Below are 57,671 nucleotides of genomic sequence, written 5' to 3'. Positions count from 1 at the left end.
GTCGCTGGCCAGCGCAAGCAGGCCTTGCCGGCAGAAACGACTGTGACGGCCGACGTCGGCGTCGGTCCGAACGACAAGGGCGGTTTCGCGCTGGATATCGAACTGCGCGTCTCGCTGCCGGGCCTCGACGCAGCGGCAGCGCAAGAGTTGGTGAACGCGGCGCATCAGGTTTGCCCGTATTCGAACGCGACGCGCGGTAATGTCGATGTGCGCGTGAACGTGGTCTGAGTCGATCTGGATTGATCGTCGCTTCGCAAGCAGCGCCCGCCTTTCGTGCGAAGGGCGGGCGCTGCTTCATTTTTGCGTCGATTTTCGATCCCACGGACATTGGGTTTGCGGCAGGCGGACACTATCATCGGCGGTGGCTTTTTCGGCCCGACGTCCGCATCCGCCGACGCGCAACAACTCAATCGATCATGACCCGCGCCTATCAGCTCGACGCACACTTTCAGAACGGACTCGTATGGTTTCGCCGCGACTTGCGCACGGGCGACAACGCGGCGCTGTATTACGCGCTCAAGCATTGCGAGCGGGTCTGGTGTGTGTTCGTATTCGATACGACCATTCTTCAGCCATTGATCGATTGGGCGCATCAACACGATGACCGCAAGGGCAAGGTGCAGGACCGGCGGATCGAATTCATTCTTGCTTCACTGGAAGAGCTGGAGAAGTCGCTGAAGCAAGGCGGCGGCGGACTGATCGTGGTGCATGGCGATCCGCATCAAGAGATTCCCAGGCTCGCCGCGCAACTCGAAGCCGAAGCCGTTTTCACCAATCACGACTACGAGCCCGTCGCGATCGAGCGCGATGAAAGCGTCGCAGAAAAGCTGCGCGATGACGGACGTCAGTTGCTGACGTTCAAGGACCAGGTGATTTTCGAGCGCGACGAACTGCTCAACGGACAAGGCAAGCCCTTCGCAGTGTTCACGCCGTACAAGAACGCGTGGCTCAAGAAGTTGACGCCGTTCGATCTGAAGCCCTATCCCGTCGAACGGTACGCACAGAGTCTTGCGCGGCCGCCGCGCAAGCTCGATCACGCATGGCCGACGCTCGCCCAAATGGGCTTCGCGCCCGGCAAGCTGGCGGAAACGGAGCTGCTGTCGGGCATGAGCGGCGCGCAAACGCTGCTTGAAGATTTTCGGACCCGCATCGACAGCTACGCCGACCGGCGCGACTTTCCCGCCGCGCGCGGGACGAGCCATCTGTCGGTGCACCTGCGCTTCGGTACGGTTTCGATCCGCACGCTCGCGCGGCTCGCGCACGGGATGTCGCTGCAACCCGACGGCCAGGGCGCCGCCACATGGCTATCGGAACTGATCTGGCGGGACTTCTACTTCATGATCCTCGCGCATCATCCGCATATCGCGAAGCGCGCGTCGTTCAAGCCGGAATTCGACACGCTGCGCTGGGAAACGGGCAGGCACGCCGACACGCTATTCGCGGCCTGGTGCGAAGGGCGCACAGGCTATCCGCTCGTCGACGCCGCGATGCTGCAACTGAACCGGACGGGCTTCATGCACAACCGGCTACGGATGGTGACGGCGAGTTTTCTGGCAAAGGATCTGGGTATCGACTGGCGACGTGGCGAGCGCTACTTCGAGGAGAAGCTCAACGACTTCGACTTCTCTGCGAACAATGGCGGCTGGCAATGGGCGGCGTCGACGGGCTGCGACGCGCAGCCGTGGTTCCGGATTTTCAACCCGGTGACGCAATCGGAGAAGTTCGATCCGCAAGGGCTCTTTATCAAGCGCTTCTTGCCTGAACTGGAGAACGTGCCCGCGAAGTGGATTCACGCGCCATGGCAGGCGAATCCCGATGATCTGAAGGACTGGGGCGTGGTGCTGGGGAAAGACTATCCGCAGCCTGTCGTCGATCATGCAAAAGCGCGCGAGCAAACACTGGCGCGCTATGGCGTGCTGCGCTCGCGTTGAGCGCTTTTCATGGCACGGCCGGCTCGCATGCCGGCCCGTGCTTGCCGCTGCTTAGTGCTGGCTCATCCACGACGGATGACGCAGTTGCGCTTCGCGGTCGATCTTGCGCATGCGGAACTCGAGGTCGTACAGATCCGTGGCTTCGGCCAGATACGCGTCGTTTTGCTCTTTGACACGCACGTCGTAGGACTTGGTCAGGAACAGGAAAAGGCGGCTGATCAGATACATGGTGAACCTCGAATTTGGCGTTAGGTGGCTGACACCTAGGGATAACCCCTATTATAGGGAAAACCCTAGGATTGCACCAGCACCAAATTCGAAGTGTGGCAATTTGTCAACTCGCGCGCTGCCGGGGGCTGTCGGCGGTACTTCTGGCGGACCGCGTCGACTCGGTACGACGCTGATGCCGGAAAAAGTCCCACAACAGACTGGACGCATCCGGACCTTTCGATGAATGGAACGGCACGGCATCGTCACCGCCGCTCCACGCGTGGCCGAGGCCCTGCACGCGGCACAGGCGCACGACGCGCCGCCCGCCACGCGTGTAATCGCGCGTCGTGACGGTCGCCTTGCGGTCTTCCTTGATGTCGCCGACCTTGCGCACGCCCCGCGCATCGACGATGCCGTTCAGCCGCAAAAACTGCTCGGTCAGTTGCTCGGCGTTGACAGGCGCGACGACGCGGTCGGCTTCACCCTGCAGGATGATCGCGGGCATGCCCGGATACGTCGTCACGTCCGCGACGGCGTCGACGAGCGCAACGGGGTCCTGCCGCGTGCCGCGCCGCATCACGTCCATCGCGGCGATGCCGGAATGCGCATCGCCGAATGCGGGCCCCGAATGCAGCCCGACGGCGGCGAAATGCTCGGGAAAGTGCAGCGCCAGCAACGACGTCAGCCCCGCGCCCGCCGATATTCCGGCGACATACACCCGCTCGCGGTCGAGCCCATGCGCTTCCACCAGCGCCTCGACCAGCGACACCACGGCACGCGCCTCCGCGCGGCCCGCGCGGTCGGTATCGTCGTACCAATGCCAGCAGCGATGCGCATGGGCATGCTTCGACTGCTCCGGGTACACGACGGCGAAGCCGTAGCGGTCGGCGAGCAGGTTCATGCGCGTGCCTTCGGCGAATTCGTCGATGGACTGCGTGCAGCCGTGCAGCATCACGAGGAGCGGCGCGTGCTTGAGAGGCTTGCCGGCGGGCAGATACAGCCCGTACTGCAAATGGTTGACCAGGCTGCCGGGCGCGGCGGGCGCGGAGTGGAACGAGCGCGTCCACGAACCGCTCGCCCAGGCAGCGGCGCGTGGCCGTACGCGGGATTCGCGCGCGCCGCGCTGCGGCACCTCGCGCGTGGCAGTCTGGCGGACCTTCGACGACGGTTTCGCGACGCCAGGCGTGGCCGGTCGCGTGGCGGTCCGGGTTGACGACCGTTTTGGCTTGCGCTTGGTAGTCGCGCGTGCGTGCTCCGTCTGGATCGCAAACAGACGTTTCAGGCCGCCTAGCCAGATTTTGGTCAAGCTTTTCGGCATAGGATTTTCTCGCTAATAGGGACTCATGCTCCCTGCCTTGCGGCAGACTTGTGCAATGCACAATAACATCAATCTCCATGCGATGCTGACACTGGCCGAGGCCGATTTGGGAAAATGCGCGTCGCGCCGACCTTCGACCAAGACAATTTCGGAATTGTCCTAACATCTGGCAGTTTTCGCGCTTTTCCTTCCATCTGTCGCGTAACGGGTGCCTCTATACTTATAGAATGCGCGCGAGCGGGGAATGTCCTTCTCGATCGGGCACCATCGCCGGCTGCCTGGAAGCCTTTGGCCGTTGGCAGGTTCGCGCCCCGTACATGTCGTTAAGGATTGTCCATGCTTCACCTGTCACCACAATTCTGGCTTCTGGTTACCAATTTCGGCGGCGCCGGTCTGACCTTGCCGCTCGCCTTCGCCATCGCGCTGTGGCTCACCGTCGGTTATTCGTGGCGGCTCGCGGCCGCGTGGCTGTTTCTGCTCGGCGTCGCCATCGCGCTGGTTACGGCGACGAAGATCGCGTTCCTCGGCTGGGGGGTCGGCGTGCAAGTATGGGACTTCACCGGCCTGAGCGGGCACGCGATGTTCGCCACCGCCGTGTTCCCCGTTGCCGTCTTGCTCGTTCTGCTGCCAGCGCCGCCCGCCGTGCGCGTCGTGGGCGTGGCGCTCGCGCTGTTCGGCGGCGCGCTGGTCGGGTTTTCGCGCGTCGTCGTCGAGGCCCATTCGCCTTCGGAGGCGATCACGGGCTGCATCGTCGGCGCGCTGACGGCGCTCGTGTTCGTCCGCATCGCGTGGAACGCCACGCCGCCGGGGCGCCTGCCCGTCGTGCCCGTGGTGTTGAGCCTGACGATCATCACACTCGCTCTGCACGCCGTGCATCTGCCGACCCAGCGCTGGGTCACGCATATCGCGCTGAAAATTTCCGGCCATGACCGGCCGTTCGTCCGCGCCCGCTGGAAAGCGTTGCGCGACGCTTACGCGCCCGCTGCGCCAACCGCTCCCGCGGCGCCCGTCGCACCCCTCGCGCCGTTGCAAAAAACACGCAACGTCGCTATGCCTTTGCCTGATTCCGACGCATAAATCGCACGAAACCGGCTATCTTGCGCGCCACATGTTCAATATGCCGACCGCTATAACCCCACATATATTACGATGGCGTTTTCAACCCGCCCCGGTCGAACCGGCGCCATCTGCCCATGTCCTTGCCGCGCATGATCCGCTTTCTGAAACCTGCCCTGCTCGCCGCGAGCGCGATTTCGTTTGCCTTCGCCGCGCAGGCCCGCGCTGACGAACTCGTCGTGTCCGCGGCCGCGAGCCTGACGAATGCCTTCAAGGCCGTCGGCGACGCGTATGAGAAGGCGCATCCCGGCACGAAGCTGCTGTTCAATTTCGGCGCCTCCGACGTGCTGATGCAGCAGATCGTGAAGGGCGCGCCCGCCGACGTGTTCGCGTCCGCCGACCAGAAAGCGATGGACAAGGCCGCCGGGCAAAAGGCGATCGTGCCGTCAACGCGCAAGGATTTCGCCGCGAACTCGCTCGTGCTGATCGTGCCGACGGACAGCAAGCTCGCGCCGTCGAACCTGAACGAGCTGACGACGGCGAGCGTGAAGCGCGTTTCATACGGCGATCCGGCATCCGTGCCTGTCGGCCGCTACACGGAAGGCGCGCTGAAGGCGGCGGGCGTGTGGGACGCCGTCAGCGCGAAGGGCGTGCTGGCGTCGAACGTGCGGCAAAGCCTCGATTACGTGTCGCGCGGCGAAGTCGACGCCGGCTTCGTGTTCGGCACCGACGCCGCCGTCATGCCCGACAAGGTGAAGGTCGCGCTGACCGTGCCGACCGCGACGCCGATTACCTATCCGATCGCGCAGGTCGAAGGCAGCAAGCACGCCGCCGACGCGCAGTCGTTCATCACCTTCGTGCTGTCGCCGGCAGGTCAGGCCGTGCTCGCGAAGTACGGCTTCAAGCCGGCGCACTAAGCCGCGCCGCCAGAGACCAGGCACGACGCTGACATCATGGAACAGGCCTGGATTCCACTGCTGCTGTCGCTGAAAGTCGCGGGCTGGGCGACGGCGCTGAACATCGTATTCGGCGTCGCGGCCGGCTTCGGCCTGGCGCGCTGGCAGTCGGGCGCGCGCGATCTGATCGATTCGCTGCTGACGCTGCCGCTCGTCATGCCGCCGACGGTGCTCGGCTACTACCTGCTCGTGCTGCTCGGCCGGCGCGGCGTGTTCGGCGCGTGGCTCGACCGCTTCGATATCCAGCTGGTATTCACATGGCAAGGCGCGGTGATCGCGTCGATGGTAGTCGCGTTTCCGCTCGTGCTGAAGTCGGCGCGAGCCGCGTTCGAATCCGTCGATCCGCAACTGGAACGCGCCGCGCGCACACTCGGCATCAGCGAAACGGCGATCTTCTTCCGCGTGACGCTGCCGCTCGCGTCGCGCGGCATTCTCGCGGGCGCCCTGCTCGCGTTCGCGCGCGCGCTCGGCGAGTTCGGCGCGACGCTGATGATCGCGGGCAATCTGCCGGGCCGCACGCAGACGCTGTCGGTTGCCGTCTACGCCGCCGTGCAGGCGGGCGACGACAGCACGGCCAATTTCCTCGTGCTCGTGACCTCGGTCACCTGCGTCCTGATTCTCGTGCTTGCGGGCAGGCTCGTGCCGCAACACTCGCTGATGACGTCCCGCTGATATGCCGCTCACCGTCGATATCCGCAAAACGCTGCGCACGGCCGAACGCCAGTTCAAGCTCGATGTGTCGTTCACGGCGAGCGCGCAGCGCATGGTGCTGTTCGGCCCGTCGGGCGCGGGCAAGAGCCTGACGCTGCAGGCGATCGCCGGCCTGCTGCGTCCCGACGAAGGCCAGATCGTGCTGCACGGCGACCCGCTCTTCGACAGCACGCGCGGCATCGACCAGAAGCCGCAGGCGCGCCGTCTCGCGTATCTCTTTCAGGACTACGCGCTGTTCCCGCATCTGAACGTGCGGCAGAACATCGGTTTCGGGATGCACACAGGCTGGCTGAATCCGGGACGGCGTTTTTCGCATCCGCAGATCGACTACTGGCTCGACGCGCTCGATCTGAAAACGGTGGCCGGCCATCATCCGGCACAGCTTTCGGGCGGGCAAAGACAGCGCGTGGCGCTGGCACGTGCGCTCGTTGCGCAGCCGCGCCTGCTGTTGCTCGACGAACCGTTTTCCGCGCTCGATCACGCGCTGCGCGCGCGCATGCGGCGCGAACTCTCCGATCTGCAAACGCGGCTCGACATTCCAATGCTGCTGATCACGCACGATCCCGACGATGTCGCCGCATTCGGCGATCAGGTCGTGCAGGTTTATGACGGCAGCGTGCGCGAGAATGCGCCTTTCGCGGGCTATCCCCGCACGGTGTCCTAGCAGACGGCGCCGCGCGGTTAAGCCTCGGCTGTCACGCCCAGAATTACGCTCGACGCCTTGAACGCGGCCACGAGCGCCTGCCCTTCGGCGATTGCCAGTTCCACGACGCTCTCATTCGTGACGACGGCCGTCACGACCGCGCCGCCCTCGAGCGTCAGCGACACCTCGGCATTCACCGCGCCGCGCCGCACCGCCGACACCGTGCCGCGCAGGCGGTTGCGGGTCGACAGCCGGTCCGACGTGCGGTCGTCGGCAACCAGCAGCACCGACGACGCCTTGACCAGCGCCACCGCTTCGCCGCCTACAGCAAGCCCCAGCGTCTCCGTGCTTTCGTGCGTGACGACGGCGACGACGGACTGGCCGCCGGGCAATGCCAGCGCAACTTCGTCGTTGACCGTGCCGCGCCGGATCGCGCTGACCTTGCCGTACCACTGGTTGCGCGCGCTCGTCTTCATGCCGATGCGGCCGATCAGCCGCCAGTCGTCGGAGAATCCGGCGATCGCCGCGCCCGCGCGTTCGAGAAACAGCCGGTGCTCGCGTTCGACCGCGCGAAACGTTTCGATCAGACTCAGCGCGCGCGGCGTGAGCGTCGTGCCGCCGCCGCCCTTGCCGCCCGTCGAGCGGATCACGAGCGTTTCGCCCGCGAGGTTGTTCATCGCGTCGACGGCGTCCCACGCGGCCTTGTAGCTCATGCCGACCGCCTTGGCCGCGCCCGTGATCGAGCCCGTTTCGCCGATCGCCGCCAGCAGTGCAATGCGCTGCGTGCCGCCGAGCGCCTGCTCGCCCGAGCGAAACCAGACGGAGCCGCCAAATTGCAAGGCATCGTGGGAAGCGTTGTTGTTATCGGATGTCATGGCGCGCGTGCGTGTCGGCTGAAGGACGGAAGGACGGGTGAAGGTGCGATCCATTATAGCGACGCCCCTTTCGCCAGCCGCACGCAAGCCGTGGCGCAAACGCTCAGAGCGCGTACTGCGCGATCCCGTTGCCGAACGACCAGTTTTCCTTCAGCACTTCGACGAGATTGATGAACACGTCCTCGCGCCGCACGCCCGGATGCTCGGCGAGGTTATCGGCGATGCGTTTGAAGAGCGCTTTTTTCTGCTCCTGCGTCCGGCTGTTGGTCACGGTGAGCTGGATCAGCACGAGATCGTCGCTGCGCGCGATGCCTAGATAGTTGCGGTCATAGACGATGTTGCTGTCGTCGTGCTCGGTGATAACCATGAAGATGTCGTCTTCGGGGACGTTGAACTCGGCAATCAGCGCGCGCTGGATGCCTTGCGTCAGCGCCTGGCGGTAAGCAGCAGGCTTGCCGGCACGAAGTGCGATTCGGGTGAAAGGCATGTCGAACTCCTATGAATGAACAGAACGTGCACTCAGGTTAGTTCGGCCTTATCATAATGAACAGATATAGCTGGATATTTCATCTATTTTAAATCGGAATGAAAGTACTCGATCTCGATGCTGTGCGCGCCTTCGTGCTGGTCGCGGATCTGCGCAGCTTCACCCGCGCCGCCGATGCCCTCGACACCACGCAGTCCGCCGTCAGCCTGAAGCTGAAACGGCTCGAAGCGCATCTGGGCAAGCCTTTGCTGGAACGCACGCCGCGCGTCGTGCGGCTGTCGGAGCACGGCCAGGCATTTCTCGACGGCGCGCGCGACCTGCTGGGCGCGCACGACCGCGCACTCGGCGCGCTATCCGCCGACAGACGGCGGCTCTCGTTGGGCTTGAGCGAGCATGTGGCGGGCACCGACCTCGCGGCGCTGCTCGCGCGCGTCAATGCGCATGATCCAGGGCTGGTGCTGGAGTTGCATATGGGGTTGTCGTCCGCGCTGTTGCAGCAGTTCGACGAGCGGCGGCTCGATGCCGTGATCGTGCGCTCGGAGCCCGACGACGCACCGCGTGAAGACGGCCAGTTGCTCTTCACCGAGCCGCTGTCGTGGCTCGCGACGCCCGAATGGCAGCCGCGCGCGGGCGAGCCGCTGCCGCTGGCGCTGCTGGCCGCGCCCTGCAACGTGCGCTCGGTCGCGCTGCGCACGCTGGACGGCGCGGGGATCGCGTGGCGCGAGGCGTTTGTCGGCGGCGGCGTGCAGGCTGTCGGCGCCGCGGCGGCGGCCGGGCTCGCCGTGTCGCCGCTGGCAAGGCGTGTCGCGCCAGGCGGATTGGTCGATTCAGGCACGCGGCTCGGCTTGCCGGCCCTGCCGGAATCGCGTTTGACGCTCCATTCGCGCGTGCGCGACGCGCGTTCAGTCGAGTCGTTGCGGCTCGTGACGAACGGGTTGATCGCGCAGTGAGGCGCTGGCGGGCGCTAGTGGAGGATCGGCGGAAGTTCGCGCGGCGGTTGAGCGCTGGCTTGCGGCGCACTGCTCTGCGCGGCCTGGCGAGGCTTGGCCGCAGCCACGACTGGCTTTGCAGGCGCAGGCTTTTGCGATGAATCGCGCGGCGCAGGCGCGCGAGCCGTTTTGACGGCGGCGCTAGTCGCTTTTGTTTTCCCGGACGGGACGGCAGCCTTTCCCGCCACTTTCGCATGTGGCGCGGACTTGCCCGGATGCGCGCCCTTTGATGCACCCGCACCGGCAACGTGCTTCGAGTGCCTCGCGTGCTGCGCGGCCTCAGGCGGATTCCACACTTCCTTGTACTCGGCGCGCGCCGCCACCGACACGCACAGCAAACCAACCGACACCCACACCTTCGAACGCAGCGACACCGCAGTCTCCGTGCAAAAACTGGAGGGCGGATTATACAGCCGCGCTTGCATTAATCCGCATATAGACTAATATGCATAAAAAGTTCAACTCAGGACTCCGATCATGTCTTCCGCTGCCCATTATTCGAGCGCCGAACGCCCGTTGCGACGACCGCCCGCCGAACCCTCCATGGCGGACATGTCCGCCGCCGGTCTGCGCGCGTTCTTCAACATCGCGCGCGACTGGGAATTGAGCGCCGAAGAGCAGATCATCCTGCTCGGCTCGCCGGGCCGCTCCACCTTCTTCAAATGGAAGAACGCGCCGCAAACGGCCCGCCTCGGCCGCGACACGCTGGAGCGGCTGTCGCTTCTGCTCGGCATCTACAAGGCATTGCAAATCCTGCTGCCGCAACCTGCCGCCGCCGACACGTGGATCAAGCGCCCCAACAGTGCGCCGCCGTTCGGCGGCCGCCGCGCGCTGGACCGCATGCTGGCGGGCAACATCAGCGACCTCGTGGCCGTGCGCCAGTATCTCGACGCAATGCGAGGCGGCTGGGCGTGACTGAACTGCAATGGCAAGACCAATGGCGTGTGGCCTCGCTCGCCTGGACACCTGCGTTCCGCGTGATCCCCACGCGCTTTCCCGCCGTCAACCTGTTCGACCGCGTCGCGTCGCCGGAAGACTTCGATGCGCTTTACGCGCTCGAAGCCATGACCAATGACCGCGTACGCACCGAAGTCGGCGATCTCGATCTCGTGCCGCGCGAGGAGCGGCGCTTCGGTCCCGGCTACGGGCCGATCATGGCCGCGCTCACGCATCTGAATCCGCAAGGCAGCCGCTTCTCCGACGGCACCTACGGCGTGTTCTACTGCGCGCGCTCGCGCGAAACCGCGATCGCCGAAACGCGTTATCACTCGGGCCTCTTCCTCGCCGCCACGCAGGAGCCGCCGATGCGTCAGCAAATGCGCCTCTACACGGTGATGGCGCAGGGCGACGTGGTGGACTTGCGTGATGCCGGATCGGTCGATGTTTCAGTGCTGTCGCCGAACGACTACACGCCCGGCCAGGCGCTCGGCCGCGCGGCGCGCGCAGCGGGCGCGCCGGGCATCGTCTATCCGTCGGTGCGGGATGCGGGCGGCGAATGCCTCGCCGCGTTCAAAACGACGCTGCTGCGCGACTGCCATCACGCGGCGTATCTGGAATACAACTGGAACGGCAGCGCCGTCGATATCGTCTTCGAACTGAATCAGGTGGGCTAAACGCTACGGCGCCGGACGCGTCAGAACGCAAGCTCAAGGCAATGCCAGCGCCGAAGCGCCGACCGAACGAGCCCGTTCGACCGTCACCGACCAGCGCTTCGTCGTGCGCGCCTCGACGATGGTCAGCTTGCCGCCCGGACCGAATGCGCCTGTATCGATGAACATCTGCGCGCCGATCTGCTGCACTTCGCGCACGGGCGTATGGCCGCAATAGGTGAGCGACAGCCCAAGCTGGCGCATCGGATCGCCCGCGCCCATCGCCAGGCTGCGGCCCCACAGCAGTTGCTGGCGAACTTCTTCGGAAAGATTGTCGGCGTCGAGTTCGGCGTCCGAGCCGAGAAATTCCGCATGCAGCACGTTGAAGCGCTCGCTGCCCGAGCCGATCACGCGCACCAGCGGCAGCGTGCGCAGACGCTGCGCATAGACGCGCAGCCTTTCGATGGGCACCTGCACGCTCCACAGCCCGCCGATTCCATACCACCACTGCTTCTTCAGCTTGCCTTCAGCGACCGCGCAGAGCGCGTCCTCGTGATTGCCGAGCACCGCGTGGAACCAGGGCTTGTCGAGCAGCGCCAGCGCCTCTTCCGACTGCGAGCCGCGATCGACGAGATCGCCGACGGAGAACAGCCGGTCGCGCGACGGATCGAAATCGACCTCGCGCAACAGGAAGCGCAGCGCGTCGACGCAACCGTGCAGATCGCCGACGACGAAATCGCGTCCGGTCCGGTTGACGGGATGATGTTGGACGACGGTGACAAGTGTGGAATCCATAACACCATGATAGTGCGAGCGTGCAAGCGTCGTATGCGCGGCATCTCGCGTTCGCACGCCTTTCGTGAGCCGGATTCGTGCGCAGTGCATGCCCGTTTGCGAGCTATACGCATTCGCGCCGCCAACATGCAGGCTCCCGTCGCCACGCTCATGGTTCGATCACGGTTCGTTCACTGCGGCACGGCGCGCAGGCTGCCGACCTGCTCCGCGCTCAGCGTCGAGCGGGGATTGCCGAACTGTTTCGTCACATAGTTCGCGACGGCGGCGATCCGCGCGTCGCTCGGTTCGCGCCGGACCATGCGCGCATGCCGGGCGTCCGCCCGAAAACCGGTCTTGCACCGCTGTCTCGCGGTCTCTGATGGCCGCGCGCGGCAGCGATGTTGCCGCCCTCGCATGCTCGCCGTTCGCTGCGCGCGAGAACGAAACAACGAATGAAAGCCGCATGCAAGCCCAGTGAGCAAAACTGCGGAAAACAATAACGTCCCCACAACTTTTTCGACAAATCATCCACCATCATGCCCCCGGTAGAATCGCCGCAACCTTCACCACCACTTTCGAACATGCATCGAGACATACGGATGTCACGCTCCGCTGCCCGGAGCACCCGCCCATGAGCGTCTATCCACAGGTATTGCGCAACCGCCCGCGCATGATGACGGGCCTCGTGCTCGGCGTGCTGGTCGGCGTGCTGCTCGCGGGCGTGCACATACGCCCGATGATCCGCGTGCTGGTCTCGTGGGACGTCGCCGTGTGGGCCTATCTCGCGCTGATGTGGCTGGAGATGGCACGCGCCGATCACGATCGCGTGCGCGACATTGCGCAGCGCGAAGACGAGAACGCGGGGGTCGTGCTCGCCGTCGTCTGTCTCGCGACGGTCGCGAGCGTGGCCGCCATCGTGCTGGAGCTGGCGTCGTCGAAAGGCAGCACGGGCGTGTCGCATTACATCGTGACGGGCATCACGCTGATCGGCGCGTGGTTCCTGATACCCACCATCTTCACGCTGCACTACGCGCGCCTGCACTTCGCAACCGACACCCAGGAAACCGCGCTGAAGTTCCCCGACCGCAAGCTCGATCCGAACTATTGGGACTTCCTGTACTTCTCCTTCACGATCGCCGTCGCATCGCAGACGTCGGACATCGTGCTGCGCTCGCGCGAGGTGCGCCGCGCGGCGCTCGCGCAGTCGGTGCTGTCGTTCTATTTCAACGTAGCCGTGCTCGGGCTGTGCATCAACATGGCGGCGGGTTTGCTCGGATCGTAGCGGGCCGCGCCCGCAAAACCATCGCGCGCGCAGTCCTTCGGCAGCCCCGCGCCCGCGGCTATGGCAACATGCCATGTAACAGCCGCCGGACGACGCGCCCGAATTACACGTCTTCCTTCGGTTGCGCGGCATCATTCGTATGAACGACGCCGCGCCCGCATCTTTTTCGCCGTGCCGTACCAGGCTGCACCAGCCGTCCTTGCACGCATCTCGCCGCTTCAGTCCTGACCCTGCTGTATCGCTTTCTGGCATACCGCTTGCTCTACCACCGCCTGTTGATTGAACCCGGACAGACGACTTGCGGCGCCGTCGCAGACTCTTTGAACTGACGCGCCGCCTGTCGATCAATGAATGCACTACATTGAGCAGTACGCGCCGTCGCAGGACGCATCGCGCGGCATCCGGCTCTGAAGCCTAATAGGCGGTCGTGATCGCACCCATGTGCATCCACGCCGCACAGCAGGACGAAATCTGGAAACGACCGATGGAAGCTCCTCACGCCTATGCGCCGCGGATTTACTTTGTGCATTCTCCCCTGGTCGGACAGCTGGATGCGTGGCCCGCGCAGTTCGAGCATGCCGCGGCGCTCGGTTTCGATCATGTGCTGATCGGCGGGCTGTTCCAGCCGGGACAGGCCGGCCACGCGCAGATCGTCAGCGATCATGCGCGGCTGCATCCCGCGTTCGCCGGCACCGGGAGCGCGCATGAAGTGCTGCAGCGTCTGGCCGAAACCGCGAGCCAGCACGGCCTGACGCTGCTGGTCGATCTCGTGATCGATCGCGCTGCCGCCGACGGCAATCTGTTTCGTGAACACCGCGACTGGTTTCATCCGTTCGAACCGGAAGAAGCGCGGCTCGATCCGCGCCATGCACGCCACGAAGACAACGTCGCGTATGCGAACTTCAACGACGAGCACGCGGCTGCGCCGCTGCTCGGCTGGTGGGCGCAGACGCTCGACGCGCTCGCGGATGCGGGCATCGGCGGATTCCGTTTCGATTCGCCGCACCGCGTGCCCGCCTTCGCATGGCGGCGCCTGCTCGAGGCCGTGCGCGCATCGCGCCATCCGTCCACGCGCTTTCTCGCCGCGACGCCCGGCCTCGAGCGCGCGGACGTCGCCGCGCTCGAAGGCGTGGGCTTCGACGCCGTGTTTTCGTCGTCGCGCTGGTGGGACTTCCGCGCGCCGTGGATGCTCGACGAGCATGCGCTGCTGATGCGCATCGGCTCGCCCGTCGCCTTTCCGGAAGCGCCTTACGGCACGCGGCTCGCGGCCGACCTCGAACATGTGCACGATGCCGCGATCGTCGAGCGCGCGTATCGCCGCGCATTGTTGACAGCCGTTTCGACGGGCACCGGCTGGATGATGCCGATGGGCTTCGAATATGGCATTGCCGAGCCGATCTCGCATACGCTCGGCGACGCCGCCCACTACGCGAGCCTGCGCGGCGCGGCGCGCTTCGATCTCTCCGAGCGCGTGCGTCACGCGAACGCGATCGCGCGCGACACCTGGCCGTTGCAAACCAATGGCGAGCTGCGTTCGCTGTCCGGCCCCGACACGCACGCCGCGATCCTGTTGCGCGGCGATCAGCGCGATTTGCGCGACGCGGGCGAAGCCGTGATGGTGGCGATCAACCCGGAGTTGGGCACGCCCGTGCGCGTCGATCCCGCGCGCTTTCTCGACGGCGTGCCGGGCGACTTCACGCGCTTCGTGCCACTCGGCACCGAATCGCGCGGCGCGCCGCAGCCGCTCGCCCCGTTCACGCTCGCGCCGGGCGCGTGCCGTCTGTTCCGCGCGGTCGCCGAAAAGCCCGTCGTGCTTGCACCGCCCATCGACAAGAAAAACACGAAGACCTCGGGACACAAGAGCGTGCTCGATGCGATCGCGGGCTCGCGCGTCGCGATCGAAAGCGTATCGCCCGCCGTCGATCACGGACGCTTCCCCGCCAAGCGCATCGTCGGCGAACGCGTGCACATCACCGCCGCCGTGTTCGCCGAAGGCCACGACAAGATCGCGGCAGCCGTGATCTGGCGCGCCGCCGACGAAACCGCCTGGCACGAAGCACCGATGACGCCCGCGCAGCCCGCCGGCAACGACATCTGGGAGGCGCGCGTTGCGCTGGAGCGTGTCGGGCGTCACGAATACACGGTGATTGCGTGGCGCGACGACTTCGCGTCGCTCGTCGATCACATGCAGAAGAAGCTGAAGGCCGATCAGTCCGTCGATCTCGAACTCGAAGAGGCGAAGCATCTGTTCGCGCTCGCGCTCGCGGAAACGGAGACGGTCGAAGGCTCGCAGCGGCAGCAGCTCGAAGCGATCGTCAAGGAGTTCATGAAGGCCGACACGGGCGAGCGCCTCGCGATCGTGCTCGCGCCGACCACGGCCGACGCGTTCGCCGCCGCACGTCACCGGCCTGGGCTGTCGCGCGATCCTGTCGTCTATCGCATCGATGCCGAACGCGCGGGTGCGCGCTTTGGCAGCTGGTACGAGATCTTTCCGCGCTCGATGAGCGACGACGAGCATCGTCACGGCAACTTCGACGACGTGATCGGCAAACTGCCACGCATCCGCGACATGGGCTTCGACGTGCTGTACTTTCCGCCCATTCACCCCATCGGCGTCGCCAACCGCAAGGGCCGCAACAACACGCTGACGCCTGGCCCGGACGACGTGGGCAGCCCGTATGCAATCGGCGGCGAAGCGGGCGGCCACGATGCCGTGCATCCGCAGCTCGGCACGCTCGACGATTTCAGGCGCATGCTCGCCGCCGCGCACGATCACGGCCTGGAAATCGCGCTCGACTTCGCGATCCAATGCTCGCCCGATCACCCGTGGCTCAAGCAGCATCCCACATGGTTCGCGTGGCGTCCCGACGGCACGCTGCGTTACGCGGAGAACCCGCCGAAGAAGTATCAGGACATCGTGAATCCGGACTTCTACGCGCGCGACGCAAAGCCCGATTTGTGGATTTCGCTACGCGACGTGATCCTGTTCTGGATCGATGCAGGCGTGCGCATCTTCCGCGTCGACAATCCGCACACGAAACCTTTCCCGTTCTGGGAATGGATGATCAACGACGTGCGCGCGCGGCATCCCGACGTGATCTTCCTCGCCGAAGCGTTCACGCGTCCGCGCGTGATGGCGCGGCTCGCGAAGCTCGGCTTCTCGCAGTCGTACACGTACTTCACATGGCGCGAATCGAAGCGCGATTTCACCGAATATCTGACGCAACTGACGCAAACCGATCTGCGCGAATACTTCAGGCCTAACTTCTTCGTCAACACGCCGGACATCAACCCGCGTCATCTGCAGGCGCAGGGGCGTCCGGGCTTTCTGATTCGCGCCGCGCTCGCGACGATGCTGTCGGGACTGTGGGGCGTGTATAGCGGCTTCGAACTGTGCGAAGCCGCCGCGCTGCCGAACAGCGAAGAGTATCTGGACTCGGAGAAGTATCAGATCCGCGCATGGGACTGGAACCGGCCCGGCAACATCGTGCGCGAAATCACCGAGCTGAACCGCATTCGCCGCACGAACCCGGCGCTGCACTCGCATCTGAATCTGACGTTCCTGCCCGCGCACAACGAGAGCATCCTGTTCTTCGAAAAGGCCACGCCGGCGCGCGACAACGTGATCGTCGTCGCGATCAATCTCGATCCGTACAACGAACAGGGCGCGGATATCGAGTTGTCGTGGGGCACGTTCAACGCCTGGGGCCTGCACGATCACGGCGCCATCGACGTGATCGACCAGATGACGGGCGAGCAGTTTCAATGGCATGGCAGATGGCAACACGTGCGACTCGATCCCGGCATGCGGCCGTTCGCGATCTGGCGCATCGCGCCCGCGGCCGGCCTGCCGCGCGACGCTGTTCCCGATGAGAGCGACACGCATCGGGCCGCTCACGACACGACATTCAATGAAGGTGCGATATGAAACGTGACGATCCCGCCGAAAGCACGTCGCAGCATTTCACCGACCCGACGGCCGAGGCTGCTCCAGCGAAGCCGCGCCCGTCGCGCCGCGCCAAGGTGTCGACGCTCGCCGACGATCCGCTCTGGTACAAGGACGCGATCATCTACCAGGTGCACATCAAGTCGTTCTTCGATGCGAACAACGACGGTGTCGGCGATTTCCCGGGCCTGATCGCGAAGCTGGACTACATCGCGGAACTCGGCGTGAGCGCGATCTGGCTGCTGCCGTTCTATCCGTCGCCGCGCCGCGACGACGGCTACGACATCGCCGATTACAAGAACGTGCATCCCGACTACGGCACGATTGGCGACGTCAAGCGCTTCATCCAGGAAGCGCACGCGCGCGGCCTGCATGTGATCACCGAGCTGGTCATCAACCACACGTCGGACCAGCACCCGTGGTTCCAGCGCGCGCGCCGCGCGAAGCCCGGCTCGAACCATCGCAACTACTACGTGTGGTCCGACACGGACAAGAAGTACGAGCAGACGCGCATCATTTTCATTGACAGCGAACCGTCGAACTGGACCCATGACCCCGTTGCGGGCCAGTACTACTGGCACCGCTTCTACTCGCACCAGCCCGACCTGAACTTCGACAATCCCTCGGTGATGCGCGAAGTGCTGCAGGTGATGCGCTTCTGGCTCGATCTGGGGATCGACGGGTTGCGGCTGGATGCCGTGCCGTATCTCGTCGAACGCGAAGGCACGAACAACGAGAATCTGCCCGAAACGCACGCAATCTTGAAGAAGATTCGCGCGACCATCGACGCCGAATATCCGAACCGGATGCTGCTCGCCGAAGCGAACCAGTGGCCGGAAGACGTGCAGGAATACTTCGGCAACGAAGACGAATGCCACATGGCATTCCACTTCCCGCTGATGCCGCGCATCTACATGTCGATTGCGAGCGAGGACCGCTTTCCGATCACCGACATCATGAAGCAGACGCCGGATCTCCCCGAGACCAACCAATGGGCGATCTTCCTGCGCAATCACGATGAACTCACGCTCGAAATGGTCACGGACTCCGAGCGCGATTATTTGTGGAATACCTATGCGAGCGACCGGCGCGCACGTCTGAATCTAGGCATCCGGCGGCGCCTCGCGCCACTGATGGAGCGCGACCGCCGCCGCATCGAGCTGATCAATTCGCTGCTGCTGTCGATGCCGGGCACGCCCGTCATCTATTACGGCGACGAACTCGGCATGGGCGACAACATTCACCTCGGCGACCGCGACGGCGTGCGCACGCCGATGCAATGGTCGTCCGACCGGAACGGCGGGTTCTCGCGCGCCGATCCCGAGCAACTGGTGCTGCCGCCCGTCATGGGCTCGCTGTATGGCTTCGACGCCGTCAACGTCGAAGCGCAGAGCCGCGATCCGCATTCGCTGCTCAACTGGACACGGCGCATGCTCGCGACGCGCCGCTCGAAGCACACGTTCGGACGCGGCACGATCCGCTTCCTGAAGCCGAGCAACCGCAAGATTCTCGCGTATCTGCGCGAACTGCCGGGCGAGCCGCCCATTCTGTGCGTCGCGAATCTGTCGCGTGCGCCGCAGGCGGTCGAACTCGATCTGTCCGAATTCAACGGCGCGGTGCCCATCGAAATGACGGCGGACTCGGTGTTCCCGCGCATCGGGCAACTTACGTATCTGCTGACCTTCCCGCCGTACGGCTTCCTGTGGTTCCTGCTTTGCGAAGGCGGCGGCCGTCCGACATGGAGCCAGGCGCCGTCCGAGCCGCTGCCCGATTTCGTCACCATCGTGATCCGCGAAGGCCAGGCGGGTCCGACGCCCGAGAACGTGCGGCTGCTCGAATCGGAAGTGCTGCCGTCGTGGCTGGGACGCCGTAGATGGTTTGCGTCGAAGGATCAGAAGATGCATGCCGTGCGCCTCGCCGCGCTCACGACGATCCCCGAAGCGGGCTTCGCGTTCACGGAGATCGAAGCGGATGTCGGCGACCACACCGAGCGTTACGTGCTGCCGCTCGCCATCACATGGGGCGCGGACACGACCACGCCGCTCTTCATGCAACTGGCGCTGGCGCGCGTGCGCCGCGGGCGCAACGTCGGCCATCTGACGGACGCGTTCTCGTTGCCGCAGTTCGCATACGGCACGCTGCGCAAGCTGCGCGAGCGCGCCGGCGTGCCGACCGTGCAAAAGAGCACGATCCATTTCATTCCGACCGACCGTTTCGACGAACTCGATCTTGGCGACCAGCCCGAAATCCGCTGGCTCGCCGCCGAGCAGAGCAACAGTTCGCTCGTGATCGCCGACAAGGTGGTGCTGAAGCTCGTGCGGCGTCTGCTGAAGGGCGTGCACCCCGAAGCGGAAATGAGCCGCTATCTGACGCAGCTCGGCTACGCGAACACCGCGCCGCTGTATGGCGAAGTGGTGCGCGTCGATCCCGAGAACGTGCCGCATACGCTGTGTATCCTGCAAGGCTTCGTCGACAACCAGGGCGACGCGTGGAACTGGGCGCTCGACACGCTGCGCCGTTCGATCGACGAACTGGCGCTCGCCGTCGACGGCGCCAGCAACGAGAACCAGGCGAACCAGGACCGCGTGAACGAGGAAGAAGCGACGGGAGGCTACGCGTCGTACATGGGGATCATCGGCAAGCGGCTCGGCGAGCTGCACGTCGCGCTCGCGTCGCCATCGGACAACCCGGCATTCGATCCCGAACCCGCCGACAGCAAACAGGTGCAGGCGTGGATCGACGGTACGCAGAAACTGCTTGCCACCGCGCTCGAACTGCTCGAGAAGAACGTCGATCAACTGGGCGAAGATGCCGCACTGCTCGGCCGCAGCATTCTCGACCGCAAGGACAAGCTGGTCGAAGCGGTGTCGAAGCTCGTGACGCCCGACGCGCATGCGCTGCGCACGCGCATTCACGGCGACTTCCATCTGGGCCAGGTGCTCGTGGCGCAGGGCGACGCCTTCCTGATCGACTTCGAAGGCGAGCCGGCGCGCGAACTGGAGGAGCGGCGCGCGAAGTCGAGCCCGTTGCGCGACGTTGCGGGGCTGCTGCGTTCGCTGTCGTACGCGAGCGCCGCCGCGCAATCGACAATGGAAGCCGCGCCGCAGATGACGGCCGACCGCAAGCGCGCGCTGTTCGAGCGCTTCCGCGCCGCCGCTGCCGAGGCGTTCCTCACCGAGTACCGCGCGGCAACGCAAGCCGCGCCGCAACGGCTCGTCGCGCCGGAGCACGAACAGGCCTTGCTCGATCTGTTCCTGATCGAGAAGGCCGCTTATGAAATCCGCTACGAGGCGGCCAACCGGCCCGCATGGCTCGGCTTGCCGGTGCGCGGCCTTGCCGCGCTGACGAGCCGCCTGCTGGGCGACACGGGCGCCGCGCCGCATTCGCCGGCGGCTGCCTCGGCGCCTCCCGCAGCATCAGAGGGCGATTATGAGTGAGCACTACAACGTTCAACTTGAGGCGGCCGGTCTGCATCGCGTGGACCTGGATGCGCTCGTCGATGCGCGCCATCACGATCCGTTCTCGCAACTCGGCATGCACCAGACGAGCGCCGGCCCCGTCGTGCGCGTGATGCTGCCGAACGCGGCGCGCGTGTCGGTGATCGCGCGCGACGACGGCAGGCTGCTCGGCGAACTGGAGCAACTGCATCCGGGCGGCCTGTTCGCGGGTCCCGTCAGCGAAGCCGTGGCGTATCGCTTGCGGATCGACTGGCATGGGACGGTTCAGGAAATCGAGGACACGTATTCGTTCGGCCCCGTGCTGGGCGACGAGCCCTTGCAGCGCGTCGCGTGGGGCGATCCGTACGCGGTGCTCGAATGCCTCGGCTCGCGGCCGTTCACGCTGGATGGCGTGCCGGGCGTGCGCTTTGCCGTATGGGCGCCGAATGCGCGGCGCGTGTCGGTGGTGGGCGACTTCAACTCATGGGACGGCCGCCGTCATCCGATGCGGCTGCGCCATCAGGCCGGCGTGTGGGAACTGTTCGTGCCGCGCATCGGCGCGGGCACGCGCTACAAGTACGAGATGTTGGCGCGCGACGGCCATCCGTTGCCGCTCAAGGCCGACCCTTGCGCGATGCAGACCGAGAAGCCGCCCGCGACGGCGTCCGTCGTTGCGCACGTCGACGCTGTCGAGCGTTTTCCGTGGACCGACGGCGACTGGATGCAGACGCGCGCGTCGAAGCAGACCGCGCAATCGGCGATCTCGATCTACGAGGTGCATGCGGAATCGTGGCTGCGCGTCGCGGAGGAAGGGCATCGCGGCTTGAACTGGTCCGAGCTCGCGGACCGGCTGATTCCTTATGCGAAGGAAATGGGCTTCACGCATATCGAGTTCATGCCGATTGCCGAGCATCCGTTTGGTGGATCGTGGGGTTATCAGCCGTTGTCGCAGTTCGCGCCGTCGGCGCGCTTCGGCACGCCGGAGCAGTTCGCGGGCTTTATCAACCGCGCGCACGAGGCGGGGCTGGGCGTGATACTCGACTGGGTGCCCGCGCACTTTCCGAACGACGCACACGGACTGATCGAGTTCGACGGCACGCCGCTTTACGAGCACGCCGACCCGCGCGAGGGCTATCACCAAGACTGGAACACGATGATCTACAACCTCGGCCGCAACGAGGTGAGCGCGTTCCTGATCGCATCGGCGCTGGCGTGGCTCAAGCGCTATCACGTCGATGGCTTGCGGGTGGATGCCGTCGCGTCGATGCTGTATCGCGACTATTCGCGTGCGGCGGGCGAGTGGGTGCCGAATATTTATGGCGGGCGTGAGAATCTCGAATCGATTGCGTTTTTGAAGCGGCTGAATCACGAAGTGCAGCACATGCCGGACGTGCATGGGGCGATCACGATCGCCGAGGAATCGACGGCGTGGCCGGGTGTGACGGCGCGCATCGAGGATGGCGGGCTCGGCTTCCAGTTCAAGTGGAACATGGGGTGGATGCACGATACGCTGCACTACATGCACGAAGACCCGATCAACCGTCGATGGCATCACCACAACATGACGTTTGCGATGGTGTATGCGTACTCCGAGAAATTCGTGCTGCCGCTTTCGCACGACGAGGTCGTGCATGGCAAGGGATCGCTGCTGGGCAAGATGCCTGGCGACCGCTGGCAGAAGTTTGCGAATCTGCGCGCGTACTTTGCGTTTATGTGGGCCCATCCGGGCAAGAAGCTGATGTTCATGGGCGGCGAGTTTGGGCAGATGGCCGAGTTCGATCACGATGGGTCGCCGCATTGGCATCTTCTCGATGATGAATTGCACCATGGGGTGCAGCGGCTCGTGCGGGATTTGAACCGGCTTTATCGCGAGGAACCGGCGTTGCATCGGCTCGATACCGAGCCGGGGGGGTTCGAGTGGATCATTGGCGACGATAGCGTGAATTCGGTTTTTGCCTGGCGGCGCACGGATGGCGCGGGGCGCGAGCTGATTACGGTTTGCAACTTTACGCCGGTGCCCCGGCATGGGTATCGGATTGGGATGCCCCGCGCGGGGCGGTGGGTTGAGATCGTTAATTCCGATGCTGGGGTTTATGGTGGGTCTAATGTGGGGAACGGTGGAGTCATCTATACAGATGACGTTGCCGCGCATGGGCGGCCGCAGTCGGCCTCTTTGGTGCTGCCGCCGCTGGCGACTGTTGTGCTTCGGGCTGATTGAGGTTTGGGGCTGGGTTTGGGTTTGCGTTTTCTCTGCGAGGCCGTGGGGTTAGGGTTCCGGTGTTTGCAGTTGCAGGGTTCGGGTTTTGGAGTTTTGTGCTGGCATCCGCGATACGTTAGCTCGCTTCACGCGTCGCCCCTGTGCGGGGCGGCACCTACTTTTCTTTGCCGCCGCAAAGAAAAGTAGGCAAAAGAAAGCGGCTAACACCGTCAGCCCATGTTCTTGTCCACGGGCCCCCAACGTCCCCACGCTTCACGCCGCCGTGCCCTGGTCAGTGCCCGTTGCCAGCGCTCCGAATACATGCCTCACCCGCTTCACGCACCCGTACAAAGGCCAGCGGCAGCGAACGGTATGTGCCGCCCAGGTGGCAAACTGTGTGCAGGTTATCGCGTCGTACACGTTAGGGCTCTTACAGGGTGGTGCGCATGCGCAATCGGTCCGGAGTGAGGCGTGCGAAGTACAAGAAGCCGACACACAGTTTGCCACCTGGGCGGCGGTGGACTATGTGGCACGGCATGTTGAAGTGCGGGTGTGTGAAGCGGGTGAGGCATGTATTCGGAGCGCTGGCAACGGGCACGAATGACGTGATTGCCGTTTGAAGTGTAAGAACCTGTGGGGGCCCTCAGGCGGGAAGAAAGGCTGGCGGTGTGAGCCGCTTTCTTTTGCCTACTTTTCTTTGCGGCGGCAAAGAAAAGTAGGTGCCGCCCCGCACAGGGGCGACGCTTGAAGCGAGCTAACGTAACGCGGATGCCAGCGCAAACGTAAATCGGCGGATGCCAGCGCAAAGCGAAAGCAAAAGCAAAAGCAAAACCGACACCAACAACAACGGGAACCCACTTGCCATGCCGCACGTACTACCAGACAGACTACTACCTGGCGCCCCGTACCCTTTAGGCTCAAGCTGGGACGGCTTAGGCGTGAACTTCGCCGTATTCTCCGCGAACGCGCAACGCATCGAGCTATGCCTGTTCGAGCCAACCGGCCGAAAAGAACTGAAGCGCTACGCGCTGCCGGAATGCACCGACGAGGTATGGCACGGCTACCTGCCGCACGCCCACCCAGGCACGGTATACGCATTCCGGGCCCACGGCCCATATCAACCGCAGCATGGTCACCGTTTCAACCCGCACAAACTATTGCTAGACCCCTACGCAAGAAAACTCATCGGCCAGTTCCGATGGTCAGACGCTCTGTTCAGCTACCGCGTCCACTCGAACAGAATGGACCTCTCGATCGACCGAAGAGACTCGGCGCCAGCCATGCCCAAATGCGTGGTCGTCGACGAAGCCTTCGACTGGTCCCACGACACACGCCCCAACGTCCCGTGGAATGAAACTGTCATCTACGAAGCCCACGTGCGCGGCGCATCGATGCTACGCAAAGACCTCCGCACGCCCGAACGTGGATCGTTCGCCGCACTCGCATCGCCAGAGTTCATCGAGCATCTGCTAAAACTCGGCGTCACCGCCGTCGAACTGCTCCCCGTCCACGCATTCCTCAACGACCGCTTTCTCGTCGAGCGCGGACTGCGTAACTACTGGGGCTACAACACGGCCGCGTTCTTCGCGCCGGAACCGTCCTACCTGACCGCGCATCGGCTCGACGAGATGCGCATCGCCGTCCGTCAACTGCACGCGGCAGGAATCGAGGTAATACTCGATGTCGTCTACAACCACACGTGCGAAGGCAATGAGATGGGCCCCACCGTGTCGTGGCGCGGACTCGACAACGCCAGCTATTACCGCCTCATTCCAGGCGACGAACGCCATCACATCAACGACACCGGCTGCGGCAACACGCTCAACATGCCCCATCCGCGCGTCCTGCAAATGGTGATGGATTCGCTGCGCTACTGGTCGACCGCGTTCAATATCGACGGCTTTCGTTTCGATCTCGGCGTCACGCTCGGACGCGAGCATTCGGGTTTCGATCCCGGCTCGGGTTTCTTCGACGCGCTACGGCAAGATCCCATCCTGTCGCAACGCAAGCTGATTTCCGAACCGTGGGACATCGGCCCGGGCGGCTATCAGCTCGGCAATCATCCGCCCGGCATCAGCGAATGGAACGACCGTTTCCGCGATTCCGTGCGCCGCTTCTGGCGCGGCGACGCCGGCATGCGGCCCGATCTCGCCGCGCGGCTGACGGGATCGGCGGATCTGTTCAACCGGCGCTTTCGCAAGCCGACGGCCTCGGTCAACTTCGTCACGTCGCACGACGGCTTCACGCTGTTCGATCTCGTGGCGTACTCGCAGAAACATAACGAGATCAACGGCGAAAACAACAACGACGGCCATAACGAAAATTACAGCTCGAACTGGGGCGTCGAAGGTCCGACCGACGAACCCGCCATCGTCGAAGCGCGCGAGCGCGTCTCGCGTTCGCTGATCGCAACGCTGTTCGTTGCGCTCGGCACGCCGATGATGCTCGCTGGCGACGAAATGGGCCGCACCCAGCGCGGCAACAACAACGCGTATTGCCAGGATAACGAAATTTCCTGGATAGATTGGGAACGTGCCGCGCTCCCACACGGGCGCAAAATGACTATGTTCTTCGCGCGCATCATCGCGTTGCGAAAACAGCATCCGCTGCTGCGCGAAAACCGCTTCCTGTTCGGCGACCGTGAAGTGCTGCCGGGTCTCTACGACGTCGGCTGGTTCGACGAGCACGGCGAAGCGCTGACCATCGAAGCGTGGCAGGACCCCGAAGGCCGCGCCTTCACGCTGCGGCGCGCGGGCGCAGGCCTGAATGGAGAAACGGAAGTATTGTTGTTGATGTTGAACGCATCGGCGGCGGCGCTGCGCTTCATGCCTCCGCCGCCGCACCTGGAATGGCATGTGCTGCTGGATACGGCGAACCCTGAAGCGCCGCCCGCGCCGCTCGCCGCGCCCGACCTGGAAGTGCCCGCGCACAGCATGGTGGTGCTCGCGGCGCAGCCCACGGGCGACGCGGACTGGCAGGCAAGCTGGCGCGCGGGCGCGCAGTACGGGCCGCGTCTGTTGACCGCATTGCCGCCGGACCCGGGCACGTCGATGCCCGACACCGAGCAGTCCGGCTAACCGCGCGAGCGCCCGATTATCAACAGAAAGCCCATGCCGGAAGGTCTGCAATGAGCGTGCGTATCAACATGCCGACGAATGGTGACAATCATGCATGAACGTCCAATCGACCCTCACGCGCATCATCACGCGCACTGCCTGCCGTTCGGCGCGCAGCTGCTCGGCGCGGCGAGCGCGAACCCGCGCACGCGCTTTCGCCTGTGGGCGCCGTCGTGCGCGAAGGTGCAGGTAGTCGTCGAAACAGGCAATGCATCCGGCACGCACGACATGAGCGCGACGGGCAATGGCTGGTTCGAAACGGAAATAGCTTGCGGCGCGGGCACGCTGTATCGCTACAAGCTCGACGGCGCGCTGCTGGTTCCCGACCCCGCGTCGCGCTTTCAGCCGCAGGATGTGCACGGCCCGAGCGAAGTGATCGATCCGCGCGCCTACACATGGGAGCACGCGGGCTGGTGTGGCCGGCCGTGGGAAGAAACGGTGCTGTACGAACTGCATGTCGGCGCGCTGGGCGGCTACGGCGGCGTGATGAAGCGCCTGCCCGCCATCGCGGAGCTGGGCGTCACCGCAATCGAACTGATGCCGCTCAACGATTTTCCCGGCACACGCAACTGGGGCTATGACGGCGTGCTGCCCTATGCGCCCGATTCCGCGTACGGACGTCCCGACGACCTGAAAGCGCTGATCGACGCCGCGCACGCGCACGGCCTCGCGGTGTTCCTCGACGTGGTGTACAACCACTTCGGCCCGGACGGCAACTATCTGCATCAGTATGCGAAGCCGTTCTTCCGCGAAGGCACGCACACGCCGTGGGGTCCCGCAATCGACTTCGAGCGCGGCGAAGTGTGCGAATTCTTCTGCGACAACGCGCTCTACTGGCTCAACGAATATCGCTTCGACGGCTTGCGCCTCGATGCCGTGCACGCAATCGACAACGACGACTGGCTGCGCCGTTTCGCCGATCACGTGCGCGCGCATGTGCAACACGGTCGACACGTGCATCTCGTGCTGGAAAACGAGCGCAATACGGCGAACCTGCTCGACAGCCATTTCACCGCGCAATGGAACGACGACGCGCACAACACGCTGCACGTGCTGCTGACGGGCGAACACGAAGGCTACTATGCCGCGTACGCCGATCAGCCGATCCAGCGGCTCGCGCGGATACTCGGCAGCGGCTTCGGCTATCAGGGCGACCCTTCGCCCATCCACGACGGCCAACCGCGCGGCCAGCCGAGCGGCCATTTGCCGCCCACATCGTTCGTGGCGTTCTTGCAGAACCACGATCAGATCGGCAATCGCGCGATGGGCGAGCGTCTGCGCACGCTGTGCGCCGATGACGCGCTGCGCGCCGCCACGGGCCTGTTGCTGCTGTCGCCGCAGATTCCGCTGCTGTTCATGGACGAGGAATATGGCTCGAAGCAGCCGTTCCTGTTCTTCACCGACTACAGCGGCGATCTGGCGAATGCCGTGCGCGAAGGACGCCGCAAGGAATTCGCGCGTTTCGCCGCGTTCGCCGACGAGAAGCGCCGCGCGCTGATTCCCGACCCGAACGATCCCCAGACGCTCGCCATGTCGTCGCCGCCTGCCGGGCGGCAAGGCGACACGCCCGACGCGAAGGACGCGCTCGACTGGATGCATTTCTACAAATCCGCTCTCGCCGTGCGCGCGAAGCTGATCGCGCCGCGCCTGCGCCATGCGAAGGCGCTCGGTGCGACGGTCCTCAAGGCTGCCGGCGGTAGCGACGCGAACGCGCTAACCGCGCGCTGGAAACTCGACGACGGCGAGACGCTGTCGATCGTGCTGAATCTCGGCAATGAAGCCCTGCCGCTTGGCGAGCGCCCTGCGGGCAAGGTGATCTTCGAAACGCCGCCGCGCGTGCGCGATCGCATCGACGCGGGCGAGTTGCCACCGAACGCATTCGTCGCATGGCTGACCGGCGACGTCAGCGAATATGCCGTCGGCCACGACGCGCGCAAGCACGCAACGACCTAAGGAGCGACACGCGTGGCTACAAACCGACGCCCCGGCATTTCCATCGACGCCCTCGCCGCACGCGCAGGCTTCGAAGTCGAATGGGAAGACGCGCATCACAACAGGAAGCGCGTGCCCGACAGCACGCTCGCCGCGTTGCTCGAACGCATGGGCCTGCCGTGCGGCAACGCCACGCAGATTCGCCAGAGCGCGGGCGCGCTCGAAGCCGAGTTGTCGGGCCGCAAGCTGCCGCCGCTGATGACGGTCGAATGCGGACGCGGCATCGCCTTGCCCGCCGCCGCGATCAAGTCGGGCAGCCACTACCGGATCGAACTGGAAAGCGGCTCGCTGATCGATGGACGCTTCACGGCGCCGAGGGGCGAAGCGGCGCTGCTGTCGCCTATCGACGAACCCGGCTATCACACGCTCGTGCTCAACGAGCACCGCATGACGCTCGCCGTCGCGCCTGCGCAGTGCTACACGGTCACCGACGCGTGGCGCGCGATGCACGGCGGCGACACCAACGCGCCGCCGCTGTGGGGCATCGCGGCGCAACTCTACGGCTTGCGACGGGTCGGCGACGGCGGCATCGGGGATTACACGGCGCTGGCCACGCTTGCGATCGAAAGCGCGAAACGCGGCGCGCATGCGCTCGCCGTCAGCCCGACACACGCGATGTTCAGCGCGTTGCCGGGCTCGTTCAGTCCGTATTCGCCGTCGTCGCGGCTGTGGTTGAACGTCACCCATATCGATCCTGCCGCCGTGTTCGGCGCACAGGCCGCGCAAGCCGCGCTCGATGCAGCCGGCGGCGCCGACGTCTGGCCGCAACTCGAAACACTGCCGCTGATCGACTGGAAGACGGCGACGCCGCTCAAGCTCAAGGTGCTGCGCGTGTTGTTCGAGCGTTTCTGCGCAAACGACCGCGCGCAGGACTCGCCACGCGCGCTGGAATTTCACGGCTTTTGCGAGCGCGGCGGACGCGCGCTCGAAGATCATGCACGCTTCGAAGCGCTGCATGCGTTCCAGTTGCTGAATAGCGGCGAAGGCTACTGGCGCAAGTGGCCGGACGCGTTGCAGGACCCGCGCAGTCCCGAGGTCGAGGCCTTTGCGAACGAGCACCGGCACGAAGTCGAGTTTCATCTGTTCCTGCAATGGCTCGCGTCGAAAGGACTGTCGCACGCGCAGCATGCGGCGCGCGATGCCGGCATGGCAATTGGCCTGATCGCGGATCTCGCCGTCGGCTGCGACAGCGCGGGCTCGCACGCCTGGTCGTATCGCGACGACATGCTGCACGGCGTGTCCGTCGGCGCGCCGCCCGATCTGTTCAACCAGGCGGGCCAGGCGTGGGGCCTCACCACCTTCTCGCCGCGTGCAATGCGCAATCAGGGCTTCTCGGCGTTCATCGACATGCTGCGCTCGGCGTTCGCCTGTGCGGGCGGCATCCGCATCGATCACATCCTCGGGTTGCGGCGACTGTGGCTCGTCCCCGAAGGCGAAAGCGCGAAGAACGGCGCGTACCTGCGCTATCCGCTCGAAGACATGCTGCGGCTGATCGCGCTCGAATCGTGGCGGCATCGCGCGATCGTGATCGGCGAGGATCTCGGCACCGTGCCGCCGGGTTTTCGCGAGCGGCTCAGCGAGCATGGCCTGGCCGGTATCCGCGTGCTGTGGTTCGAACGCACCAAAGACGGCAAGGGCTTCACGCCGCCTGGCGAATGGGATAACGGCGCGGTCGGGACGACGACCACGCACGACCTGCCGACCGTCTCCGGCTGGTGGCGCGGCGAGGACATCGTGTGGCGCAATCGCATCGGTCAGACGGCCGCGCGCGCCGATGGACGCGATCCTGTCGCGCTCGCCCAGGCCGAACGCGACGACGACCGCGCGGCGCTATGGCGCGCGTTCCAGCAAGCCGGGGTCGCCGCGCCCGACGTCGAGCCGCCGCCGCCCGGCGAGGCACCCGTCGATGAAGCGCTCGCGTTCGTTGCCGCCACGCCGTCGCCGCTCGTCACGTTTCCGCTGGAAGACCTGCTCGGTCTCGTCGATCAGCCGAATCTGCCCGGTTCGATCGACGAGCATCCGAACTGGCGCCGCCGCGTGATCCAGCCCGTCGACGAACTGTTCGCCAACGACGCCTTTTGCGACCGCCTGCTCGCCATCCAGCAGGCGCGCACCGACTCAACCTCTGCTTCTTCGTTGTCCGACACGCCATGACTGTTCCGCGCGCCACGCTCCGACTCCAGTTCCATCGCGACTTCACGTTCGACGATGCGCTCGCGCACGTCGATTATTTCGCCGCGCTCGGCGTGAGCCATCTGTATGCTTCGCCGATCACGACGGCCACGCCCGGCTCGACACACGGCTACGACACGGTGGACTACGGCCAGGTCAGCGCCGAGTGCGGCGGCGAAAACGGCCTGCGGCGTCTGACCGACAAGCTGCATGAACTCGGCATGGGCCTGATCGTCGACGTCGTGCCGAATCACATGGGCATGAGCAAGCACAACGCGTGGTGGCAGGACATTCTCGAATGGGGCCGCCATAGCGCCTTTGCGCGCTTTTTCGATGTCGACTGGCACTCGCCCGACCCGGCGCTGCGCGGCAAGGTGCTGATGCCCGTGCTCGGCGCGGCTTACGGCGAGGAACTGATCGCGGGCCGCATCGCGCTGCGCTTCGACGCCGACAACGGGCGTTTCAACATCGTCTACGGCGAGCACGCGTGTCCCGTCTGCCCGACCGATTACGCGGCGATCCTGCAATCGGCGGATCGCGCGGATCTGAGCGCGCTCGCCGAGCGCTTCACGTCGATCACCACGCAACCCGCCGATCATCCGCGCGCGGCTGAAGGCCGCGAAGCGCTGCGCGAATTCGTGCGGCAAAACGGCGCGTCGGCGATCGAGTTCGTGCTCGAAGCGTATTCGCCCAACGAGCCCGTCACGCGCGACCGTCTGCACCGTCTGATCGAGCGGCAGCATTTCCGGCTCGCGTGGTGGCGTACGGCGTCGGATGAAGTGAACTGGCGGCGCTTCTTCGATATCAGCACGCTCGCGGCCGTGCGCGTCGAGCGTCCCGAAGTGTTCGATGCCGTGCACGCGCTGATCTTCCGGCTCTATGCGGAGGGCGTGATCGACGGCTTGCGCATCGACCATGTCGACGGGCTCGCGGAACCGCGCGAGTACACGCAGCGGCTGCGGCAGCGGCTGTCGGAACTGCGCGAGGGCACGACGCCGTATATCGTCGTCGAGAAGATACTCGGACGCGGCGAAGCGCTGCGCGACGATTGGCCCGTCGACGGCACGACGGGCTACGACTTCATGAACGACGCTGGCGCGCTGCTGCACGATCCAGACGGCGCGGCGCCGCTCGCCGAGGCGTGGGCCGATCTGAGCGGCCGTCCCGCGAACTTTGCAGACGAAGCGCTGCCCGCGCGGCGCAAGATCCTCGCGGAGAATCTGCCCGCGGAACTGGACCGCGTGTCGCGCGCGCTGCATCGGCTCGCGCGCGACAGCATCACCACCCGCGACTTCACGTACACGGCGATCCGCCGCGTGACCAACGAGCTCGCCGCGCACTTTCCCGTCTATCGCATCTACCCGCAAAACGGCCTGCGGAGCGCCGCCGACAACGCGTACTTCGACATCGCGCTCGATGCCGCCAAACAGACGCTGTCGCGTGCCGATCATGGCGTGCTGGCGCGCGTCGATGCGTGGCTCGGCAGCGGCGCCGACGAAAACGCCAATGCACGCAACGCCGCGTATCCGGCACCGCAGCAAAATGGCAACGCGGGCGCGTTCAATCACACGGCGTCGGCGCGCCGCACCGTGCAGACGCTGTTCTCGCAGCTGACCGCGCCCGTCGCCGCGAAGGCGATCGAAGATACCGCGTGCTATCGCTACGGTCGTTTGCTATCGCGTTGCGAAGTGGGTGCTGACCCGGGCGAGTTCGCGCTGACGGTCGAGCAGTTTCACGCGGGCAATCAGGAACGCGCACGGCGCTTTCCACACGCATTGCTCGCGACGGCAACCCACGACCACAAGCGCGGGGAGGACACACGCGCGCGCCTCGCCGTGCTCAGCGAAATCGCCGACGAATGGACTGCGACGCTGCGCGCATGGACGACGTTGAACGCGCCGCACAGGCGCGCGCTGGATGGCAACGCCGACGACTGGGCGCCTGGCCCCAGCGCCGAGGCGATGCTGTATCAGACGCTGGTCGGCTGCTGGCCGCCCAACCTTTCGCCCGACGACGAAGCGGGCGTCAAGGCGCTCGCCGAACGCGTCGCGCAATGGCAGTTGAAAGCGCTGCGCGAAGCGAAGTTGCGCACTACGTGGCTTGCGCCTGACGAAGTTTTTGAGAACGGCTGCCGCGAGTTTCTTTTCGATATTCTCGCGCCGCAGCGTCGCGACGGGTTCCTGCGCGAACTGAGCGGATTCGTCGCGCGCATCGGCCGGGCAGGTGTGGTGAATAGTCTGCAGCAGACCTTGCTGCGGCTCGCTTCGCCCGGCGTGCCCGATCTTTATCAGGGTACCGAACTATGGGATTTCAGTCTCGTCGATCCCGACAACCGGCGGCCGGTGGATTTCACGCAGCGCCGGGCATTGCTCGCCGAGGCACCGCCTTCCCATTACCTCGCTGGCTGGCGCGATGGCCGCGTGAAACTCGCGATCATTCAGCGGATGCTCGCGTTGCGCATGCAGATGCCCGAATTGCTGAGTAGCGGCAGCTATACGCCGCTCACGGTGCAAGGCAAGTACGCCGCGCATGCGATTGCGTTCGCGCGGCGTCAAGGCAACTGCTGGGCGGTCGTGATTGCGACGAGGCTGTCGATGGCGCTGCTCGATAACGGCAGCGACCTGCCTGTCGCCGATCCGATTGCATGGGACGACACGGCGGTGCAGATGCCCGAGGAACTGTTCGGGCGCGCGTTGTTCGACTGGGTGAGTCCCGCCGCGCCGAAGGTCGAAGATACCGGGCTGCTGTATCTGCGCGATGCACTGACGACGATGCCGGTGGCGGTGCTGGTCGAGGATGGGGTGCCGCGAGTGTGACGCTCAACCACCCTCATCATCGAACGTTTTCGGATACACCCGCACGAGCACGATACGCGGCCCCTTCATCCTTTTCACGACCACATCGAAGCGGTCGAATTCGACGCGCTGCCCTTCTTCCGGCAAATCGCCAAGCGCGTTGATTACCAGACCGCCGACGGACTCCGCGCTGCCCTCGTCGATATCGATACCGAGCGCGCGCTCCAGCGACACCACGGGCAAGCTACCCTTGCCCATCAGCGTGCCGTCGTCCATGCGCGTCCAATCTGCATCGCCCTGACGGAACTCGTCGTGAATCTGGCCGACCAGCGCGCCGAGCAGGTTGTCGAGCGTCAGGAAGCCGATCGGCTTCGCGTTCTTCCGGCCGACCAGCGCAAGATGCGGCGCGCCCTTGCGAAAGCGCCGGAACAGTTCCAGCGCGGGCATCTCGGGCTTCACGTACTGCACGGGACGCACGTAGTGCGACAGGTCGTCGAGCGTGCTGCCCGCGTGCCGCGCCAGCAGCAGATCCTTCAGATGGATCGTGCCCGCGACGCGCTCGCCCGTCGCATCCTCGAGCAACGGATAACGGCTGAAACGATGGCGCGCGATGATCTGCATGTTGTCGCGCCACGGCAGATCGCGGCGCAGGCTCACCAGTTCGTGCGCGGGCCGCATCAGGTCGGACACGGTCATGCGCGAGAAATCGAGCGAATGCGCGATCGTGTTCCACTCGTCCTGCGAATAGGCGTCCTTCGAGCCGTCGAGTTCGTTCGTGACGCTCGCGCGGCGGCCTCGCAGAATCAGCTTCAGTTCTTCCGTGGAGTAATGCGTGTCGCCGCCGTGGTCGGCCGTCAGACCGGCGAGGCGCAGCACCGCGTTCGCGCTCGAGTTCAGCACCCAGATGGCGGGGTACATCGCCCAGTAGAAGCCATACAGCGGCATCGCCGTCCACAGCGAGATATGCTCGGACTGGCGGATGGCCAGCGACTTCGGCGCGAGTTCGCCCACCACGATATGCAGGAACGAAATGCACGAGAACGCGAAGAATAGCGAGATGCCGTGGATCAACTGCTCGTTCTGACTGCCGAGCAGATGGAACACGGGATTCAGCAGTTCAGCGAAGGCCGGCTCGCCGATCCAGCCAAGCCCGAGCGACGCGAGCGTGATGCCCAGCTGGCATGCGGACAGGTACGCATCCAGCCGGCCATGCACCTTCGCGAGCAGCTTGCCGCGCAAGCCATGCTTCTCCGCGAGCGTTTGCACGCGTGTCTGCCGCAGCTTGACGAGACCGAATTCCGCGGCAACAAAAAAGCCGTTGAGGGCAACGAGCAACAACGCGCCAATGAGGGCGACGAACTGGATCAAAGCGAAGAACTCCGGCAACAAAAGCCGTCAGTATAGAGCGCGAAAGGCATGTGAAAGCGCTGAGCGCGCGTGAACTGGCCATCCGGCCAGGTCGCGCGCGACTGCACGCGCGTGTGAGCGAGCGTCATGCGCCGGCGAGCGGCACACGCAGTTTGAGCGTCGTCGGCTGGCCGTCTGCCCATTCGCCCTGTTCGAACGCGCCCTCGTGGGCTTCCGCGATGCGCTTGCACAGCCCGAGCACCCACGATATGCGGCCGGCTTCGCGCGGCTGCGTCGCTTGCGCACGCGCGAAGTTTTCGAGCACGTGAGGCAGCGCAGCGTCCGTCAGCGCAGCAGGCGTGGCTTGCCAGCCGACCGTGGCGCGGAACGTCGACGCATCGACGTCGGCATCGAGCGTGACGGTCGCGCCGCTCGCGCTCGCCTCCACCGCGAACGCGACGAGCAGCCATAGTGCAGCGGCCAGGCGCTCGCGGTCGCCGTTCATCTGCTGCGCGGCGAGCGGCGAGTGGAGTTGGAGTGCGACGCCACGCCGCACGGCGAGCGCCTCGCGCACATCGCCTATCGTTTCATCGAGCAACGGGCGCAGCGCGAATGGCGCGCGGTTCAAAGCAAGCGCTCTCGTTTCGGCGCGCGTCGTGTCGACGATCGATTCGAGCAGCTTCACCTGTTGCTCGACGCCGTTGCGAATGCCTTCGAGCGCGCGTTGCGCGGTGGCGTCGTTCGCGTCGATCTTGCGGTCGAGCACATAGGCCCAGCTGTGAATGGCATTCAGCGGGCTGCGCAGGTCGTGCGAGACCAGCGACAGCACATGATCACGCATGAAGAGCGCTGTTTCGGCGCAGCGTCGCGCGGTTCGTTCGGCGACGGCAGACGTCCCCTCGCTGCTGCCGGAAGAAGACGGAGTAGACGTGGTCACGATCGACATCCTCGTTGGCGGTTCACCGTTGGTTGCAGTCTGGACATTATAGGCATGGCCGTTCGGCCAATCTTCGCGACGGTTGGACAACGCGCCTACAATAGCGGTTTCGAACGATTACAAGGAGCATTGCATGACTACAGTCACCACGGCCTCGGGCCTCAAGTACGAAGACCTGACGGAAGGCTCGGGCGCAGAAGCGAAGGCCGGCCAGACCGTCAGCGTGCACTATACCGGCTGGCTGACCGACGGTCAGAAGTTCGATTCGAGCAAGGACCGCAACGACCCGTTCGCGTTCGTACTGGGCGGCGGCATGGTCATCAAGGGCTGGGACGAAGGCGTGCAAGGCATGAAGGTCGGCGGCGTGCGCAAGCTCACCATTCCGCCGCAACTCGGCTACGGCGTGCGCGGCGCAGGCGGCGTGATTCCGCCGAACGCGACGCTCGTGTTCGAAGTCGAATTGCTCGGCGTCTGAGCGTTTCCGTAGTTTTTCCGGTTGCATTTTGATGAGCCACGCCGTTATCGATGCACCCAGCGTTTCCCTGCGCCGCTACGGCACCGTGGAAGCGTCGGACGTGCACGACTTCCATCAGATCGTGCTCGGTCTGGACGGGGCGATGGTGATGGCGGTGGACGGCGTCGCGCAGGAAATCGACCGGACGTCCGCGTGGCTCATTCCGGCGGGCTCGCGGCACGACTACGCGGGCGTCGGCGAAAACCGGCAACTCGTGCTCGATCTGCCCGCGTCGTCGGTCGCCGTGCCGCAACGTCTGTTCGACCGGGCGCGCGCCGTCACCGTCGATTCGTCGCTCACGCAACTGGTCTCGCATATTGCGGGCCGCGCTACTGCGCGTGTCGATGGCGATGCCGCATGGCGGCACTTCAACTGGGAAGCGGCCTCCCGCTTATGTGCGGCGATCATCGAAGACACAGGCATGGCGGATGCTGCGCCTGCCGCGGGTCTGGACTTCGCGCGCATCGATACCTGGCTGCGTGCGCGTCTGTCCGAGCCGCTGCGCATCGCTGACCTCGCCGCGCACTGCGGCTTCGGCATGCGGCGCTTTCATCAATTGTTCATCGACGCATTCGGCGAAACGCCGCATCGCTATTTGCAGCGGCTGCGGCTGGATACGTCGGTTACGCTGCTCGCCGATCCGCGCCGCTCGTTGACCGATGTCGCGCTCGAAGTCGGCTTCGGCGATCAGAGCGCCTACACACATGCATTCACGCGCCGCTTCGGAATGGCGCCGGGTCAGTGGCGCGCATTGCTGCATTGAGCATGGCTGCATGACAAAACGGGCGCTTCGCAGCGCCCGTTTCGTTTTACCCTTCACTTCGTCGCTTCATCAGCCTGCAAGGCCGCGTGCCAGATCGTCGCGAATATCTGCGGCATTCTCCAGACCAACGGCAAGCCGGATCAGACCTTCCGTGATGCCCGCCGCCGCGCGCGCTTCCGGCGTGATGCGGCCGTGCGTCGTGGTGGCAGGATGGGTGATGGTCGTGCGCGTGTCGCCGAGGTTGCCCGTAATCGAGCAGATCTTCGTGCTGTCGATCACACGCCACGCGTTCGCGCGCATCGCTTCCGGCGTGTCGCCCTTCAGCTCGAACGAAACGATCGCGCCGCCCGCCTTCTGCTGGCGCTTCGCGATCTCGTACTGCGGATGCGATTCGAGACCCGGATAGAACACGCGCTTCACGGCGGGATGCTGGTCGAGCCAGCGCGCGATTTCGAGCGCATTCGCCGACTGGCGCTCGACGCGCAGCGACAGCGTCTCCATGCCCTTCAGCAGCACCCACGCGTTGAACGCGGACAGCGTGGGACCCGCGCTGCGCACGAACGGGAACACCTTTTCCATGATGAACTGCTTCGAGCCGACCAGCGCGCCGCCGAGCACACGCCCTTGCCCGTCGAGAAACTTGGTGGCGGAATGCATCACCACATCCGCACCAAGCTTCAGCGGCTGTTGCAGCGCCGGGCTGCAAAAACAGTTGTCGACGACGAACAGCGCATTCGCGGACTTCGCGATCTTGCTGATCGCTTCGATATCGGCGATCTCCGTCAGCGGGTTCGACGGCGTCTCGAGGAAGAACATCTTCGTCTCGGGGCGCACCGCGTTTTTCCACGCGTCGAGGTCGGTCGGATCGACGAAGGTCGTCGTGATGCCGAACTTGCTGAAGATCTGCGAGAACATACCAAGCGTCGAACCGAACAGGCTCTGCGAGCTGACGAGATGGTCGCCCGCCTGCAACGCCGACATCACCACCGACATGATCGCGCTCATTCCCGACGCCGTCGCCATGCACGCCTCGCCGCCTTCGAGCGCCGCGAGACGTTCCTGGAACATCGTCACGGTTGGATTCGTGAAGCGCGAGTACGTGTAATAGTCTTCGGAATTCTTGAAGCGCTCGGCGGCGTCGGCGGCGCTCGCAAACACAAAGCTCGACGTCAGGAAGATCGCTTCCGAGTGTTCGCCGAAGTCGCTGCGCAACGTCCCCGAGCGGACCGCGAGAGTGTCGAAGTTGAGGGAGTCGTCCATGTTCGTTCTGTTCCGTTTTTCGAAGTCACGCGCGCTTGCCGTCGAGGTTTGCGCGCGTGAGAGCAACAAAAAAGCCCGCTTTGCGTCGGCATAAGCGGGCTTCGTGTGCGGGGAAAGCTATAAGCGCGATGGCTGTGCTGCTGCTCACCGTTCGCTTTAGCTGTTTTGGGTTTCCCCGCGTCCGCAAGCTGAGATCAAATCGACGCAAGACCCGATGGTAACACTGCCCCCGGATTTTCGCGCCGGGTTTCAGCGGCTGTTGCAGCGCGCGAGACCGGTTGCCCGGTGCTCGCGCTTACGCCGCGTTACTCGACCGACAGTTGCAGGTGCAATTGCGAACGCGCAGCGCCGCCGTCGATCGCGTCGCTAGCGGCGTCGCGGTCCGATTGCGCGGACGGCGCGAGACGCGCGGATTCGATGCGGTCGAGGTATTCCGTCGTCACATCACCCGTGATGTAGTTGCCGTCGAAGCACGACGATTCGAACTCCTTCAGCGCCGGGTTGATGTCGCGGATCGCGTTCTTCAGCGCGTCGACGTCCTGATAGACGAGGAAATCGGCGCCGATCAGGCGCGCCACTTCTTCATCCGAACGGCCGTGCGCGACGAGTTCGCTGCGCGTCGGCATGTCGATGCCGTACACGTTCGGGAACTTCACGGGCGGCGCAGCCGACGCGAAGATCACGTTGTTCGCGCCCGCATCGCGCGCCATCTGCACGATTTCGTGCGACGTCGTGCCGCGCACGATCGAGTCGTCGACGATCAACACGTTCTTGCCCTTGAACTCGATGCCCATCGCGTTCAGCTTCTGGCGCACCGACTTCTTGCGCACTGCCTGGCCCGGCATGATGAAGGTCCGGCCCACGTAACGGTTCTTGAAGAAGCCTTCACGGTATTCGACGCCGAGTTTCGCCGCGACCTGCATCGCCGCCGGACGCGACGAATCGGGAATCGGCATCACGACGTCGATCTTCACGTCCTTGGGCAGCACGCGCATGATCTTCTCGGCCAGATAGTCGCCCATGCGCAGACGCGCGTTGTAGACGGGCACGCCGTCGAGCACCGAATCCGGACGCGCGAGATACACGAGTTCGAAGATGCACGGGTTCAGGCTCGCGTTCGGCGCGCATTGCTGCGCGTGGAAATTGCCTTCGAAGTCGATGAAGATCGCCTCGCCCGGCGCCACGTCGCGCACGAACTCGAAGCCGATGCCTTCCAGCGCCACCGATTCCGACGCCAGCATCCACTCCGTGCCCGACGCCGTTTCCAGCTTGCCGATACACAGCGGACGGATGCCGAACGGGTCGCGGAAGCCAAGCAGACCGTAGCCGGAAATCAGCGACACGATTGCATACGAGCCGCGCACACGACGGTGTACGCCCGTCACGGCCTTGAACAGCGCGGCGGGATCGAGTTGCAGGCCCGAGCTCGACAATTGCAACTCGTGCGCGAACACGTTCAACATGACTTCCGTGTCGGAATTCGTGTTGATGTGGCGACGATCGATGCGGAACATCTCGTCTTTCAGTTGCTGCCAGTTGGTCAGATTGCCGTTGTGCGCGAGGATCAGGCCGAACGGTGCGTTCACGTAGAACGGCTGGGCTTCTTCTTCGCTCGACGCAGAACCCGCCGTCGGGTAACGCACCTGGCCAATGCCGCTATTGCCCGGCAGGCTGCGCATGTTGCGCGTGCGGAACACGTCGCGCACCATGCCATTGGCCTTGTGCATGTGGAAATTGTTGCCGTTCGCCGTAGCGATACCGGCAGCGTCCTGACCGCGGTGCTGCAGCAGCAGCAGGCTGTCATAGATGAGCTGGTTGACGGGAGACTGGGAAACTACGCCTACGATGCCGCACATGGCATGTCCTTCAAAGGGTACGAAATTCGATCAGTGCGGCCTGCCTGGGAGACAGCCGCGCGCGCCGTGGTTCTGCCTGCTTCACCATCGGCCCGCCTTGTCATCCGCCTTCGCCCCTTGCGTGCAACGCGATCGTTACACGTGGACGTAGGCGGCGAGCGTTTCGGGAAGCAGAGGCTTCAACTCTCGCACGCCCTGCTCGGCGTAGGGCCGCAGCAGCGCGTTGCGCCAGAATTCCTGTTTGGGCAGTTCGGTCAAGCCACCGAGGGCGACCAGAACCAGCACCAATATGACCCCGCGTACGAGGCCGAACACCAGTCCAAGCGAGCGATCCACACCGCCCAGGCCGGACACCTGCACCAGCCGGCTCAGCAAAGCGTTGGCCACGCTTGCCACCAGCATCACGCCAATGACGATCAACGCGAACGCGATCAGCCACTGCGTCAGCGCGCCGCCCGGCCAGTTCGCCGGCACGTAGGGCACCAGCAGCCCTACGAAACGCGCCGCCACCAGAAAGGCGACGATCCAGCCGATCAGCCCGAATACCTCGGACAAAAAGCCGCGCCACGTTCCGCGCATGGCCGACAGGGCGATCACCGCCATTACAGCGTAGTCGAACGCGGTGAACATCGCCGGATTACTGCGCAGCGCCGTTGTTCGCGCCCGACGTCAAACCGGCCTCGCGCACCTTCGCGATTGCCGCCGACGCCGCCGCACGGTCCGCGAACGGACCGGCGCGCAACAGGGTTCGACTGGAGCCGTCAGCCTGCTTGCGACGCTCCGTATATACGGGCACACCCGCCGCTTTCAACCTGGTTGCCCACGCGTGTGCGCTGGCGTCGTCCTGAAACGCGCCGAGCTGAACCGCGAAGCGGCTGCCGGGAGGCGCCGCGGGCGTACCTGCTTCGGTGCCCGACGCGGCTGCTTGCGCCGTTTCCGTGACTGCGGGTTTCTGTTCCGGCTTTGCCGCGGGCTTTGCTTCAGCCTGCGGTTTCGCCGCGGGCTTCGCCGCCGGCGCGTTGTTCGCGACGACAGCGGGCGCTTGCGGCTTCGCAGGCGTCATCGCGATTGGCGCGTTCTTGCTGTTGCTGCCGTCGCGCTGCGACGCCACGGCGCCCGTAGCGGCCGAGCCCGACGCAGCAGGCGCGAGACCCGAGGCCGCCAGCGCGGCATCCGGCGCGGCGGGATTGTCCGGTGCGACGGCCGCTTGCGTGTCGTTGTCGACCGACGCGCGCGGCTTCGGCGCGGGACGGCTTGGAATGTCGATGGAAATGTCGTCGGTGACGGGCTTCGGGTGCGAATCCAGCACCATCGGCAGAATGACGACGGCGGCGATCACCAGCGCGATCGCGCCGACGAGGCGGCGTCGTGCGCGCTGCTTCTCGGGAAGCGTGGGATCGAGCAGCATCGCGTCGGCGTCGCCGGAACGGTCCGTGCGGCGGCTGCGCCGTTCGACGCGTTCCGCGCGTTCAGTGCGCTCGGCACGACTACCGCGGCTGGAACTGGAATTTGCGCCGCGCCGTGCCGGTGCGTCGTCTTTCTTGCCGAACGAGAAAATACCCATGAATGGCTTGGTTCGAGGCCCGCGCGTTCAGTGTTGCTGCGATTTACGGTAGGCCATGACGCCTGCAACCGTGAAGAAGCTGCCGAAAACCACGATTCTATCATTGTCGGAGGCGCGTTTTAGCGCATCCTGGAAAGCTTCTGCTGGTGTGGCAAAACGCGTCACGCTGCAATCCGGGCCGTCGCTGACACCCGCATCGCGCAACAACGCTTCCAGATCTTCCGCGCTGGCGGCACGCGGCGTCGGCAGATCGGTCACGTTCCAGTGATCGATCTCGCCCTTCAGATGCTCCAGCACGCCCGCGATGTCCTTGTCGCGCATCGAGCCAAACACGGCGTACGTGTACGGAAAAAAGCCCATATTGCCGAGATTTTGACCCAACACGGCAGCTGCATGCGGATTGTGGCCGACGTCCAGCACGACCGACGGCTTGCCCGGCAGCACCTGGAAGCGCCCCGGCAGTTCGACGTTGGCAAGACCCAGACGGATATCTTGCGCCGACACGGGCAAACGGTCGCGCAACGCTTCCAGCCCCGCGAGCGCGGCAGTCGTATTGAGCAGCTGATTCGCACCGCGCAGCGCCGGATAGGCCAGCGCGGACCGCCGCATCGTCGGGCCGATGTAGCTCCATTGCTGGCGCTCGTTTCCCGGTTGCGCTTCGTAGCGGAAATCGCGCCCGAACAGCCACAACTCCGCGCCGATTTTCTCCGCGTGATCGATCAGCGTTTGCGGCGCAACGGGATCGGCGCAGATCGCCGGCTTGCCCGCGCGGAAGATCCCCGCTTTCTCGAACGCGATTTTCTCGCGCGTATCGCCGAGGAAGTCGGTGTGATCGATGTCGATGCTCGTGATGATTGCGCAATCGGTATCGAGAATGTTGACGGCGTCGAGCCGCCCGCCGAGCCCCACTTCGAAAATCACTGCGTCCAGCCCGCGCTCGGCGAACAGATGCATGATCGCCAGCGTCGTGAACTCGAAATACGTCAGCGAGACGGGCTCGGAGAGCGACTGGCGCGCCCTCTCGACAGCCTCGAAGTGCGGCAGCAGTTCGGCATCCGTCGCCATCTGGCCGTTGATACGCGCGCGCTCGTTGAATGCGAGCAGATGCGGCGACGTATGACAACCGACCGTGTACCCCGCGCGCAGCAGGATCGATTCGAGAATCGCGCAGGTAGAACCCTTGCCGTTCGTGCCGCCGACGGTGATCACCGGACACGCGAACTTCAGGTCCAACGCGTCACGCACCTTGCTGATGCGCGCGAGGCCCATGTCGATTCCGACAGGATGAGCCGATTCCAGGTGCGTGAGCCACGCGTCGAGTGTGGGGAAAGTGATCATCTGAAAAACTGGCAGTGCGGACCGGAATTATCCTAGAAATGCCAACGCGCCGCTTGAAGACTTCTCGCGGCGCGTTGGTTGTTCCTGTCAGCCGTGCGTTGCGTCACGGCCAGGGACGGCGTCAGGCGACCGCGTCGGCCGGCTGGCGCGTCAGCAGCGCCATCAATTGCGCGATTTCCTCACGCAGCTTGCGACGGTCGACGATCATGTCGATCGCGCCCTTTTGCAACAGGAATTCGGCCCGCTGGAAGCCTTCCGGCAGTTTTTCGCGCACGGTCTGCTCGATCACGCGCGGGCCGGCAAAGCCGATCAGCGCCTTCGGCTCGGCGATCACGACGTCGCCGAGGAACGCGAAGCTCGCCGACACGCCGCCCATGGTCGGATCGGTCAGCACGGAGATGAACGGCAGCTTGGCCTCGGCGAGCTTGGTCAGCATCGCGGTGGTCTTGGCCATCTGCATCAGCGACAGCAGGCTTTCCTGCATGCGCGCGCCGCCCGAGGCGGTAAAGCAGATGAACGGCACGTGCTGCTCGATCGCGTTCTGCGCGCCGCGCGCAAAGCGCTCGCCGACCACGGAACCCATCGAGCCGCCCATGAACGCAAACTCGAAGCACGCGACCACGACGGGCAGCGTGTGGATCGCGCCGCCCATTACGACCATCGCGTCGGTTTCGTCGGTTTCGTCCATCGCCTCTTTCAGGCGGTCGGGGTACTTGCGGCTGTCCTTGAACTTGAGCGCGTCGACCGGCAGGATTTCCTGGCCGATTTCATAGCGGCCTTCCGGATCGAGCAAGCCGTCGAGCCGTTCGCGCGCGCCGATCCGCATATGGTGGTCGCACTTCGGGCAGACGTGCAGATTCGCTTCGACGTCGTTGCGGTACAGCACCGCTTCGCACGACGGGCATTTGATCCACAGCCCTTCCGGAATGCCCTTGCGGCTCTTCGGGTCGGTTTGCTTGATTTTCGGCGGCAACAGTTTGTCGAGCCAGCTCATGATGATTCCTTCCAGGATTCGCGATACGAAAGACGGCGCAGCAGGAACCGCGCCGCCATGCCAACCGCGACAAAAATGATGTTTATCGGGCAGTCGCGCCGATGCTGTCGAGCGCCTGGCGAATTTCAGCAATGAAAGTCGTCAGCTTGCTCGCAGCGGACTCGGGTGCTGCTTCTTCGAGCAACTGCACGATACGGCTGCCGATCACGACGGCATCGGAGACTTCGGCCACGGCGCGCGCGGATTGCGCATCCCGAATGCCGAAACCGACGCCCACCGGCAGCGGTACGCGCGACTTGATGGCCGGGATTTTACCCGCGATGCTCAAAACGTCCAGATTTGCAGAGCCCGTGACGCCCTTGAGCGACACATAGTAGACGTAGCCGGACGCGATTTTACCAACCTCCGCGATGCGCTCGTCCGTCGACGTGGGCGCGAGCAGGAAAATCGGATCGATCCCGGCGGCCTTCATCTTTTCGGCGAAGATAGCCGATTCTTCGGGCGGATAGTCGACAACCAGCACGCCGTCGACACCCGCTTCCTTCGCGGCAACGGCGAACGCATCGGCCCCCATGCGCTCGATGGGATTCGCGTAGCCCATCAGCACGACGGGTGTCTTTGCGTCGGTCTCGCGGAAGCGCTTGACGTCGGCGAGCACGTGTTTCAGCGACACGCCCTTTGCCAGCGCGCGCTCCGACGACTGCTGGATCACAGGGCCGTCGGCCATCGGGTCCGAAAATGGCACGCCAAGCTCGATGACGTCGGCACCGCCCTTCGCGAGCGCGTGCATGAATTCGACGGTGCGCGCCGGGTCGGGATCGCCCGCGGTGATGAACGGAATCAGACCTTTCTTGCCCTGCGCGGCCAATGCCGCGAACGTGGATTGAATACGGGACATGGAATTTTCTCGAAGTCGATGACTGCGCGGTCTGGCGTCAGGCCGTCGTCGTAGTCGTGGTGACGGCTGCTTTTCGACGCGAAACGGGTTCCGGCGGATTTGCCGCCAAACTAACGCGTTCTCGCGCTATCGCGCAGTAACTTTCATTGATCTCATAGCCGACGAATTCGCGCTTCTGACGGGCGCAAGCGACGGCCGTCGTGCCGCTTCCCATAAAGGGATCGAGCACGCGGCCACCCGACGGGCAGCTGGCCAACACCATCCGCTCGACAATTTCGAGCGGTTTCTGGGTGGGATGGTCGACGCGTTCGGCGTGTTGCCGGTGCAGACGCGAGACCGACCAGACGTCCTTCGGGTTGTAGCCCATCTCGAGCCACTTGCTTCCTTCGAACAACTTACGCGAACGCGCCTTCTTCGTGGCGGCATCGTATGGGATACGGACGGGATCGAGGTCGAAATAATAATCTTTCGACACCGCGAAATAACCGATGTTGTCGTGCACCGACGTAAAGCGGCGCGTCGTGCCGCCCATGCTCGGCACGCGCCGGTCCCAGACGATCTCGTTGACCATCGTCAGGCGGCTCTTCAGAAACACGAAGATTTCCGGCGCGTACTGCCATGTGCAGAAGATGTACAACGAACCCGACGGCTTCAGCTTCGGAATGGCGAGTTCGAGCCAGGCACGCGTCCAGGCGAGAAAATCCTCGCCCGAGCGCATGTCGGAATCATTGCCATAGTCCTTGCCGAGGCCGTACGGCGGATCGGCCACGATCAGATCGATCGAGCCGTCCGGCAGGTTCGCTGCATCGGTCAGAAAATCGCGGTTCAGGAGCTCGATGCCCGCAGGCACCGGCAACAGCGGCGCAGCGCCCGCGTGCAATGACCCCGCGACGCCTGCCTCGGCGTCGCCGTCCAGCGCGGGCGGCTGCGGCTCCTCGAACTCGTCGCGCATCGCCTGGGCGCTCAGAACTGGATGCCCGATCGCTCGGCGACCGTGTGCATGTCCTTGTCGCCCCGGCCCGACAGGTTCACCAGAAGGATTTTGTCCTTCGGCAGAGTCGGCGCGAGCTTCGCCGCGTACGCGAGCGCGTGGCTGGACTCCAGCGCGGGAATGATGCCCTCGATCCGGCAGCAGTCGTGGAACGCCTTGAGCGCCTCTTCGTCAGTGATGCCGACGTATTCCGCGCGGCCGCTGTCCTTGAGCCACGCGTGCTCGGGACCGACGCCCGGATAATCAAGACCCGCCGACACCGAATGCGTCTCGATGATCTGGCCGTTTTCGTCCTGCAGCAGATAAGTGCGATTGCCGTGCAGCACGCCGGGGCTGCCGCCGATCAGCGACGCCGCGTGACGACCCGTGTCGATGCCGTCGCCGGCCGCTTCCACGCCAATCAGTTTCACCGATTTGTCGTCAATATACGGGTAAAAGATACCCATCGCGTTCGATCCACCGCCAACGCACGCGATCACGGCGTCCGGCTGACGCCCTGTCAATTCGGGCATCTGCACCTTGCATTCGTCGCCGATCACGCGCTGGAAGTCGCGCACCATCATCGGATACGGATGCGGTCCAGCCACCGTGCCGATGATGTAGAACGTGTTTTCGACGTTCGTGACCCAGTCGCGCATCGCTTCGTTCAGCGCGTCTTTCAGCGTACGCGAGCCGGATTCGACGGGCACGACGGTCGCACCCAGCAGTTTCATCCGGTAGACGTTCGCGGCCTGGCGGCGCACGTCTTCCGCGCCCATGTAGACGATGCACTCCATGCCGAAGCGCGCCGCGATGGTCGCGGTGGCCACGCCATGCTGGCCCGCGCCCGTTTCCGCGATCACGCGGGGCTTGCCCATGCGTTTGGCGAGCAGCGCCTGGCCGATCACGTTGTTCACCTTGTGCGCGCCCGTGTGGTTCAGGTCTTCGCGCTTCAGATAAACCTGCGCGCCGCCGAGCAGTTCGCTCCAGCGTTGCGCGTGATAGACAGGGGAAGGACGACCCACGAAGTACTTCAGTTCGCGCTCGTATTCGGCAATGAAGTCGGGGTCTACCGAGTATTTGTCGTACGCAACACGCAGTTCGTCGAGCGCGTGCATCAGCGTCTCGGCAACGAACACGCCGCCATATTGGCCGAAATGGCCACGTTCATCGGGTAAGTTGTACATATTCCGTCACTCTTCTCAGCTTGCCGCATGTCCGCGCGTCAGGCGCGGCGCGGCCTTGCAATCACCGGGCGTCCGCCTCGCGCACTGCGCGCACGAACGCCGCCATCCGGGCGTGATCCTTCACGCCCTTTGCGCCCGGCACCTCGATGCCGCTCGAGACATCGACCGCGTACGGGCGCACGCGATGAATCGCATCACTGACGTTTTGCGTGTTCAACCCACCACTCAAAACGGCCCGACGCGCGAGCTCTTGTGGAATAAGTGACCAATCGAAGACCTTCCCGCCGCCGCCATAGCCTTCGACATGGGTGTCGAACAGAAGACCGCTGGCGGCTGAATAGTTGAGTGCCGATTTTACCAAATCGGCCGGTTGAGTATCGGCTGCAATCCGCAACGCGCGCAACCAAGGCAAACCCGCAACGCCCGCCAGCTTTTCGCACTGCTCGGGCGTTTCGTCGCCGTGGAACTGCAGCATTGTCAGCGGCACGTTGCAGGTGACCTCGCCGAACCACTCCGGCGTCGGATTCACGAACAGCCCGACAATCGACACGAACGGCGGCACGACCCGCGTCATCTCGACTGCCTGCGCGATGCTCAAGGCGCGCGGGCTGGGCGGGTAGAACACGAGGCCGATCGCATCGGCGCCGAGGTCCACGGCATGGGCGACATCGGCGGCATTGGCGAGCCCGCACAGCTTGATGCGCGTGCGGTGCGGCACGGTGTCGGGGGACTGCGAAAGGCTTGCGGCCTGGGTGTCGGCGGAAGTCATGAGTCGGTCCAAACGGTGCTCCACGGAACGCTGCCCGCCTGCGGCGCAGGCACGGCGAACGCCTCAGGATAGCCCACTTGCGCGAGATACAGCCCGTCGGGCATGAAAGTGGGCGCCGCGCGTTTCCGGTCGCGGCCTTGCAATACCTCCGCGAGCCACGCGGCCGGATAGCGCCCGCGGCCCACGGCCACGAGACAGCCCATCAGGTTGCGCACCATGTGGTGCAGGAACGCGTTGGCGCGAAAGCGGAAGTGGATGAAATCGCCCTGTGACCGGATATCGATCTGATACAAATGCTTGACGGGCGTCTTCGCCTGGCATTCCGATGAGCGGAACGCCGAAAAATCGTTCTCGCCGATCAGGCAGGCGGCCGCGTCGCACATCGCGTCGACGTCGAGCGGCGTATGAATCCAGCCGGCGCGGCCCGTGAGCATCGGCGAACGCACGGGATGCACGTACAGCGCGTAGTAATAAGTGCGCTCGAAGGCGGAAAAGCGCGCGTGAAATGCGTCGGGCATCGGCTTGGCCCATTGCACAGCGATCGTCGGCGGCAAGAAGGCGTTCGTGCCGCGCACCCACGAAAAGTCTGTACGGTCGAGTTCCGTATCGAAATGCACGACCTGCCCGAGACCGTGGACACCCGTGTCCGTGCGGCCCGCCACGACCGTCTGCAGCGGCGTCTGCGCGAATTCGCGCAGCGCCCGTTCAAGCGCATCCTGCACGGTTTTGCCGTGCGGCTGCGACTGCCAGCCGCAAAACGCCGCACCGTCGTACTGGATGCCAAGCGCGATCCGCGTCATCACGAAAGCGGCGCGAGCGTCGACAGCAATGCGCGGGCGTCGGCGCGAGTGTCGGCATCGTTCGATTCGATGACTTCGTTGATCAGCGTGCGCGCGCCGACCACGTCGCCGAGGTCGATGTATTCCACGGCCAGGTCGAGCTTGTTGCGGGCGATACGCGCGACTTCGTCCGGCGTGAAAGCGGGCACGACTTGCGACGGCGACGGCGGCAGTTCCAGGTCGAAGTCGAGCTTCAACGCGCCGAAGCGCGCCGCGCCTAGCCCGGCGACGGCGGCCGCACCGGCCGTGCCGGCGATGATCTCGGCGGCGGCAGCGGGCACCTGCGGCGCGTGCGCCGGCACCGCCTGTTGCGCCGTGATTTCGGGCGCGACGACGGGCTGTGTCACAGCGGGTGCGAAGGGAGCGGATGGCTCGACGCGCGGCGGCAACGCGAAGTCGTCGATGCTGTCGAGCGCGCGCATCGCGTCGCGCGGGAATGCGTCCGGCACAGCCGGTTCCAGCGGCGGCGGCGCGCCGAGCGGGAGCGAAGCCGGCGCGCGATGTTCAGCGTCGATCTCGGCATCGGCTGGATGCAGTTCATTGAGCTCGGGCAGCGGCTCGATCAGCTGTTCATGCTGCGCGGCCGGTTCGACGCTCAACTGGATGGGCGGCGCAACGGACGCCGTGGGCTGCTCGAACGAGGGTTCGTGCTGTCCGGTTCCCGGCGACTCACCACCACCGTCGAGCACGAACGGCCCGGGTTTCGCGCCAGACTCGTCGAGCGGTGATTCGATCGGCTCGGCGAAATGCGGCTCGACGGGGTCGTGTATCGGCTGCTCGTCGAGCGGCAGTTCGGTGGATGGCGTCGTGTCGACGGCAAGCTCGCCCGTCGTCAGTTCCTGTGCGCGCTCAGCCTGTTCGCGTTCGGCTGCCTCGGCGGCACGCGCTTCTTCGCGGGCCGGATCGAGCGATTCGCGCGGCAGCGCATCGGCGCCGAGCGCCGCGGCTGCGTCGAGGGCGGCTTCCGTGGAGGCGCCATCGAACGATTCGAGTTCGTGCTTCCGTCCGGCGTCGTGGCCGTATGCGGGCGAAAGCGCAGCAGCGGCGGTAACGGTAGCCGGACCGGCTTCGTGCGATCCGGTTTCAGACGGTTCGCCCGGCGACGCAGGCGGCTCATCGCTACGCGCGACTGCAGCAGGCTCGGCGGCAGCGGGCGCAACGGGCGTTTCATCTTCGCGTGCAGCGTCGTCGCTCGCCACTTCCTGCGCGCGCGCCGCCTTACGACGCCGGCGCATCGTCAAACCGGCCAGCAGCGCCACAAGTGCCGCGCCGACGATAGCAGCCACGCCCAGAGATTCTTGCGACATACCCGCCAGCTGGTTCGCGGGCTGCGTTGCCGCGGGCGCAGCATGAGCGGGTGCGCCAGCGCCGGGCGTCACGCCCGATGGCTGCGTCGCGCCCGGCGACGTCGGCGCGCTTTCATTTGCGCCCGACTGCTTGCCGATCCCGTGCTTCTGCAACTCCATCAGCACACGGTTCTTCAGCGCAAGGAGCTGCTGCAGGCTCGACGCGCGCGGCTGCGACGCGGGTTGCGCGTTGCTGGTAGAGGGCGCGCCGGGGGCCGCGGCGGCCGACTCGCTGCCCTGGATGGAACCTGTGTATGAATGCGTGCCGCTCGCAGCCGATGATGCGGCGGCGCCACTCGTGGGCAGCGCGCCGGCAGCGGGTGCGGACGTCGCCTCGGCCGTGGCCGCGGCCGGAGCACTGGCGCCTTGCGTTGGCGTCGAGGCGGCCGCCTCGACGGGCAACGACGCGCCGGCAGCCGCTGCACTCGCGCCGGCAGCCGTGGCAGCGGGCGCGGATGCCGAAGTCGTCGTGGCGGCGTTGTTGGTGGTCGCAGCCTGCGCCGACGCGCCGGACGGAGCCGAGGCCGACACCGCAGCCGATGCCGCGACGATAGGCGCCCCCGTCGCATCGACGGCAGGCAGGTTCAGGACAGCGCCCAGCCGTAACCGGCTTGGATCGTGCCCCATGAACGCGTTCGGATTCGCGTCGAAGATCGCTTTCGCCGCGCGCGCCAGCACAGCGCGGTCATGCGACTGCGTCATCGCGACGGCTGCATCGTTGAGCGATTGCCCCGGCTGAACGGTGAATTGCGTGCCGCCGGAAGCCGAACCAGCCGGCGCGCTCGCTGTCGCAGCACCTGCCGTCGCGGCTTGCGCGTACGCCATGCCCGGTATCGAAACTGCACCGGCAAAAACGATCGCGACCGACGCCGCAATCCGATGTGAGCCGCTGCGTGTGGCGGCGAGAATAAGAGGGAATCGGGCCGTCATCGGGACCTTTCGTGCGCGGTCGTGCGGCGCATGCTTAGAAATGTTGGCGACAAGATTCTGAAATACACAATAAAAAAGCGCCGCGAAAATCGCGACGCTTTTTGGAGTTTTCTACGCGTCGTTCAGCTAACGCGCTAGTTTACTTTACTTGTCGAGCAGAATGCGAAGCATACGACGCAGCGGCTCAGCAGCGCCCCACAACAGCTGGTCGCCGACCGTAAACGCCGACAGGTATTCGCCGCCCATCGCGAGCTTGCGCAGACGGCCGACGGGCACCGTCAGCGTGCCCGTCACCACGGCGGGCGACAGATCGCGCATCGACGCTTCGCGCTCGTTCGGCACGACCTTCACCCAGTCGTTCGCCGAGGCGAGAATGTCATTCACTTCGTCGAGCGGCACGTCCTTGTTCAGCTTGATGGTCAACGCCTGCGAATGGCAACGCATGGCGCCGATACGCACACACAGACCGTCGACGGGGATCGATCCCGGCTCGCCCATCGCGGGCTTGCCCAGAATCTTGTTGGTTTCCGCGCCGCCCTTCCACTCTTCCTTCGACATGCCGTTGCCGAGATCCTTGTCGATCCACGGAATCAGCGAGCCGGCGAGCGGCACGCCGAAGTGATCGGTGGGCATGCTGTCGCTGTTCATGGCCGCCAGCACGCGGCGGTCGATATCGAGAATGGCCGACGACGGATTGGCGAGTTCATCCTTCACTGCGCCGTGCAGCGCGCCCATCTGGCTCAGCAGTTCACGCATGTTTTGCGCGCCCGCGCCCGAAGCGGCCTGATACGTCATGGCCGTCATCCAGTCGACGAGGTTTTCACGGAACAGGCCGCCGAGCGCCATCAGCATCAGGCTGACCGTGCAGTTGCCGCCGATGAAGTTCTTCTGGCCCTTGACCAGCGCGTTCTTGATCACGTCGAGGTTGACGGGATCGAGAATGATGACGGCGTCATCCTTCATGCGCAGCGACGAAGCCGCATCGATCCAGTAGCCGTTCCAGCCCGCCGCGCGCAGCTTCGGGAAGACTTCGTTCGTGTAGTCGCCGCCCTGGCAGGAAATGATGGCGTCGCACTTCTTCAGGTCGTCGATGCTTGTCGCATCTTTGAGCTTGGTCTCGTTCTTGGCAAACGACGGCGCGTTGCCGCCCGCATTGCTGGTGCTGAAAAACACCGGTTCGATCAGATCGAAATCGCCTTCCTGCTGCATGCGTTGCATCAGGACGCTACCGACCATGCCGCGCCAACCTACGAGACCTACGTTCATGACTTCATACCCTTCGAATGGACACTTCCCCGCATCTTTGCCCGCAGTGACCGCGCGGGGAAGATGGGCGGGCACGACGGACGATCAGCGCTTCGTGATCGTTTTCGGGGTAATCGTTTTGATGGTAATGGCGAGCGCAACCACGCGGGCCGTTTTGCCGCGCAGTGTCGAAATCGAGGAGATTTGAGGAATCGTCGCCATCACATGAGTCTACACGAAAACCCGTTTTTTGCGGCGCGGGCGCCGCGATTTGCGTGAATCCGCGCAAAAGTGGCAGATTCACGCGCGTTGGCTGAAGAATTACAGCGCCGCCACCACCGCGTCGCCCATCGCTTCCGTGCCGACCTGCTTGCAGCCTGGCGTCAGAATATCGCCCGTCCGATAACCTTGCTCCAGCACCTTTTTCACGGCGCTTTCGATGCGATCGGCCTGCTCGGCCCGGTTCAGCGAATAACGCAGCATCATCGCGGCGGACAGAATCGTGGCGAGCGGATTCGCAACGCCCTTGCCCGCGATATCGGGCGCCGAACCGTGCGACGGCTCGTACAGACCCTTGTTGTTCTTGTCGAGCGAAGCAGACGGCAGCATGCCGATCGAACCCGTCAGCATCGCCGCTTCGTCCGACAGGATGTCGCCGAACATGTTGCCCGTGACGATCACGTCGAACGATTTCGGCGCCTTCACGAGTTGCATGGCCGCGTTGTCGACGTACATGTGCGACAGCTCGACGTCCGCGTATTCCTTCGAGACATCGATCATCACGTCCTTCCACAATTGCGAGGTTTCGAGCACGTTCGCCTTGTCGACCGACGTCAGCTTCCTGTCGCGCTTCTGGGCCGCCTGAAACGCGACGTGCGCGATGCGGCGCACTTCGGGCTCCGAATAGCGCATCGTGTCAAAACCTTCTTTCGCGCCCTCGAACGGACCGTCCGGCGCTGCCCGCACGCCGCGCGGTGAGCCGAAGTAGATGTCGCCGTTCAGTTCGCGCACGATCAGGATATCGAGGCCCGACACGATTTCCGGCTTCAGCGACGAAGCGCCCGTCAATTGCGGATAGCAGATCGCCGGACGGAAGTTCGCGAACAGTTGCAGATGCTTGCGCAGACCCAGGATTGCCTGTTCCGGACGCAGCGAGCGCTCGAGCGAATCGTATTTCCAGTCGCCAACCGCGCCGAACAGGATCGCGTCCGCTTCCTTCGCGAGCTTGAGCGTAGCTTCCGGCAGCGGATGACCGGCCGCCTCGTAGCCTGCGCCGCCAACGGGCGCTTCTTCCAGCTCGAACTTTTCGCCGAGCACGTTCAGAACCTTGACGGCTTCCTTGACGATTTCCTTGCCAATGCCGTCGCCCGGCAACACTGCGATCTTCATGCGTATTCCTTGTTGGTGTCTGTGTGGCCTGGATCAGGCGCGCGTTCGGACAATCTTCAGCGCACGAGGCGGTTGTTGAGCCACGGCTGCTTTGCGATGCGCTCTGCCTCGAACTGGCGAATCTTGTCCGCGTGACGCAGCGTGAGGCCGATGTCGTCGAAACCGTTCAGCAGGCAGTATTTGCGGAACGCTGCGACTTCGAACGGATATTCGGCGCTGCCGTCGACCGTGCGGACGACCTGCTTTTCCAGATCGACGGTCAGCTGGAAGCCGTTGAACGCGAATGTTTCGTTAAACAGATGGTCGACCTGCTGGTCGGTCAGCACGATGGGCAGCAGACCATTCTTGAAGCAGTTGTTGTAGAAGATGTCGGCGAAGCTCGGCGCGATGATCGCGCGGAACCCGTACTGTTGCAGCGCCCACGGTGCGTGCTCGCGCGAGCTGCCGCAGCCGAAATTCTGACGCGCGAGGAGTACCGACGCGCCCTGATAGCGCGGCTGGTTCAGCACGAAATCCGGATTCAGCGGACGCTTCGAGTTGTCCTGGCCCGGCTCGCCGTGATCGAGATAACGCCATTCGTCGAACGCGTTGGGACCGAAGCCCGTGCGCTTGATCGACTTCAGGAACTGCTTCGGAATGATCGCGTCGGTGTCGACGTTTTCGCGATCGAGCGGCGCCACGACGCCGCTATGTACGATGAATTTTTCCATGACGCTTTAGCCTGTTCGAAGCCGGAAGGAGGTGCACATGCGCATCACCCGCGCCCTCCGGCGAATCAAAAACCGCTTACTTTGCCGCCTTGTCGCTGATCGACCCGCCCAGATGCTGCAGGTCTTCGCCAAAGCCGTGCACCGTGTTGCAACCCGCGAGGCCGAGCAGCAGCCCGGCTAGCGACGCGAGTGCGAATCGGCGCAGAAGTGCGATGCGATCGATGTTCATGTGGCGTTCATCCCAGCTTGCGAATGTCGACGAAATGCCCTTCGATGGCGGCTGCCGCCGCCATGGCCGGGCTGACGAGGTGCGTGCGTCCGCCCGCGCCCTGACGGCCTTCGAAATTGCGATTCGACGTGGACGCGCAGCGCTCGCCCGGCTCCAGCCGGTCGGCGTTCATGGCGAGGCACATCGAACAGCCCGGCTCGCGCCATTCGAAACCCGCTTCCGTGAAGACCTTGTCGAGACCTTCGCGTTCCGCCTGCGCCTTCACGAGGCCCGAGCCCGGCACGACCATCGCGAGACGAATGTTCGGCGCGACGCGGCGGCCGAGTTTCTTCACGACCCAAGCTGCCGCGCGCAAATCCTCGATGCGCGCATTCGTGCACGAACCGATGAAAATCTTGTCCGGCTTGATTGATTCGATGGGGAGATTCGGTTCGAGCGCCATGTACTGCAGCGCCCGTTCCATCGCGTCGCGCTTGACCGGATCTTTTTCCTTTTCCGGATCCGGCACGCGTGCGTCGACGGAAGTGACCATCTCCGGCGACGTGCCCCACGTGACCTGCGGCACGATCTCGGCGGCGTTCAGTTCGACTACGCGATCGAAGTGCGCGTCGGGATCGGACTTGAACTGCTTCCAGTATTCAACGGCCTGATTCCATTCGACGCCTTGCGGCGAGAACGGACGGCCCTTCAGGTATTCGATGGTCGTGTCGTCGACGGCGACCATGCCGGCGCGCGCGCCCGCTTCGATCGCCATGTTGCAAACGGTCATGCGGCCTTCCATCGACAGTGCGCGAATGGTCGAGCCGCCGAATTCGATGGCGTAGCCCGTGCCGCCCGCCGTGCCGATCTTGCCGATGATGGCGAGCACGATGTCCTTCGCCGTGCAGCCGCGCGGCAACTGGCCTTCGACCTTGACCAGCATGTTCTTGCTCTTCTTCTGCAGGAGCGTTTGCGTGGCCAGCACGTGCTCGACTTCCGACGTGCCGATGCCGTGCGCCAGCGCACCGAACGCGCCGTGCGTGGACGTGTGCGAGTCGCCGCAGACGATCGTCATGCCCGGCAGCGTCGCGCCCTGCTCCGGCCCGATGATGTGAACGATGCCCTGACGCATGTCGTTCATCTTGAACTGCGTGATGCCGAATGCGTCGCAGTTCGAGTCGAGCGTATCGACTTGCAGTTTCGACACGGGGTCAGCGATGCCGTGGCTGCGATCTGTGGTCGGAACGTTGTGATCCGACACCGCCAGATTCGCGCTGATGCGCCACACCGGGCGTTCCGCGAGCTTCAGCCCTTCGAATGCCTGCGGGCTGGTCACTTCATGCAGCAGTTGACGGTCGATATAGAGAATCGTCGTGCCGTCTTCTTCCGTGTGGACCACATGGGTGTTCCACAATTTGTCGTAGAGAGTCTGTGCCATGGTATGCGGGGATAGTAATGACATCGGGCAGTTCGTGTCCGGTCAATTATGCCACGCAGTTGACTTTCCAGGACCATCACATATCGAGAAAACTGATAAAAAACATGGAGTTGGGTGGTAGTGCCGATACCTGTATCGGCACTACCCGAGGGGGGCGTCCGTGCCTGCTTCGAAATGATCGGATGGAAAGGCCGGGCGGGACTTTGTTGCGCGGACAGCTCGGCAATTGGCGCCGCAACGGATAAACGTGCGCGACGATGCAGCGACAGGGCACGCAGCACTCGACCGAACGGCATATAGCGGCCACGCCAGCGTTCGCCATAGCATGGTTAGTTACCCTAATCATGCTACCGATGTCGCAACTCGAATATTTGACCGTCGATTCACCGCCTGAACCTGGACATCGATTCTCAGGCGTGAGCTATCGTGGAATCCAGTGGAATCTCAATCATCTCGATGCCTTCACATTCAAGATCGATCTGGGATTAGGAGCAGACATGACCGTACTCGTACTTTTCTCCTGCCACTGCTTTTCCCATAGCTTCCGATGGGACGCGCGCGCAACACATCTGATACCTGCGGATGAAATCTACGATGATGGCAAAGAGCGCCGTGTACTCGACCCGCTGCGCTACGAACTCTCACGCAAGCATCTAAGAGACATCGTCGTTCAATTGCCGTCGCGGCGCATTACGATTGCCAACGAGAAACAACCCAACTTCGTTACGCTCGAACAGTTGAACGAAGACGGTTCGACATCGCTCTATGCCGTATTCTTCGAAGCCGAGCGGGACCGCAGCCGCAAGCGGCGCATGGTGTTGCGCATCCAGTCAGCCTATGTGCTGGACAACGGACTGACGAGGCGTCAGGAAAAGGCCGGTAAAGTCGGCTTTGCGACGCTACTGCGTGCGACGTACCTTGGCAAAAGGATTCGCGGATGAGGTCCGCAGAAAAACAAACGGCCACCTGAGGTGGCCGTTGCATGCGGGATTCTCTATCTGTCGTTCGACAAAACTCCCACTCCTGGTGGGACCCGGCTTGCCGGGCGGCGCTACGTTTTTCGCACCCGCTGGTACGTAGTTTTGAGTCGTTATTATTGCCTTTTGCCCATCGCCGGTCAAGCGCACCAGACCTGGCCAAACGGCCTATCAAACAAAACACCCCAACGGCGAACCGTTGGGGTGTTTCGTTCGATGCGTTTAACGCAAGCCCGGTGCGCTGACGCGCCCGTGGCTTAGCGCTGAGCGATCGGCTTGGCTTCGCGAGGCGCCTCGCCGATGAACAGCTGACGCGGACGGCCAATCTTTTGTTCGGGATCGGCGATCATTTCGTTCCACTGCGCGATCCAGCCGACCGTACGTGCCATCGCAAAGATACACGTGAACATCGACGTCGGGATGCCCAGCGCGCGCTGCACAATGCCCGAATAGAAGTCGACGTTCGGGTACAGCTTGCGCGACACGAAGTATTCGTCTTCGAGCGCGATCTTTTCCAGCGCCATGGCGAGCTTGAACAGCGGGTCGTCGTGCAGGCCCAGTTCGTTCAGCACTTCGTGGCAGGTTTCGCGCATCAGCTTCGCGCGCGGATCGTAGTTCTTGTACACACGGTGACCGAAGCCCATCAGCTTCACGCCCGAGTTCTTGTCCTTCACCTGCTTGATGAACTCAGGAATGTTGTCGACCGAGCCGATCTCTTCCAGCATGTTCAGCGCCGCTTCGTTCGCGCCGCCGTGCGCCGGGCCCCACAGACACGCGATACCGGCCGCGATACACGCGAACGGATTTGCCCCCGACGAACCCGCCAGACGAACCGTCGACGTGGATGCGTTCTGCTCGTGGTCGGCGTGCAGGATCAGGATACGGTCGAGTGCGCGAACCAGCACTTCGTTGACCTGGTACTCTTCGCACGGGTTCGAGAACATCATGCGCATGAAGTTTGCGCTGTACGACAGATTGTTCTGCGGATACACGAACGGCTGGCCGATCGAATACTTGTACGCCATGGCGACCAGCGTCGGCAGCTTCGCGATCATGCGGATTGCCGAGACTTCGCGATGACGCGGGTTATTGATGTCGAGCGAATCGTGGTAGAACGCCGACAGCGCGCCGACTGCAGCGACGAGAATCGCCATCGGGTGGGCGTCGCGGCGGAAGCCACGGAAGAAGAACTGCATCTGCTCGTGAACCATCGTGTGGTTCGTGACCGTCTTCACGAACTCGTCCTTCTGCGCCTGGTTCGGCAGTTCGCCTTTCAGCAGCAGGTAGCACGTTTCGAGGAAGTCGGCGTTTTGCGCGAGATTGTCGATCGGGAAGCCGCGGTACAGCAGCTCGCCCTTGTCACCGTCGATGTAGGTGATAGCCGAGTTGCACGACGCCGTCGACATGAAGCCCGGATCGTACGTGAACTTGCCGGTCTGACCATACAGCTTACGGATGTCGATCACATCCGGGCCCATCGTGCCCTTGTAAATCGGCATTTCGACGCTCGGCGAGTTGTCGCTGAACGATAGCGTGGCTTTAACATCTGACGGGGTCATAGCACATCCTCAATCGAAGTATGGAAACAGGGTTTCGATAATTGCACGCCTGGATCAAACTCACCTGCGTAGTGGCAAGGCTTACGCCTTGATTACACGTTCCGCAGCATCTCCAGCACCCGCGCGACATCGGCGTCGGCGAGGTCGCCCTCCGGTT

Annotated in this window: 47 protein-coding genes (1 of these 47 running past the window's edge); 20 read left to right on the top strand and 27 right to left on the bottom strand. The window is 64.4% G+C overall.

Features of this window, described 5'->3' with window-relative positions:
* Nucleotides 1-228, top strand: the 3' portion of a protein-coding gene (locus KFO72_RS20540; protein WP_225032886.1) for an organic hydroperoxide resistance protein. The gene continues 192 nt to the left of window position 1, outside the view; only the last 228 of its 420 coding nucleotides appear in the window; its start codon lies beyond the left edge, outside the window; its stop codon occupies nucleotides 226-228.
* A gap of 188 nt (nucleotides 229-416) precedes the next feature.
* A complete protein-coding gene (locus tag KFO72_RS20535; RefSeq protein WP_225032885.1) occupies nucleotides 417-1,931 on the top strand; it encodes a cryptochrome/photolyase family protein in 1,515 nt (504 codons plus the stop codon).
* 51 nt (nucleotides 1,932-1,982) lie between these two features.
* Here the strand turns inward: KFO72_RS20535 and KFO72_RS20530 are convergent, their stop codons facing one another.
* Entirely contained in the window at nucleotides 1,983-2,159 is a 177-nt protein-coding gene (locus tag KFO72_RS20530) for a DUF3563 family protein (protein ID WP_082433988.1), read from the bottom strand.
* A 106-nt stretch (nucleotides 2,160-2,265) separates the two neighbouring features.
* The gene (locus KFO72_RS20525) at nucleotides 2,266-3,459 is read right to left on the bottom strand and encodes a PHB depolymerase family esterase (protein ID WP_225032884.1); all 1,194 of its coding nucleotides are present in this window, start codon (nucleotides 3,457-3,459) and stop codon (nucleotides 2,266-2,268) included.
* Nucleotides 3,460-3,795: 336 nt separating this feature from the next.
* On the opposite strand from KFO72_RS20525, the gene KFO72_RS20520 reads away from it, so the two are divergent.
* From KFO72_RS20520 to KFO72_RS20505, 4 genes are all read left to right on the top strand, one after another.
* Nucleotides 3,796-4,536, top strand: a complete 741-nt coding sequence (locus KFO72_RS20520) for a phosphatase PAP2 family protein (protein ID WP_060605044.1) — start codon at nucleotides 3,796-3,798, stop codon at nucleotides 4,534-4,536.
* A gap of 116 nt (nucleotides 4,537-4,652) precedes the next feature.
* The gene (modA, locus tag KFO72_RS20515; protein ID WP_225032883.1) at nucleotides 4,653-5,432 is read left to right on the top strand and encodes a molybdate ABC transporter substrate-binding protein; all 780 of its coding nucleotides are present in this window, start codon (nucleotides 4,653-4,655) and stop codon (nucleotides 5,430-5,432) included.
* 36 nt (nucleotides 5,433-5,468) lie between these two features.
* The gene (gene modB, locus KFO72_RS20510; RefSeq protein WP_225032882.1) at nucleotides 5,469-6,143 is read left to right on the top strand and encodes a molybdate ABC transporter permease subunit; all 675 of its coding nucleotides are present in this window, start codon (nucleotides 5,469-5,471) and stop codon (nucleotides 6,141-6,143) included.
* Nucleotide 6,144: 1 nt separating this feature from the next.
* Nucleotides 6,145-6,846, top strand: coding sequence for an ATP-binding cassette domain-containing protein (locus KFO72_RS20505; protein ID WP_054933477.1), 702 nt, complete (start codon nucleotides 6,145-6,147; stop codon nucleotides 6,844-6,846).
* 17 nt (nucleotides 6,847-6,863) lie between these two features.
* Here KFO72_RS20505 and KFO72_RS20500 read toward each other — a convergent pair whose 3' ends face one another.
* Together KFO72_RS20500 and KFO72_RS20495 are read right to left on the bottom strand one after the other, a co-directional pair.
* On the bottom strand, nucleotides 6,864-7,700 hold the full coding sequence (locus tag KFO72_RS20500; RefSeq protein WP_225032881.1) for a TOBE domain-containing protein: 837 nt from the start codon (nucleotides 7,698-7,700) through the stop codon (nucleotides 6,864-6,866).
* A 103-nt stretch (nucleotides 7,701-7,803) separates the two neighbouring features.
* Complete coding sequence (locus KFO72_RS20495; protein ID WP_107203032.1) at nucleotides 7,804-8,187, bottom strand: tautomerase family protein; 384 nt, start codon at nucleotides 8,185-8,187, stop codon at nucleotides 7,804-7,806.
* A gap of 98 nt (nucleotides 8,188-8,285) precedes the next feature.
* Between KFO72_RS20495 and KFO72_RS20490 the strand changes: the two genes are divergently transcribed.
* Nucleotides 8,286-9,137 (top strand): LysR family transcriptional regulator, encoded by an 852-nt coding sequence (locus KFO72_RS20490; protein WP_225032880.1) that lies wholly within the window; start codon nucleotides 8,286-8,288, stop codon nucleotides 9,135-9,137.
* Between the two features lie 14 nt (nucleotides 9,138-9,151).
* On the opposite strand, the gene KFO72_RS20485 is transcribed toward KFO72_RS20490, so the two are convergent.
* The gene (locus KFO72_RS20485) at nucleotides 9,152-9,550 is read right to left on the bottom strand and encodes a hypothetical protein (protein WP_225032879.1); all 399 of its coding nucleotides are present in this window, start codon (nucleotides 9,548-9,550) and stop codon (nucleotides 9,152-9,154) included.
* Between the two features lie 103 nt (nucleotides 9,551-9,653).
* On the opposite strand from KFO72_RS20485, the gene KFO72_RS20480 reads away from it, so the two are divergent.
* Both KFO72_RS20480 and KFO72_RS20475 read left to right on the top strand, forming a co-directional pair.
* Entirely contained in the window at nucleotides 9,654-10,091 is a 438-nt protein-coding gene (locus KFO72_RS20480; RefSeq protein WP_007582627.1) for an antitoxin Xre/MbcA/ParS toxin-binding domain-containing protein, read from the top strand.
* A complete protein-coding gene (locus KFO72_RS20475) occupies nucleotides 10,088-10,789 on the top strand; it encodes an RES family NAD+ phosphorylase (protein WP_060605026.1) in 702 nt (233 codons plus the stop codon). Before KFO72_RS20480 ends, KFO72_RS20475 begins: the two co-directional genes overlap by 4 nt.
* Before the next feature lie 33 nt (nucleotides 10,790-10,822).
* Here KFO72_RS20475 and KFO72_RS20470 read toward each other — a convergent pair whose 3' ends face one another.
* Nucleotides 10,823-11,560 (bottom strand): metallophosphoesterase, encoded by a 738-nt coding sequence (locus KFO72_RS20470; RefSeq protein ID WP_054933472.1) that lies wholly within the window; start codon nucleotides 11,558-11,560, stop codon nucleotides 10,823-10,825.
* Nucleotides 11,561-11,730: 170 nt separating this feature from the next.
* The gene (locus tag KFO72_RS42110) at nucleotides 11,731-11,859 is read right to left on the bottom strand and encodes a hypothetical protein (protein ID WP_263627749.1); all 129 of its coding nucleotides are present in this window, start codon (nucleotides 11,857-11,859) and stop codon (nucleotides 11,731-11,733) included.
* A 311-nt stretch (nucleotides 11,860-12,170) separates the two neighbouring features.
* On the opposite strand from KFO72_RS42110, the gene KFO72_RS20465 reads away from it, so the two are divergent.
* The 8 genes from KFO72_RS20465 (at nucleotide 12,171) to treY (ending at nucleotide 32,497) form a co-directional block, all read left to right on the top strand.
* Nucleotides 12,171-12,821 (top strand): DUF1345 domain-containing protein, encoded by a 651-nt coding sequence (locus KFO72_RS20465; RefSeq protein ID WP_054933471.1) that lies wholly within the window; start codon nucleotides 12,171-12,173, stop codon nucleotides 12,819-12,821.
* 484 nt (nucleotides 12,822-13,305) lie between these two features.
* Nucleotides 13,306-16,749 carry a maltotransferase domain-containing protein gene (locus KFO72_RS20460; RefSeq protein WP_225032878.1) on the top strand — a complete coding sequence of 1,148 codons (3,444 nt, stop codon included), beginning with the start codon at nucleotides 13,306-13,308 and terminating at the stop codon, nucleotides 16,747-16,749.
* Nucleotides 16,746-20,204 (top strand): maltose alpha-D-glucosyltransferase, encoded by a 3,459-nt coding sequence (gene treS / locus KFO72_RS20455; protein ID WP_107203034.1) that lies wholly within the window; start codon nucleotides 16,746-16,748, stop codon nucleotides 20,202-20,204. Before KFO72_RS20460 ends, treS begins: the two co-directional genes overlap by 4 nt.
* Entirely contained in the window at nucleotides 20,197-22,422 is a 2,226-nt protein-coding gene (gene glgB, locus KFO72_RS20450) for a 1,4-alpha-glucan branching protein GlgB (protein WP_225032877.1), read from the top strand. Before treS ends, glgB begins: the two co-directional genes overlap by 8 nt.
* A gap of 842 nt (nucleotides 22,423-23,264) precedes the next feature.
* On the top strand, nucleotides 23,265-25,478 hold the full coding sequence (gene glgX / locus KFO72_RS20445; RefSeq protein WP_062917470.1) for a glycogen debranching protein GlgX: 2,214 nt from the start codon (nucleotides 23,265-23,267) through the stop codon (nucleotides 25,476-25,478).
* A gap of 90 nt (nucleotides 25,479-25,568) precedes the next feature.
* The gene (treZ, locus tag KFO72_RS20440; protein ID WP_225032876.1) at nucleotides 25,569-27,470 is read left to right on the top strand and encodes a malto-oligosyltrehalose trehalohydrolase; all 1,902 of its coding nucleotides are present in this window, start codon (nucleotides 25,569-25,571) and stop codon (nucleotides 27,468-27,470) included.
* A gap of 12 nt (nucleotides 27,471-27,482) precedes the next feature.
* Entirely contained in the window at nucleotides 27,483-29,663 is a 2,181-nt protein-coding gene (gene malQ / locus KFO72_RS20435; RefSeq protein WP_062917182.1) for a 4-alpha-glucanotransferase, read from the top strand.
* On the top strand, nucleotides 29,660-32,497 hold the full coding sequence (treY, locus tag KFO72_RS20430; RefSeq protein ID WP_225032875.1) for a malto-oligosyltrehalose synthase: 2,838 nt from the start codon (nucleotides 29,660-29,662) through the stop codon (nucleotides 32,495-32,497). Before malQ ends, treY begins: the two co-directional genes overlap by 4 nt.
* 3 nt (nucleotides 32,498-32,500) lie before the next feature.
* Here the strand turns inward: treY and KFO72_RS20425 are convergent, their stop codons facing one another.
* Complete coding sequence (locus tag KFO72_RS20425) at nucleotides 32,501-33,844, bottom strand: hemolysin family protein (RefSeq protein WP_225032874.1); 1,344 nt, start codon at nucleotides 33,842-33,844, stop codon at nucleotides 32,501-32,503.
* A gap of 124 nt (nucleotides 33,845-33,968) precedes the next feature.
* Nucleotides 33,969-34,769, bottom strand: coding sequence for a sensor histidine kinase (locus KFO72_RS20420; RefSeq protein ID WP_062917184.1), 801 nt, complete (start codon nucleotides 34,767-34,769; stop codon nucleotides 33,969-33,971).
* Nucleotides 34,770-34,893: 124 nt separating this feature from the next.
* Here KFO72_RS20420 and KFO72_RS20415 point away from each other — a divergent pair, with 124 nt between their 5' ends.
* Together KFO72_RS20415 and KFO72_RS20410 are read left to right on the top strand one after the other, a co-directional pair.
* Nucleotides 34,894-35,235: an FKBP-type peptidyl-prolyl cis-trans isomerase gene (locus tag KFO72_RS20415; RefSeq protein WP_054933466.1), complete on the top strand. Its 342-nt coding sequence runs from the start codon at nucleotides 34,894-34,896 to the stop codon at nucleotides 35,233-35,235.
* A 31-nt stretch (nucleotides 35,236-35,266) separates the two neighbouring features.
* Nucleotides 35,267-36,037, top strand: a complete 771-nt coding sequence (locus KFO72_RS20410) for an AraC family transcriptional regulator (protein ID WP_225032873.1) — start codon at nucleotides 35,267-35,269, stop codon at nucleotides 36,035-36,037.
* 69 nt (nucleotides 36,038-36,106) lie between these two features.
* Here the strand turns inward: KFO72_RS20410 and KFO72_RS20405 are convergent, their stop codons facing one another.
* The 17 genes from KFO72_RS20405 to leuC form a co-directional block, all read right to left on the bottom strand.
* The gene (locus tag KFO72_RS20405) at nucleotides 36,107-37,297 is read right to left on the bottom strand and encodes an O-succinylhomoserine sulfhydrylase (protein ID WP_035999358.1); all 1,191 of its coding nucleotides are present in this window, start codon (nucleotides 37,295-37,297) and stop codon (nucleotides 36,107-36,109) included.
* Nucleotides 37,298-37,602: 305 nt separating this feature from the next.
* The gene (gene purF / locus KFO72_RS20400) at nucleotides 37,603-39,153 is read right to left on the bottom strand and encodes an amidophosphoribosyltransferase (RefSeq protein WP_054933464.1); all 1,551 of its coding nucleotides are present in this window, start codon (nucleotides 39,151-39,153) and stop codon (nucleotides 37,603-37,605) included.
* 135 nt (nucleotides 39,154-39,288) lie between these two features.
* On the bottom strand, nucleotides 39,289-39,783 hold the full coding sequence (locus KFO72_RS20395; protein ID WP_007579610.1) for a CvpA family protein: 495 nt from the start codon (nucleotides 39,781-39,783) through the stop codon (nucleotides 39,289-39,291).
* A gap of 7 nt (nucleotides 39,784-39,790) precedes the next feature.
* On the bottom strand, nucleotides 39,791-40,717 hold the full coding sequence (locus KFO72_RS20390) for an SPOR domain-containing protein (protein WP_062917186.1): 927 nt from the start codon (nucleotides 40,715-40,717) through the stop codon (nucleotides 39,791-39,793).
* A gap of 27 nt (nucleotides 40,718-40,744) precedes the next feature.
* Nucleotides 40,745-42,055 (bottom strand): bifunctional tetrahydrofolate synthase/dihydrofolate synthase, encoded by a 1,311-nt coding sequence (folC, locus tag KFO72_RS20385; RefSeq protein ID WP_224102540.1) that lies wholly within the window; start codon nucleotides 42,053-42,055, stop codon nucleotides 40,745-40,747.
* A 121-nt stretch (nucleotides 42,056-42,176) separates the two neighbouring features.
* Nucleotides 42,177-43,049, bottom strand: coding sequence for an acetyl-CoA carboxylase, carboxyltransferase subunit beta (accD, locus tag KFO72_RS20380; RefSeq protein WP_035999347.1), 873 nt, complete (start codon nucleotides 43,047-43,049; stop codon nucleotides 42,177-42,179).
* A gap of 82 nt (nucleotides 43,050-43,131) precedes the next feature.
* On the bottom strand, nucleotides 43,132-43,947 hold the full coding sequence (trpA, locus tag KFO72_RS20375) for a tryptophan synthase subunit alpha (RefSeq protein WP_035999344.1): 816 nt from the start codon (nucleotides 43,945-43,947) through the stop codon (nucleotides 43,132-43,134).
* A 37-nt stretch (nucleotides 43,948-43,984) separates the two neighbouring features.
* Nucleotides 43,985-44,899, bottom strand: coding sequence for a DNA-methyltransferase (locus KFO72_RS20370; RefSeq protein WP_224102542.1), 915 nt, complete (start codon nucleotides 44,897-44,899; stop codon nucleotides 43,985-43,987).
* A gap of 11 nt (nucleotides 44,900-44,910) precedes the next feature.
* Entirely contained in the window at nucleotides 44,911-46,104 is a 1,194-nt protein-coding gene (trpB, locus tag KFO72_RS20365) for a tryptophan synthase subunit beta (protein ID WP_225032872.1), read from the bottom strand.
* Between the two features lie 61 nt (nucleotides 46,105-46,165).
* Complete coding sequence (locus KFO72_RS20360) at nucleotides 46,166-46,873, bottom strand: phosphoribosylanthranilate isomerase (protein WP_054933460.1); 708 nt, start codon at nucleotides 46,871-46,873, stop codon at nucleotides 46,166-46,168.
* Nucleotides 46,870-47,673: a tRNA pseudouridine(38-40) synthase TruA gene (gene truA, locus KFO72_RS20355; protein WP_054933459.1), complete on the bottom strand. Its 804-nt coding sequence runs from the start codon at nucleotides 47,671-47,673 to the stop codon at nucleotides 46,870-46,872. The genes KFO72_RS20360 and truA overlap by 4 nt, the downstream gene beginning before the upstream one ends.
* On the bottom strand, nucleotides 47,673-49,988 hold the full coding sequence (locus tag KFO72_RS20350; RefSeq protein ID WP_225032871.1) for a FimV/HubP family polar landmark protein: 2,316 nt from the start codon (nucleotides 49,986-49,988) through the stop codon (nucleotides 47,673-47,675). The genes truA and KFO72_RS20350 overlap by 1 nt, the downstream gene beginning before the upstream one ends.
* Nucleotides 49,989-50,132: 144 nt before the next feature.
* Entirely contained in the window at nucleotides 50,133-51,254 is a 1,122-nt protein-coding gene (gene asd, locus KFO72_RS20345; protein WP_054933457.1) for an aspartate-semialdehyde dehydrogenase, read from the bottom strand.
* 300 nt (nucleotides 51,255-51,554) lie between these two features.
* Nucleotides 51,555-52,622, bottom strand: coding sequence for a 3-isopropylmalate dehydrogenase (gene leuB, locus KFO72_RS20340; RefSeq protein ID WP_060604989.1), 1,068 nt, complete (start codon nucleotides 52,620-52,622; stop codon nucleotides 51,555-51,557).
* A gap of 56 nt (nucleotides 52,623-52,678) precedes the next feature.
* On the bottom strand, nucleotides 52,679-53,332 hold the full coding sequence (gene leuD / locus KFO72_RS20335) for a 3-isopropylmalate dehydratase small subunit (protein ID WP_054933455.1): 654 nt from the start codon (nucleotides 53,330-53,332) through the stop codon (nucleotides 52,679-52,681).
* Nucleotides 53,333-53,408: 76 nt separating this feature from the next.
* Complete coding sequence (locus KFO72_RS20330; RefSeq protein ID WP_054933454.1) at nucleotides 53,409-53,561, bottom strand: entericidin A/B family lipoprotein; 153 nt, start codon at nucleotides 53,559-53,561, stop codon at nucleotides 53,409-53,411.
* A 7-nt stretch (nucleotides 53,562-53,568) separates the two neighbouring features.
* Nucleotides 53,569-54,978: a 3-isopropylmalate dehydratase large subunit gene (gene leuC / locus KFO72_RS20325; RefSeq protein WP_054933453.1), complete on the bottom strand. Its 1,410-nt coding sequence runs from the start codon at nucleotides 54,976-54,978 to the stop codon at nucleotides 53,569-53,571.
* 353 nt (nucleotides 54,979-55,331) lie between these two features.
* Between leuC and KFO72_RS20320 the strand changes: the two genes are divergently transcribed.
* Nucleotides 55,332-55,919, top strand: a complete 588-nt coding sequence (locus KFO72_RS20320; RefSeq protein ID WP_225032870.1) for a hypothetical protein — start codon at nucleotides 55,332-55,334, stop codon at nucleotides 55,917-55,919.
* A gap of 293 nt (nucleotides 55,920-56,212) precedes the next feature.
* Here KFO72_RS20320 and gltA read toward each other — a convergent pair whose 3' ends face one another.
* On the bottom strand, nucleotides 56,213-57,514 hold the full coding sequence (gene gltA, locus KFO72_RS20315; RefSeq protein WP_054933451.1) for a citrate synthase: 1,302 nt from the start codon (nucleotides 57,512-57,514) through the stop codon (nucleotides 56,213-56,215).
* Nucleotides 57,515-57,671 lie beyond the last annotated feature (157 nt).

The sequence above is a fragment of the Paraburkholderia sp. XV genome, from assembly GCF_020177535.1.
Taxonomy (GTDB): domain Bacteria; phylum Pseudomonadota; class Gammaproteobacteria; order Burkholderiales; family Burkholderiaceae; genus Paraburkholderia; species Paraburkholderia caribensis.
Note: the sequence above shows the minus strand (reverse complement) of the source record. Positions and strands in the feature narration are given on the sequence as shown.

Bases quoted from the DNA above. Each gene is read 5' to 3' on its own strand.
- KFO72_RS20535 (WP_225032885.1), top strand. From the start codon at position 417: ATGACCCGCGCCTATCAGCTCGACGCACACTTTCAGAACGGACTCGTA.
- KFO72_RS20530 (WP_082433988.1), bottom strand. From the start codon at position 2,159: ATGTATCTGATCAGCCGCCTTTTCCTGTTCCTGACCAAGTCCTACGAC.
- KFO72_RS20525 (WP_225032884.1), bottom strand. From the start codon at position 3,459: ATGCCGAAAAGCTTGACCAAAATCTGGCTAGGCGGCCTGAAACGTCTG.
- KFO72_RS20520 (WP_060605044.1), top strand. From the start codon at position 3,796: ATGCTTCACCTGTCACCACAATTCTGGCTTCTGGTTACCAATTTCGGC.
- modA (WP_225032883.1), top strand. From the start codon at position 4,653: ATGTCCTTGCCGCGCATGATCCGCTTTCTGAAACCTGCCCTGCTCGCC.
- modB (WP_225032882.1), top strand. From the start codon at position 5,469: ATGGAACAGGCCTGGATTCCACTGCTGCTGTCGCTGAAAGTCGCGGGC.
- KFO72_RS20505 (WP_054933477.1), top strand. From the start codon at position 6,145: ATGCCGCTCACCGTCGATATCCGCAAAACGCTGCGCACGGCCGAACGC.
- KFO72_RS20500 (WP_225032881.1), bottom strand. From the start codon at position 7,700: ATGACATCCGATAACAACAACGCTTCCCACGATGCCTTGCAATTTGGC.
- KFO72_RS20495 (WP_107203032.1), bottom strand. From the start codon at position 8,187: ATGCCTTTCACCCGAATCGCACTTCGTGCCGGCAAGCCTGCTGCTTAC.
- KFO72_RS20490 (WP_225032880.1), top strand. From the start codon at position 8,286: ATGAAAGTACTCGATCTCGATGCTGTGCGCGCCTTCGTGCTGGTCGCG.
- KFO72_RS20480 (WP_007582627.1), top strand. From the start codon at position 9,654: ATGTCTTCCGCTGCCCATTATTCGAGCGCCGAACGCCCGTTGCGACGA.
- KFO72_RS20470 (WP_054933472.1), bottom strand. From the start codon at position 11,560: ATGGATTCCACACTTGTCACCGTCGTCCAACATCATCCCGTCAACCGG.
- KFO72_RS42110 (WP_263627749.1), bottom strand. From the start codon at position 11,859: ATGGTCCGGCGCGAACCGAGCGACGCGCGGATCGCCGCCGTCGCGAAC.
- KFO72_RS20465 (WP_054933471.1), top strand. From the start codon at position 12,171: ATGAGCGTCTATCCACAGGTATTGCGCAACCGCCCGCGCATGATGACG.
- KFO72_RS20460 (WP_225032878.1), top strand. From the start codon at position 13,306: ATGGAAGCTCCTCACGCCTATGCGCCGCGGATTTACTTTGTGCATTCT.
- treS (WP_107203034.1), top strand. From the start codon at position 16,746: ATGAAACGTGACGATCCCGCCGAAAGCACGTCGCAGCATTTCACCGAC.
- glgB (WP_225032877.1), top strand. From the start codon at position 20,197: ATGAGTGAGCACTACAACGTTCAACTTGAGGCGGCCGGTCTGCATCGC.
- glgX (WP_062917470.1), top strand. From the start codon at position 23,265: ATGCCGCACGTACTACCAGACAGACTACTACCTGGCGCCCCGTACCCT.
- treZ (WP_225032876.1), top strand. From the start codon at position 25,569: ATGCATGAACGTCCAATCGACCCTCACGCGCATCATCACGCGCACTGC.
- treY (WP_225032875.1), top strand. From the start codon at position 29,660: ATGACTGTTCCGCGCGCCACGCTCCGACTCCAGTTCCATCGCGACTTC.
- KFO72_RS20420 (WP_062917184.1), bottom strand. From the start codon at position 34,769: ATGTCGATCGTGACCACGTCTACTCCGTCTTCTTCCGGCAGCAGCGAG.
- KFO72_RS20415 (WP_054933466.1), top strand. From the start codon at position 34,894: ATGACTACAGTCACCACGGCCTCGGGCCTCAAGTACGAAGACCTGACG.
- KFO72_RS20410 (WP_225032873.1), top strand. From the start codon at position 35,267: ATGAGCCACGCCGTTATCGATGCACCCAGCGTTTCCCTGCGCCGCTAC.
- KFO72_RS20405 (WP_035999358.1), bottom strand. From the start codon at position 37,297: ATGGACGACTCCCTCAACTTCGACACTCTCGCGGTCCGCTCGGGGACG.
- purF (WP_054933464.1), bottom strand. From the start codon at position 39,153: ATGTGCGGCATCGTAGGCGTAGTTTCCCAGTCTCCCGTCAACCAGCTC.
- KFO72_RS20395 (WP_007579610.1), bottom strand. From the start codon at position 39,783: ATGTTCACCGCGTTCGACTACGCTGTAATGGCGGTGATCGCCCTGTCG.
- KFO72_RS20390 (WP_062917186.1), bottom strand. From the start codon at position 40,717: ATGGGTATTTTCTCGTTCGGCAAGAAAGACGACGCACCGGCACGGCGC.
- folC (WP_224102540.1), bottom strand. From the start codon at position 42,055: ATGATCACTTTCCCCACACTCGACGCGTGGCTCACGCACCTGGAATCG.
- accD (WP_035999347.1), bottom strand. From the start codon at position 43,049: ATGAGCTGGCTCGACAAACTGTTGCCGCCGAAAATCAAGCAAACCGAC.
- trpA (WP_035999344.1), bottom strand. From the start codon at position 43,947: ATGTCCCGTATTCAATCCACGTTCGCGGCATTGGCCGCGCAGGGCAAG.
- KFO72_RS20370 (WP_224102542.1), bottom strand. From the start codon at position 44,899: ATGCGCGACGAGTTCGAGGAGCCGCAGCCGCCCGCGCTGGACGGCGAC.
- trpB (WP_225032872.1), bottom strand. From the start codon at position 46,104: ATGTACAACTTACCCGATGAACGTGGCCATTTCGGCCAATATGGCGGC.
- KFO72_RS20360 (WP_054933460.1), bottom strand. From the start codon at position 46,873: ATGACTTCCGCCGACACCCAGGCCGCAAGCCTTTCGCAGTCCCCCGAC.
- truA (WP_054933459.1), bottom strand. From the start codon at position 47,673: ATGACGCGGATCGCGCTTGGCATCCAGTACGACGGTGCGGCGTTTTGC.
- KFO72_RS20350 (WP_225032871.1), bottom strand. From the start codon at position 49,988: ATGACGGCCCGATTCCCTCTTATTCTCGCCGCCACACGCAGCGGCTCA.
- asd (WP_054933457.1), bottom strand. From the start codon at position 51,254: ATGAACGTAGGTCTCGTAGGTTGGCGCGGCATGGTCGGTAGCGTCCTG.
- leuB (WP_060604989.1), bottom strand. From the start codon at position 52,622: ATGAAGATCGCAGTGTTGCCGGGCGACGGCATTGGCAAGGAAATCGTC.
- leuD (WP_054933455.1), bottom strand. From the start codon at position 53,332: ATGGAAAAATTCATCGTACATAGCGGCGTCGTGGCGCCGCTCGATCGC.
- KFO72_RS20330 (WP_054933454.1), bottom strand. From the start codon at position 53,561: ATGAACATCGATCGCATCGCACTTCTGCGCCGATTCGCACTCGCGTCG.
- leuC (WP_054933453.1), bottom strand. From the start codon at position 54,978: ATGGCACAGACTCTCTACGACAAATTGTGGAACACCCATGTGGTCCAC.
- KFO72_RS20320 (WP_225032870.1), top strand. From the start codon at position 55,332: ATGTCGCAACTCGAATATTTGACCGTCGATTCACCGCCTGAACCTGGA.
- gltA (WP_054933451.1), bottom strand. From the start codon at position 57,514: ATGACCCCGTCAGATGTTAAAGCCACGCTATCGTTCAGCGACAACTCG.